The organism is Serratia plymuthica NBRC 102599 (assembly GCF_001590925.1).
Taxonomy (GTDB): domain Bacteria; phylum Pseudomonadota; class Gammaproteobacteria; order Enterobacterales; family Enterobacteriaceae; genus Serratia; species Serratia plymuthica.
This window is the reverse complement of sequence record NZ_BCTU01000015.1, coordinates 55686-113356: the sequence shown is the minus strand read 5'-3', so window position 1 is coordinate 113356 and position 57671 is coordinate 55686. Positions and strand designations below refer to the sequence as shown.

Genomic DNA, 57671 nt, shown 5'->3' with positions numbered 1-57671 from the left:
GTGGCGCCGGAAGCCAACACGCCCAAACCAATCCCCGGGAAGATATAGGAGTTGTTGCATTGGGCGATAGGGAACAGCTGGTCTTTATAGCTCACCGGCGCGAACGGGCTGCCGGTCGCGACCAGTGCGGCACCGTCGGTCCAGTTGATGATGTCTTCCGGGCGGGCTTCCACGCGTGAGGTCGGGTTGGACAGCGGCATGACGATCGGACGCGGACAATGCTTGTGCATTTCGCGGATCAGCTCTTCGGTAAACAGGCCCGGCTGGCCGGAAACGCCGATCAAAATGCTCGGTTTGGCGTTACGCACTACGTCCAGCAGCGAGATAGCGTCGCTGGAGGTCTGCCATGAAGCCAGGTTCTCGCTCTTTTGCACCAATTTGCTCTGGAAATCGAGCAGGTTGGGCAGTTTGTCGGTCAGCAGGCCGAAACGGTCCACCATGAAGACCCGGGCGCGCGCTTCGGCTTCGCTCAACCCTTCAGATTTCATCTGCGCGATAATCTGCTCGGCGATGCCGCAACCGGCTGAACCGGCGCCAAGGAAGGTCACGGTTTGGTCGCGTAACTGGCTGCCGGCGGCGCGGCTGGCGGCGATCAGGCTGCCAAGGGTGACCGCTGCGGTGCCCTGAATATCGTCGTTGAAGCAGCAAATCTCATCGCGATAGCGGTTCAGCAGCGGAGTGGCGTTGTTCTGCGCGAAGTCTTCGAACTGCAGCAGCACATTTGGCCAGCGGCGTTTTACGGCCTGAATGAACTCTTCGACAAAGGCGTGGTATTCATCGCCGGAGATGCGCGGGTGGCGCCAGCCCATGTACAGCGGATCGTTAAGGCGCTGCGGGTTGTTGGTGCCAACGTCCAGCACTACCGGCAGAGTATAGGCCGGGCTGATGCCGCCACAGGCGGTATACAGCGACAGCTTGCCGATAGGAATGCCCATGCCGCCGATGCCCTGATCGCCCAAGCCGAGAATACGCTCACCGTCGGTGACTACGATCACTTTGACGTTTTGCTTGGTGGCGTTTTGCAGCATATCGTCGATGCGATCGCGGTTTGGGTAGGAGATAAACAGCCCGCGCGCGCGGCGGTAGATGTCGGAGAAATGCTCACAGGCTTCACCGACCGTCGGGGTGTAGATGATGGGCATCATCTCGCTCAGATGCGCGTCCAGCAGGCGGTAAAACAGGGTTTCGTTGGTATCCTGGATGTTGCGCAGATAGATGTGTTTGTCGTTATCGTTCTTGAAATCCTGATACTGACGATAGGCGCGCTCAACCTGCTCTTCGATGGTTTCCACCGCTTCAGGCAGTAAACCATGCAGGTTGAAATGGCTGCGTTCATCTTCAGTGAAGGCGCTGCCTTTGTTCAGCAGCGGAAATTCCAGCAGAATCGGGCCGGCGTAAGGGATGTAGAGGGGGCGTTTGCTTTCGTATTCAAGTTCCATTGTTTTGCTCTTCAACGTATCGGATAGCTTTTATGATGCCGATCCTAAAAGATCGGGAAAATATGTACAGCAATTGTTATCGGATCATGAGGTAAATTGGCGTAATTATCGACGATCACGTCCTAATTTAACTAAAGAAAGTGTTTTAAGACGTGAATGCCATTGTAATCGGCTTACGGGGCTGTTAACAGCGGCGCCGGGCGGCACCGCCGTGATCGGGATTAGAAAGTGATGCGGCTGACGTCTTGGCAACCCAGCGCTTCCAGCGTGGCGCGGGTTGCATCCCACTGGGTGAGGATAGCGGTTTGCGGCTCGGCCAGTACCGCGCGGCGGATTTTCTGGCAGTCGCTTCCGGAGACGTTCAGCAGAATCAACGCGGCCTGCAGCGGCGGCAGGCTCGGGTTAAAGGCGGCGTTCTCCGCATAGCGCCCGGCATAAATCGTGCCGTCTTCGGCCTCCAGCGCGACACCGCTGTGGGCGTTGCTGTAGGGGGCATGGCTTTGGTTAGCGGCCGCCAGCGCGGCTTTCTCCAGTTCGTCAGACAGCGTCAACTGGTAGCCCTGATCGACCCGGTCCATCAGCAGCGTGGCGATATCCAGATCTTTCGGGCCGAACGAGTCCGGCAGATAGTCGCCAAGCGTGGCAGGCTCACGGCCGGGCAGGCGAATTTGCAGGCCGCTGCCGCTGTTCAGTTCGTTCATAAACTGGCGGCAGTGGCCGCAAGGCGTGTAGTTAACGGTGATGGAGACCAGGCCAGGTTCATCGCGCAGCCAGGCGTGGGTCACGGCACACTGTTCTGCATGAATGGTTTGTTGCATCGGCGCACCGCTGAATTCCATATTGGCGCCAAAATAGAGATTGCCGCTCTGGCCGCGGGCAATGGCACCGACGTGGAAATGGGAGATCGGCGTTAACGAGCAGGCCGCCGCCAAAGGCAGCAGGGCAAATGCCAGAGCATCATCATCCAGCCCGCAGCGCTGCTTGATCGCGTCTACCTGCTCCGCTCTGAACATGGCCGGGAAATCAGGCGCATCAAAATAAGGCAGCAGGACGGATTGCAATGTCGCGGACAGTTCGCCGAAAGCGGTGTGAAAACGCGGGTGCATAGAAAATCTCTCTACAGGTTAACGGGATAACATTTTAGGCAGCCTTGAAGCAATAAAGTGTGATTTATATCTCTTTATTGATGAAATCACTGCAATGAAAACGATAAATGCGAGATGTATCGCAAGTTTCCAACCCGTTAACCGAACAGATGCAGCAGCACCGGGAAGACAAAGGGCGCCAGCAGAGAAGTAATAATCCCGCAGATCACCAGCGCCAGCGAGCTGAAAGCGCCTTCCTGATAGTCCATTTCCGCACAACGTGCCGTGCCTATGGCATGCGAAGCGGTGCCCATCGCCAGGCCGCGTGCCGAACGGGTGGTGATTTTCAGCATTCTGAACAGCGAATGGCCAAATACCGAACCGAAGATGCCGACGAAAATAACGCAGACGGCGCTGATTGCGGGGATGCCGCCAAGGGATCCCGCTATCGCCATGGCGATCGGCGTAGTGACGGATTTCGGCATGATTGATGCGGCAATTTCCGGCGTTGCGCCCATCCACAACGCGATGGCGCCGCCGCTGATCATCGCCGTCATGCTGCCGATAAAGCACACTGCGATAATCGACTTCCAGCGAGCGCGGATCTGATGCAACTGCTCATACAGCGGGAAGGCCAGCGCCACCACCGCCGGTTGCAGCAAGTCGTTGAGAATTTTGCTGCCCTGAAAATAGCGTTCATAGGGAACGCCGGTCAGCAGTAGCAGGGGAATGATCATCGCCATGGAAACCAGCAGCGGGTTCAGCAGCGGCATCTTCAGCCGCTGAGCCAGCCAGCGAGCCGCGAAGTAGACCAACAGCGTCAACGGCAATGACCACCAGATTTCATGGATCATTTTTTACCCTCCGCAGGATCGTCACTGCCGATGATTTTACGTTCACGGTGAAAATAATGAGAGGTGCAGGCGACGACGATCAGCACCATCAGGGTGCTGATAACGCAGGAAACCACCAGCGGGCTGAGATGTTCGATGATTTGGTCGTAATAGTTCATCACGCCGACGCCAATCGGCACGAACAGCAGCACCATATAACGGATCAGCAGATGACAGCCGGGCTTGACCCACTTCGCCGGCAAAATTTGGCTGGAGAGCAGGGCAAACAGGATTAGCATGCCGATAATGCTACCGGGAATGGCGATCGGCAGTAGCGCCGCGATGGCATTGCCGGCAAACAAGCAGAGGTAGATAAGGACGATTGCCCTCAGGTATTTCCAGCACAGTGTAAGCACGTTGGCCATCACCTTTTCCCGTTTAACTGATGTATTCATCATACAATTAAACTGTGATCTGCGCCACAAATCACACCATGAATTCTCTCTATGACATTCATGCCCGTTGGGCAGGTTGGCAGCACCGGCGAAAGGTCGCGCGCAGTCTTATTCCACGTAGGTGGCAATAGAGTTCGGTTGCTGTTTCTGCGCCAGCCGGTGGCCGAGGAAAAAGAATAGCAGGCTCAATAACGCGGCGGCAATCAACATCAGGAACATCAATGGCGGTGCGGCGTAGCTGAGGATAAAACCGCAAAGCACCGGGTTGATGGCGCCCCCCAACGCACTGAGATTTTGCACGCCGTAGTAGCTGCCCTTCAGATGCGCAGGTGCGATAAAGTCGATAAACATATATTCCACCGGGATAACGATAATCTCCCCCAGCGTGAATATCGCCATGGCCACGGCCCACAACCAGACGGATTGCCCCGCCAGCATGAAACCGATCAGCCCGACAATGAAAAAGAGTGTGCCCAGCGCCAGCCAGCGCAGCATGTTTTCCTGACGCATGCCCCGGCTCAGCAAATACTGCAACGCGATGACGATACAGGCATTGACGATCATCACCATGCCAATGATTTTGTACGCGAATTCGGCGTTCGATACGATAATCAGGTATTGCGACAGATAGCCGGTGAACTGGCCGAAAACGACAGCCCCCAGCGTACTGCCGAGCGTAAAGTAAATCAGCCGGCGATCGCTGCGCAGGATGGCCAGCGTCTGACGAAAATCAGGTAATGTGGTCGGCGCGGATTCGGCGGCCGCAGGTTGCCTTGGGTGCAACTGCCCACGCAGACGAAAGCTCAGTGTCGCCACCGTCAATAAGGCCAGCCCACCGGAGAGGTAGAACGGCAGCAGCGGGTTCAGCCCGGCCACCATAACGCCCAGCGATGACCCCACCGCCCAGCCGACATTCACCAGCGTGTAGTTGAGCGAAAAGGCTTTTATACGCTGCGTGACCGGTAGCCAGTCGGCAAAGCACGCTTTAATGGTGATGCCCAGCACCGAATAGGCCGTATGCAGGATCGCCAGTACTACAACGATGCCTCCCGGGCGCGGGATCAACGGGATGGCGAAAAAGCTCAGGGCGAACAGTAAAATGGAAAGCAGGATCAATGTGTTTTTGTTGAACTTGTCCACCAGATAGCCGCCATACAGGCTGGCGAAAATGCCGATCGCCAGGCTGATGCCCAGAATAATGCCGACGCTTTTCGGCAACAGGTGGAAATGCCCGGTGAGGTAAATGGTAATGAACGGCAGCGTGACGCCGCGGCCAATGGTCAACACCAGCGAACTGGCCAGCAGTGCGATGATCAGCGGTGGGAATCCCTTCATGTCAGACCTGTTTATGCATACAGCTATTGAGCGATGTTGATAACATAGCTCATTTTGGCCGACTGGGAAGATGCTGTGTGAAAAAAAGAGGTTACGCCGACGCTTTTCACGCTGCTGTTGCCCCGAACAGTAGGGGCGCCGCATGCAGCGCCCCTACTTTGTCTGGGGATAAGCGGAAGAGATTATTTGCCCGATTTGGCCTGCAGCGTGGCGAACCAGGGTTGGATAAAATCGTTGCTGCTGCCCCAGCCCGGGATGATTTTTGCCAGCCCGGCCACGTTGACCGGCCCCGGCTGGCTGGCCAGCAACGCCTGCGGAATAGACGCAGCCTTGAACTCATAGGTTGCAGGCGTAGGTTCACCGGCAATTTTGTTCGCCACCAGACGCAGGTTTACCGCACCAATCAGCTTGGTATCCACCGCTACGCTGACTTTCCACGGGCTATTGGCTTCGCGCATCAGTTGCAGATCCTGATTGGAGATATCGATGCTGTACAGTTTGATTTCGGTACGGCCATTTTCTCTCAGTGCCTTGTAGGCACCCTGGCTAAAGGCGTCCCAGGTGCCCCAGATCGCGTCAATCTTGCCTTTCGGATATTTGGCCAGCACCGCGCCAACTTTGTTGGCGGTATCGCCCTGCACGTCCGATGACACTGCGCCGATCGATTCCAACTCATGAATGCCCGGATTTTGCTTCAGCAACTGCTGGTAGGCAGCCTGACGGCGCTCCATCGGCGGGAAACCGGCGACCCAAAGCTTGATGATATTGGCTTTCCCGTTAAAGTCTTTAATCAGTTGGCCGAACGACTCATTTGCCAGCGACGCGTCATCCTGTTGCGAAACCGTTACGCCGGGAATGCTGCCGCTGACGTCGGTATCAAATACGGAGACGGCAATGCCCGCCGCCACAATGCGTTTGACCAAATCGGTGGAATAGGGCGCACGGCCCTGCGAGAGAATAATGCCGTCATATTTTTGGCTGATAGCCTGGTTCACGAAATCTTGAAAACGGGCGTCGTCACCGTTGCTGAGGAAGGTATCCACTTTGAAACCCAGCTTACGCCCTTCCTGAATGGCGCCGGCCAGAAACTGAGTGGTGTTGTCGTCGGAACCCAGATTGCGGATCACTGCAATGCGGATCGGCCCCTGATGTTGGGCGATGGCGGTTGGCACCGGAGCCGGCGTGGACGATTCTGCGGCGAACAGTGGCAGGGCGACCAGCAGGCCAATGGCCAGTAGCGGTGTTTTTATCGTTTTCATTATTATTGGCTCCAAAAGCAGGTGATAGCTATCCCGGTAAGGGATTATTTATAGCAATCTTTACATCTGGACGTCTATATATAATGTTGAAATATATCGCTTGTGGGCGGCATATAAAATTTGCCTGCGATGGCGTCTTTTGAGCGGGGCACAAATAAAAAGGGCCGAGCGGCAGCTCGACCCTTAAGGCAACGGAAACGACGATTACTTCACCTGCATTCCTGGCTGAGCACCGCTGTCCGGGCTGAGCAGGAAGATCTCTTTGCCGCCTGGGCCGGCAGCCATCACCATGCCTTCAGAGATGCCGAAACGCATTTTGCGCGGCGCAAGGTTGGCGACCATGATGGTCAGACGGCCTTCGAGCGCTTTCGGATCCGGGTAGGCGGAACGGATGCCGGAGAAGATCTGACGAGACTCGCCGCCCAGATCCAACTGCAGTTTCAGCAGTTTGTCAGAGCCTTCGACAAAGTCGGCGCTCTTGATCAAGGCGATGCGCATATCAACTTTGGCGAAATCGTCAAAGGTGATGGTTTCCTGAATCGGATCTTCAGCCAGCGGGCCGCTGACCACTTTAGCCGCTGCCATGTCTTCTTTTGAAGCGCTGACCATTTCATTCACCTTGTCCAGGTCGATACGGTTGAACAGGGCTTTGAACGCATTGACCTGGTGGCCCAGCAGCGGCTGCTGGATCGCATCCCAGGTCAGTTCGCAGTTGAGGAAGGCTTCGGTACGTTCCGTCAGCGATGGCAGTACCGGCTTGAGGTAGGTCATCAGTACGCGGAACAGGTTGATGCCCATCGAGCAGATGGCTTGCAAATCGGCATCGCGGCCTTCTTGCTTCGCGACGACCCAAGGTGCCTGCTCATCCACATAGCGGTTGGCCAGATCGGCCAGCGCCATGATTTCGCGGATTGCGCGGCCGGATTCACGGCTGGCGTAGGCCTCGGCGATGCTTCCTGCCGCGTCAACGAAGGTTTGGTACAGCGCAGGATCGGCCAGGTTATCGGCCAGTTGGCCACCAAAACGCTTGCTGATAAAGCCGGCGTTGCGCGAAGCCAGGTTAACCACCTTGTTCACGATATCAGCGTTCACGCGTTGCACGAAATCTTCCAGATTCAGGTCGATGTCGTCGATACGCGAGGACAGCTTGGCGGCGTAGTAGTAACGCAGGCAGTCGGCATCCAGATGTTGCAGGTAGGTGCCGGCCTTGATAAAGGTGCCGCGGGACTTGGACATCTTGGCGCCGTTAACCGTCACATAGCCGTGTACGAACAGGTTGGTCGGTTTGCGGAAGTTACTGCCTTCCAGCATCGCCGGCCAGAACAGGCTGTGGAAATAAACGATGTCTTTGCCGATGAAGTGATACAGCTCGGTGCTGGAGTCTTTGCGCCAGAACTCGTCGAAGTCCAGATCGCCGCGTTTGTCGCACAGGTTCTTGAATGAGCCCATATAGCCGATTGGCGCATCCAGCCAGACGTAGAAGTATTTGCCTGGTGCGTCCGGGATCTCAAAGCCGAAATAGGGCGCGTCGCGGGAAATATCCCACTGTTGCAGACCCGACTCAAACCACTCTTGCATCTTGTTCGCTACCTGCTCTTGCAGCGCGCCGGAACGGGTCCAGGCCTGCAGCATTTCGCTGAACGAAGGCAGATCAAAGAAGAAGTGCTCCGAATCACGCAAGATCGGCGTGGCGCCGGAAACAACGGATTTCGGATCGATAAGCTCGGTTGGGCTGTAGGTCGCGCCGCACACTTCGCAGTTGTCGCCGTATTGGTCCGGCGATTTGCATTTCGGACAGGTGCCTTTCACGAATCGGTCAGGCAGGAACATGCCTTTTTCCGGATCGTACAGCTGGGAAATAGTCCGGTTCTTGATAAAACCGTTCTCTTTCAGACGGCCGTATATCAGGCTCGAGAGTTCACGGTTTTCATCGCTATGGGTGGAGTGATAGTTATCATAGCTGATGCCAAAACCGGCGAAATCCTGTTGGTGCTCCTGGCTCATTTCCGCAATCATTTCTTCCGGCTTGATGCCCAACTGCTGAGCTTTCAGCATGATCGGCGTGCCGTGCGCGTCGTCCGCACAGATGAAATGAACCTCGTGGCCGCGCATTCGTTGGTAACGAACCCAGATATCTGCCTGGATGTGCTCGAGCATGTGGCCGAGATGGATGGAACCATTTGCGTACGGTAGCGCGCACGTCACCAATAATTTTTTCGCGACTTGAGCCATAGTGAGAACTTGCTTTCTGTAATGAATAAAAAGGGTCTTCGATGTTACCCGATCGCGCCCTCTACGGCTAGGGCGGTTTCTTTCTACAGACACACGCCAGCGGACCTGCAGTTCTGATATGCTTAGCGGGAAGCTATCCATTCAAAATCAAGGAGCCGGGATGAGCGCAAAATCCCCCGAGCAGACCAACCCCGAAGTTCTGCGTGCCCTGGTGACCGGTGTACTGGCCGCCTTTGAACACCCGACGTTAAAAAACAACCTGACCGCGTTGAAGGCTATTCACCACTGCACGCTGTTGGATCACGTACTGCATATTGAATTGATCATGCCGTTCGCCTGGCAGAGTGCCTTTGAAACGCTGAAAGACCGCGTGAGTGCAGAACTGCTGCGCGTCACCGGCGCAGAGGCGATCGACTGGAAGTTGAAGCATGACATCGCCACGCTGAAACGCGCCAACGATCAGGCCGGCATCAAGGGCGTGCGCAATATCATCGCCATCAGTTCCGGCAAGGGCGGCGTGGGGAAATCCACTACCGCCGTCAACCTGGCACTGGCGCTGGCTGCCGAAGGCGCGAAGGTCGGCATTCTGGACGCCGACATCTACGGCCCGTCGATCCCCAATATGTTGGGCACCGAGCATGAACGGCCAACCTCGCCGGACGGCCAGCATATGGCGCCGATCCTGGCGCACGGTCTGGCGACCAATTCCATTGGTTACCTGGTGACCGACGACAACGCCATGGTGTGGCGCGGCCCGATGGCCAGTAAGGCGCTGATGCAACTGCTGCAGGACACGCTGTGGCCGGATCTGGATTATCTGGTGCTGGATATGCCGCCGGGCACCGGGGATATCCAACTGACGCTGTCGCAGAACATTCCGGTTACCGGCGCGCTGGTGGTGACCACACCGCAGGATATCGCCCTGCTGGACGCGGCCAAAGGCATTGTGATGTTCGAAAAAGTCCATGTGCCTGTGCTCGGTATTGTGGAAAACATGAGCGTGCATATTTGCAGCAACTGCGGTCATCATGAGCCGATTTTCGGCACTGGCGGGGCAGAAAAGTTGGTGAAAAAGTACAACAGCCGCTTGCTGGGGCAACTGCCGTTGCACATCTCGCTGCGCGAGGATTTGGATCGCGGCGCGCCGACGGTAATAAGCCGTCCGGACAGCGAATTTGCGGAACTGTATCGCCAGCTTGCCGGCCGTGTCGCGGCGCAGATGTATTGGCAGGGCGAGGCTATTCCGACGGAAATCTCTTTCCGCGCGTTGTAATCCTCGCAGATTAAAAAGCAAAACCCCGGCGCAGGTCCGGGGTTTTTGTTTATGGCGTGACTCGCAGCCGGTGTAAATCGGCGCGGGTATAAGGGTGATCGATATGCGCCAAGGCAGTGGCTATGTGTTCCAGCAGACCCTGGGTGGGCGCCGGTTGTCGATGTCCCATCAGAACGATCGGTAAAGCCAGCGCACCGGCGATTTGCCACCAGGAAAGCTGCGGGCGTGCCTTGCTGCTCTGTAACCACAGAAACAGGCTGCTGGCCAGATAGCCTAACGCCAGGCCGCTGATGACTTCCGAAGGCGAATGTACCTGAATGGCTAACCGCGACAAGCCAATCGTCAGGGGCAATACGTAGCCAACGACCAATGCCAGACTGCGCACCGCATGCGAGAAACGACCGCTCAGCGTCCAGAGAAATACCGGCCAGATACTGGCTGCCAGCGCCGAGTGGCCGCTAAACCCTGTAAAATCATAACGTTCTATACCGATACCCCAGCCCATAAAGGCCAGTTTGGATGCGCATACCAAGCCGCCAGCACAGCCGAAGATCAGTGCCCATTGCCAGCCTGCTGTTCGGGTGGATCGCGGCGTAATCAGAATGATAAAAAGAATCACCGAGCAGGGCAGCAGCAGCATGCTGTCGCCAAAAAAGGTCAGAAAATACCAGTCCAGCACGTCAGTCTCCGGTGAAATACATCATCCCATCAGCAGGATAATGAACAAGCTACGGAGTTTACCCTGCCACATCGGATTACCCTAGGCGCAATAATCTTAAAACCTTAAGGCCGATTTTGGCGAAATAACCCGAGATAGCGGCCCTGCCGCGACAATATAGGGTGGCGCAATGCCGGCTAACTCCCTATAATTGTCGCGTTTTAGTTCCCTCCCTCACACTTCGAAATCAGGTCTTTAAATTTTATGACTGACAAGCCGCATCAGTGCGTCATTATTGGTATAGCTGGCGCATCTGCCTCCGGAAAAAGCCTTATTGCCAGCACGTTATATCGTGAACTTCGCGATCAGGTTGGCGATGAACATATCGGCGTTATTCCTGAAGACAGTTACTACAAAGACCAGACGCACCTGACCATGGAAGAACGGGTCAAGACTAACTACGATCACCCGAGCGCCATGGATCACAACCTGCTGTTCCAGCATCTGCAAATGCTGAAATCAGGCAAGGCGATAGAGTTGCCGCTGTACAGTTACACCGAACATACGCGCAAGAAAGAGACTATCCACCTCGAGCCGAAAAAGGTGATTATTCTGGAGGGGATCCTGTTGCTGACGGATATCCGCCTGCGCCAGGAAATGAACTTTTCGATCTTTGTCGATACGCCGCTGGATATTTGCCTGATGCGCCGCATGAAGCGTGACGTCAATGAGCGTGGACGTTCTATGGATTCGGTCATGGCGCAATATCAGAAAACCGTTCGTCCGATGTTCCTGCAGTTTATTGAACCTTCCAAGCAATATGCCGACATTATCGTTCCGCGCGGCGGCAAAAACCGCATTGCGATCGACATTCTAAAAGCTAAAATCAGCCAATTCTTTGAATAATGCCGTTCAATGGCCGGGAAACCTGTGTTTCCGGCCGTCGGGCAAGTATTTACGCCGTGGCGTAGACCTTTTGTCCGTTGTGTGGCAATTTTTGTTTTAGTGACACGCCTTGATGGAGATAAAGAAATGAGACTGTGCGACCGTGATATAGAAGCCTGGCTGGATAGTGAAAAACTGGTGATTTCACCGCGTCCGCCGATTGAGCGTATTAACGGGGCTACAGTGGATGTCCGTTTAGGCAATCAGTTTCGCGTGTTTCGCGGCCATACTGCCGCGTTTATCGATCTCAGCGGACCAAAAGACGAAGTCAGCGCGGCGCTGGACCGCGTGATGAGTGACGAGATAGTACTGCCGGAAGGCGAAGCCTTCTTCCTGCACCCGGGCGAACTGGCGCTGGCGGTCACGCTTGAGTCGGTCACGTTGCCCAGCGATCTTGTGGGCTGGCTTGATGGCCGTTCCTCATTGGCGCGTCTGGGGCTGATGGTTCACGTGACCGCGCACCGTATCGATCCCGGCTGGCAGGGGCGGATTGTTCTGGAGTTCTATAATTCAGGTAAGTTGCCGCTGGCGTTGCGCCCGGGCATGTTGATTGGCGCTTTAAGCTTTGAACCGCTTTCCGGGCCGGCGGCGCGTCCTTACAACAGCCGGCAGGATGCAAAATACCGCGATCAGCAGGGTGCAGTGGCCAGTCGAATCGACAAGGACTAACAGCGCTTGAAGCACTGTCGGTGTGGCGTTGACAAGAGGATGGCATGAGAAGATTACTGACGACTTTGGTGATTTTACTGGTTGTGCTGGTGGCGGGAATGTCCGCGCTGGTGCTGTTGGTTAATCCGAATGATTTTCGCGCCTATATGGTCACGAAGGTCGAACAAAAGAGCGGTTATCATCTGACGCTGGAAGGCGAGTTGCGCTGGCATATCTGGCCGCAGCTCAGCATTCTGGCCGGGCGCATGACCTTGACTGCACCCGGAGCCAAAGCGCCGGTGGTGAGCGCGGATAACATGCGCCTTGATGTCAAACTCTTGCCGTTGTTGTCGCATCAGCTGTTTGTGAAACAGGTGATGCTGAAAAATGCCGTCATTCGCCTGACACCCGAGAGTGAAGAGCAAAATCAACCGAACGCACCTATCGCACCTGCGGGCGAGACCGAAGAGACCCTGGATACCCCGTGGAAATTTGATATCGATAATCTGCGGATTGTGGACAGCCTGCTGATTTGGCAGCGCGCCAATAACGAGCAGATTAACGTTCGCGATATTAACCTCGTCTTGCAGCAAAATGCCAATCGTCATGCGCAAATGGAGCTTTCCAGCCGGGTTAACCGCGACCAGCGCGATCTGACTTTCAGCATGGCGGCAGATGTCGATCTGCAGCAATACCCGCGGCGCATCGCGGCCACGGTCACTCAGTTCAATTATCAACTGGAAGGTGCTGACATTCTGGGGGGCGGCATTAAAGGTGATGGCAGCGCCCAGGTGGCGTATCAACAAACACCGCAGCAAATTGCCCTAAGCCAATTGATCCTGAGCGCCAATGACAGTCAGTTCTCTGGCAGTGGCAGCGTGAGATTCGGCGAGGTGCCGGTTTATGCAATGAATCTGACATCGACGGCACTGAATTTGGATGCACTTTCCGGCTGGCAATCCAGCTCGGGCACGCAACAAGCCGTGAGTGTGACTGCGGCGCCGGTGATAGCTAACCAAGCGGAAGATCCGCAACAAAATCTGGAAGTGTTGCGAGACTTTACTGCGCAGCTTAATTTGAACGTTGACCAACTGACCTATCGTGGCATGAACATTGCCCATTTGGCGCTGCAAGCGGATAACCAACGGGGCTTGCTGACGGTGCATACGCTCTCCGGCCAATTGGCTGGGGGGGACTTTGCGTTACCGGGTTCGCTGGATGCGCGTGGCGGCAGACCGGTGATCGCCGTGCAACCGGTGTTGAAGCAGGTTGAGCTGGGTGCCGTTCTTAAGGCGTTCGACATGCCGCAGGTGTTGACCGGCAAATTCAGCATGCAAGGGGATTTAACGGGTGATCGCCTGACTTCGCAGTCGTTTGAACACCGGTGGAAGGGAACCGCGCAGTTAGCGATGCAGGACGCGCAACTGCATGGACTGAATATTCAGCAGTTGATCCAGCAGGCGGTGGCGCGTAACGACAGCAGCGTGCGCGGGCAGGATAATTACCAGCGCTTTACCGAAGTGAAACAGCTTTCGGCGAAAGCCAACCTGAACAGCGGTACGGTAAACATCAGTGAACTGAGTGCGGACTCCCCGCTGTTGAATCTGAGTGGTGGCGGTACGGTGAATATGCCAGGTAAACAGTGCGATATGGTGCTTAACGTGCGGGTGACTGGCGGCTGGCAAGGGCGTGGCGAACTGATCGAGCAACTGCAGAAAACGCCAATTCCACTGCGGGTTTATGGCCCTTGGCAACAGCTTAACTACCAATTGCAGGTTGATCAGGTATTACGTAAAACGCTGCAAAACCGGGCCAAGGACGCGCTGAACAAATGGGCCGATAAAAACAAAGATTCGCGCGAAGGTCAGGATCTTAAAAAGCTGCTCGATAAGCTTTAGCCCCAGGTAAGAGGCGGGCCGGTCAGCGGCCCGCGCCTTCTTTGATCCCCGCAGAGCATTTGCCGTTCCCAATTATTTCCTCCCGTAACTTTGATAGAAATCATGACAATTTCTGCTGTGTTTGTGCAGAGTATTGGGCAGTTATGCGACTTCTGGGCTTCAGCACGGTTAAAAACAACAAGTTGAGGGAATATGATAGAACTTCTTATTGGTGCAGCCGTTGCGGCTGCCGTTGGTCGCTATATTATCAAGGGCTACTCCGCCACCGGGGTGTTGATGGTTGGTGGCCTGCTGTTGCTGGCTATAAGCGCCATAATGGGGAAAAACCTGCTGCCTGCCGGCGCTGCGTCTACGGGATGGCGCACCACCGACATCATCGAATACGTTAAAATTCTGCTGATGAGCCGCGGTGGCGATCTTGGCATGATGATCATGATGTTGTGCGGATTTGCGGCTTATATGACGCACATTGGCGCCAATGATGTGGTGGTAAAGCTGGCTTCCCGTCCGCTGCAGATGATCAATTCCCCGTATCTTTTGATGGTCGCGGCCTATTTTGTCGCCTGCCTGATGTCACTGGCGGTCTCTTCCGCAACCGGCCTGGGCGTATTGCTGATGGCTACGCTGTTCCCATTGATGGTTAACGTCGGCATTAGTCGTGGTGCTGCGGCAGCGATTTGCGCGTCGCCCGCGGCGATTATTCTGGCGCCGACGTCCGGTGACGTGGTGCTGGCCGCCAAGGCGGCGGAAATGCCCTTGGTGGACTTCGCTTTTAAAACCACCTTACCTATTTCGATTGCGGCAATTGTCTGTATGGCTATTGCGCATTTCTTTTGGCAACGCTATCTCGACAAGAAGAATAACGAGCAGCACCACATTATGGATGTGAGCGAAATTACCACGCATGCACCGGGTTTCTACGCGGTTTTGCCGTTCACGCCGATCCTGGGCGTGCTGGTTTTTGACGGCAAATGGGGGCCGGAGTTGCATATCATCACGGTGCTGGTTGGCTGCATGTTGCTGGCGGCGGTGATTGAATTCCTGCGTAGTTTCAGCGCCAAACAGGTGTTTACCGGCCTGGAAGTCGCGTATCGCGGTATGGCGGACGCTTTTGCCAGCGTGGTGATGCTGTTGGTGGCCGCCGGCGTATTCGCTCAGGGGTTGAGCACCCTCGGCTTTATCAGTGGGTTAATCAGTCTGGCGCAGTCTTTCGGTACCGGCGGCATTATCATGATGTTGGTACTGGTGGTGATTACCATGCTGGCGGCAATGACTACCGGCTCGGGGAATGCGCCGTTCTATGCTTTTGTGGAGCTGATCCCCAAATTGGCTGCGCAGATGGGCGTCAATCCGGCCTATCTGGTGATCCCGATGTTGCAGGCTTCAAACCTGGGGCGCACTTTGTCGCCGGTTTCCGGTGTGGTGGTGGCGGTATCAGGCATGGCGAAGATCTCGCCGTTCGACGTGGTGAAACGGACTTCGGTGCCGGTGATTGTCGGGTTGATCGTGGTGATTGTGGCAACCGAACTGCTGGTGCCTCAGCATCTATAAAGGTAGCCGGGCATCGCCCGGCACCGATTTATACCTCGTAGTCTGGCTCCGGTACCGACAGCGGGGTGATCCTCACTTTCAAAATACGGTGGCTACTGACTTCCAGCGGTTCAAACAGGTAGTCACCGATCTGCAATTGCTCACCTTCCTGGGGAATGCGCTGGCTGTGTTCCATCAGCAAGCCGGCTATCGTGTGGTATTCGCGCTTATCCTCCAGTTGCAGAGGCAGATAAAGCACCAGGTCTTCCAGCGGCATATGGCCGTTGGCAGTCCAACTGCCATCTTCGTTTTGCTGAATGTCGTGCCGCGTATCAACGTCCTCGCCAGCCTCCGGCAGGTTGCCGGCGATGGTTTCCATCACGTCTGTCAGGGTAACGACCCCCTCGACCGAACCGAATTCATCGACGACAAAAGCGAAATGCGTCTGCGCCTGTCGGAACTGTTCCAGTGCGCTTAGCAGCGTTAACTGCTCCGGGAAAATCAGCGGTTGACGCACCAGCGCGCGTAAATCGAGCGGCACCTGAGTCAACTGCTGTTTCAGGACATCAAGGGTATGGATGACGCCAAGCGGTTCATCGCTGGCGCTGTTTTCGACCACCACAATGCGCGTATGCTGATTTTTTTCCAGCAACTGGGTCAGCTTTTCCTGCGGATCATTGAGCTCGAGGTATTCCACGTCATGGCGAGAGGTCATGATGCTGCTTACGGTACGCTGCGCCATGCCCAGCACGCGTTCTATCATGTGCCGTTCCTGCTGGTTGAATATCTCTCCGCTTTCGCTCGCACTGTCGGCCAGCAGGTTGGCGGAGTGGCTGTCTACCTCTGCTTCTTCATGTTTGCCGTTCAGCATACGGAGCACCGCTTCTGCGGTGCGCTCGCGCAGTGGCCGTACCTTTGACAGAAAACGGCGACGGTTAAACTGAGACAGCTGGTTTAAGGCTTCAATCATCACGGAGAAGCCTATCGCTGCGTACAGGTAGCCCTTGGGAATATGGTAGCCGAACCCTTCCGCAACCAGGCTGAAACCGATCATCAGCAGGAAACTCAGACACAGAATGACGATAGTCGGATGGGCGTTGACGAATCGCGTCAGCGGCTTGCTGGCCAGCAGCATCAGCCCGATAGCGATACAGACCGCAATCATCATGACTGCCAGATGATCAACCATGCCGACGGCGGTGATCACCGAATCGAGAGAGAAGACGGCGTCCAATACCACGATTTGCGCCACCACGGGCCAGAAGCGGGCGCCTTTGCGCGGCCCTTGCTGCTCATCATCCTTGCCTTCCAGCCGCTCGTTCAGCTCCATGGTGGCTTTGAACAGCAAGAATATACCACCGACCAGCATAATGAGATCGCGGCCGCTGAAGGGGTGCTCCGCGACCACAAACAGCGGTTTGGTCAGCGTCGCCAGCCAGGAAATAGAGGCGAGCAGTGCCAGACGCATCAGCAAGGCCAGCAACAGACCCACGACGCGAGCTTTATCTCTTTGTTGTTTTGGTAGTTTTTCCGCCAGAATGGCGATAAAGATAAGGTTGTCTATACCCAGAACGATTTCCAGCACGACCAAAGTGGCCAGGCCGGCCCAAATTGTTGGATCTGCGATCCATTCCATACGCCCAATTTCACCTGTAAGTTCGACGGCTTATGCCGTAAGGGAATGATGGGTGTTGGGCGGGGAAAATTCAACTTTAAAACTGTGCTGGTTCTGCGATGGAATTGTTGCATGCCGAGTTTAAGCCGGAACAATGCATAAAAAATAATCGGTCGGATAGCCAGGGAGGAGGTGGATAGTGGTGATTAGGAAGAAGGGGGCCAAAACGTTGGAGAGATTCTTGTGACTAAGTTGTAGACATAAAAACATCATAATTATAATTTTTTTAAAATCAAATCGTTGCATTAGTTTTTGGCTGCTACACTCAGTTCAATTATGTGCCCTTAGTAGTCTTATTCTGAAAAGGATAGCCAACAGGCATCTTAGGCTTGTATCAACAAAGTAATAGTATAAGAATCTTAGGCGCATAAACGTTTACAAGTATCATTGTTTAGTTATAAGGGTGTAATTTTTTTGTTCTTATGTGACCTGATTATCACTTAATGATGGGTACAGATGTTGGTCTTGCTGCAAACAGTGACTGGCAGACAGGAAAATTAATAACAGTGTATTGGTAGCTGAAAGCCAAGGGCGGTAGCGTGTCTAAACCATCTCCGCTCCGTGCTTCGTAACTCTCTTAGGCAAGGTGGTTCGGCTACGTTTACGTTATAGTTATTTGATTGTGGATAAAAAACATGCAAAAGAGATTGAAGGCTGTGATTCCCGTGGCAGGCCTGGGAACCCGTATGTTGCCGGCAACAAAAGCAATTCCTAAAGAAATGCTGCCTGTGGTCGATAAACCACTGATTCAGTACATTGTGAATGAATGCGTAGCTGCCGGGATCAAAGATATCGTGCTGGTCACTCATTCGTCCAAAAATGCAATTGAAAACCACTTCGACACCTCTTTTGAACTTGAGGCTGTATTGGAATCGCGTGTCAAACGCCAACTGCTGGAAGAAATACAGACTATCTGCCCGGCAGATGTGACAGTAATGCAAGTCCGTCAGGGCCAGGCGAAAGGGCTGGGGCATGCGGTACTTTGCGCCAAGCCAATGGTTGGCGATGAGCCTTTTATCGTGTTATTGCCGGACGTATTGCTGGATGACTCTACCGCCGATCTGCGTAAAGAGAACCTGGCCAAAATGATTCAGCGTTTTGCTGATACCGGCTTCAGCCAGATCATGGTGGAACCGGTACCGGAACAAGACGTGTCGAAATACGGTGTTGTAGATTGCGGCGGTGCTGCGCTGGCTGCAGGTGAAAGTACACCAATGACTGCTGTGGTCGAAAAGCCGACAAGAGAGGAAGCCCCTTCCAATCTGGCGGTAGTGGGTCGTTATGTGTTGTCTGCGGATATCTGGCCTTTGCTGGAGAAAACCTTACCGGGTGCCGGTGATGAAATTCAGCTTACTGATGCGATTGCCGCCCTGATGGAGCAGGAAACCGTAGAAGCTTTCCATATGAGCGGCAAATCGCACGACTGCGGCGATAAGTTGGGCTATATGAAAGCGTTCGTACAATATGGCCTGCGTCATGCTTCGGAAGGTGAAGATTTTACCCAATGGCTGAAGCAGACATTGAACAGTAAATAAGTTTTGCGGCTTAAACGCGATCACAAGAAAGAGGATTACCATGACCAAGTTGAAAGCTGTCATTCCTGTTGCCGGCCTGGGTATGCGCATGTTGCCTGCAACCAAGGCTATTCCCAAAGAGATGTTGCCGATCGTTGATAAGCCGTTGATTCAATACATTGTCAATGAGTGCGTGGCTGCCGGGATTAAAGAAATCATTCTGGTGACTCATTCCTCCAAGAATGCGATCGAAAACCATTTTGATACCTCTTTTGAGTTGGAAGCGATGCTTGAGGCTCGTGTAAAACGCCAACTGCTGGATGAGGTACAGTCGATTACGCCTAAAGGCGTGACGTTGATGCACATCCGTCAGGGCCAACCTAAGGGCCTGGGCCATGCGGTGCTGTGCGCCAAACCTTTGGTTGGTGACTCACCGTTTGTCGTGCTGTTGCCGGATGTGCTGCTTGACGACGCAAAGGCCGATCTTAAGAAAGATAACCTGCCGCACATGATTGCTCGCTTCGAACAGTCTGGGCTGAGCCAGGTGTTGGTGCAGGCGGCTGATGAGCATGTGCTGCACGATTACTCGGTCGTTGAATGCGAGACCAACAGTTTGCAACCCGGTGAAAGTTCCCGCATGACCTCGATTATAGAAAAACCGGGTCGTGACGTTCAGTTTAAATCCAATTATTCGGCGGTAGGGCGCTATGTCTTGTCTGCCGATATCTGGCCGTTGTTGGAAAAGACCGAACCCGGTGCCTGGGGCCGCATTCAATTGACAGATGCCATTGCAGAGTTACTGAAAAGCAAACCTGTAGAAGCGATGGAACTGGTAGGCGAATCCTTCAACTGCGGAGAAAAAATGGGTTATCTGCGGGCATTTGTGACCTACGGCCTGCGTCACCCAACTCAAGGCAAGGCTTTCCGCGAATGGGCAGAAAAGCTGGCGTTTTGAACGATCTCAATTCTCTTGGGCTGCAGGCGTAAAAAGGCTATATTTCATTACGCTGGCAGCCTCCATTCTGGAAAAATGTTTTTATATTAGTATCGGGTGGCTTGTGGAATAATGCGGCAATCAGGTTACTGGTTGTAGTAACTGCACAAGAGGGCAACATTTCTGTGAACATCCACCACTGTGACTCAATTGATTATAATAGTCATTTATAATGTGGCTTTATCGACAACAGAGTCATACTTTTACAATAAGCCATACTAACTCTTTTAACTTCAACAGTGGCTTAACAGTTCGACATTTCAGCTATCTGTGAAGGGTGCCCGTCTTGGTGAAGATACCTAACTCCAGGTAAGTAACAATGCAGTTTGGTAAGGTTACAAATACGCAGCCAAGGTGGGCTGGCTTGGTAGCTTTGCGGATACATTTACTTTGAAAGTGATGATAACTCGATGGCAAAACGACAATTGAAAATGATATCGGTATTGGTATCAATCAGTATAATCAGTGGCTGTACGGTTCTCCCAGGTCAACATTTAAGTACCTCGGGAAAAAATACAGTAAAACAGGAAGATAGCAATTTCGACATTGACGATCTTGTTAACGTCTATCCTGTTACCCCAAAATTAATCCAAAAACTGCGCCCTGCCAAGGTAGTTGCACAGCCCAATACTCTGTTGGAAGCTTCTCTGCGTAGTTATGAGTATCGGATTGGCGTAGGTGATGTCTTAAACGTTACTGTCTGGGATCACCCTGAGTTGACCACACCTGCCGGGCAATACCGTAGCGCCAGCGACACGGGCAACTGGGTGCAATCGGATGGCACGATTTTCTATCCTTACATTGGCAAGGTAAAGGTTACCGGGAAGACGGCAAGTCAGGTTCGTACCGAAATATCGAATCGATTGGCACAGTATATTGAAAGCCCACAAGTTGACGTCAATATTGCCGCTTTCCGCTCTCAAAAAACCTACATTACCGGCGAAGTTAAAACGTCAGGTCAGCAAGCTATCACTAACGTTCCTCTCACAGTGCTTGACGCGATCAACGCAGCTGGTGGTCTGAGTGATAATGCAGACTGGCGAAATATCGTCTTAACGCATAATGGCAAAGAGCAGCGTTTATCGTTGCAAAAGCTGATGCAAAATGGCGATCTTACACAAAACCAGCTGTTATATCCTGGTGACATTCTTTATGTGCCGCGTAACGACGATCTGAAAGTTTTCGTTATGGGTGAAGTAAAAGCGCCGGCCACGCTGAAGATGGACAGAAGCGGCATGACGCTGACCGAAGCGCTGGGAAATACTGAAGGGATTAGCCAAACTGCGGCAGATGCTACAGGGGTGTTCGTTATTCGCCCTCTCCACGGCACGCAGGGGAATAAGTTAGCTGACATATACCAACTTAATATGGCAGATGCTACTGCGATGGTTATGGGAGCAGAATTCCAACTGCAACCCTATGACGTTGTTTACGTAACAGCGGCGCCTATCGTGCGTTGGAACCGTTTGATCAGCCAGTTGGCGCCGACAATTTCCAGCTTCAATGACCTTACCGAAGGCACACTGCGTATTCGTAACTGGCCATAGGAATGAACGATGTTTGATTCAATATTGGTTGTTTGCGTAGGGAATATTTGCCGCTCTCCTACAGGAGAGCGGCTATTACAGCGACTGGTTCCCGGAAAGAAAATAACTTCTGCAGGAGTTGGTGCAGTTGTGGGTAAGCCTGCGGATACAGCGGCATTAGAGGTAGCAAAGGAACATCAATTATCTCTTGATGGCCACATTGCGAAGCAATTGACCAGAGAGATGTGCAGAGAGTATTCGCTCATCTTGGTCATGGAAAAAAGTCATATCGATGCTGTATGCCGTCTAGCCCCTGAAGTCAGAGGTAAAACGATGCTTTTTGCCCATTGGCTTGGGCAGCGGGAAATTCCAGACCCCTATGGTAAAAGTCATGAGGCTTTTGAATTCGTATACCGCTTACTTGCTGATGGCGCCGAAAAGTGGGCGCAGGCGTTAAATCGTTAACCAGAGATTACAATGACTGAAACTACAAAGATGAATACTGCCTCAGGCAGTAGTAATGACGAGATCGATTTAGGGCGGTTGTTGGGAACGCTGCTTGACCATCGCTGGCTAATTATTGGCGTAACGGCACTGTTTGCCGTGGTGGGAATTGTATACTCTCTTTTTGCCACCCCGGTATACCAATCAGACGCATTGGTTCAGGTAGAGCAGAATGTTGGCAATTCTCTACTGAACAACCTGTCAGATATGATGCCTTCCAGTCAACCTGGTTCTTCGACAGAGATTGAGCTGATTCAGTCAAGAATGGTTACGGGTAAAACGATTGATGATCTAAATTTAGATGTGGTCGTTGAGCAAAAGTATTTTCCCGTATTCGGTCGCGGCTGGGCTCGCTTGAAGGGCGAGGTACCTGGTGAAATTGCTTTATCTCGCCTCAATATGCCAGAGTCATGGCAGAACATTCCCTTAGATCTTACCGTTATCGACGATAAGACTTATCGTTTGAGCAACGATGGCACCGACATTCTGAAAGGGAAAGTTGGGGAGTTGGCAAGTGGTAATGGGATTTCACTGTTGATAAGTGATCTTGTTGCCAAGCCTGGAACAGAATTTTTAATCGTAAAACAGCCAAAGTTAATAACAATTAATAATCTGTTAGAAGCTTTGTCGGTTCAAGACAAAGGTAAAGATACCGGTGTCTTGGCCTTGAGCCTTATTGGTGAAAACCCAACAATGGTGCGTAAGACGCTGGACAGCATCACTCGTAACTATTTGTTGCAAAACGTCGAGCGTAAATCTGAAGAAGCAGCCAAGAGCCTGAGTTTTTTAAAAGAACAACTCCCAGAGGTTCGAGGGGCACTTGACGTCGCTGAAGATAAGCTCAATCGTTTTAGGCAACAAAACGATTCAGTAGATTTATCGCTTGAAGCTAAATCTGTGCTGGATACTATCGTTTCCGTCGAATCGCAGTTGAACGAATTGACTTTCCGCGAAGCTGAAATTTCAAAACTCTATACTCGTGAACACCCGGCTTATCGTGCCTTAATGGAAAAACGGGCTACTCTTGAGCAAGAAAAAGGCAAGCTGAATAAACGCGTTAGTGGGATGCCAAAAACACAGCAAGAAATTATTCGTCTGACTCGTGATGTAGATGCTGGTAAAGAAATTTACATGCAACTGTTGAATAAACAACAGGAGTTGAGCATTACCAAGGCCAGTACCGTAGGTAATGTGCGAATTATTGATCCGGCAGTTACTCAGCCAAACCCGGTTAAGCCTAGAAAAACACTCATCGTTTTATTAGCAACCTTCTTGGGAGGAATGCTTTCGGTAGCAATCGTGTTACTGAAAACGATGTTGCATAAGGGAATTGAAACCCCTGAGCAGTTGGAACAGGATGGCATTAACGTATACGCCAGTATTCCGCTTTCCGAATGGCAGCAGAAAAAAGACAGAGAGACGCTCCTAACTACTAAACGTAAGTCAAATACTCGTTCCAATAGCCTTTTGGCCGTTGGTAACCCTGCTGACTTGGCAATCGAGGCCATTCGTAGCTTACGAACCAGTTTGCACTTTGCCATGCTTGAATCGAAAAACAACGTGCTGATGATTTCTGGGGCCAGCCCAAATATCGGTAAGACTTTTGTCAGTATAAACTTGGCAGCAGTGATAGCCCAGGCTGGCCAACGCGTCCTGGTGATTGATGCAGATATGCGTAAAGGCTATTCGCATACGTTGCTGGGTTTAGGGTGGCAAAATGGATTGTCCGATATTTTGTCGCAACAAACTACGTTTGAAGGCTCGATAAGAAAAACAGAAATTGAAGGTATGGATTTTATACCTCGTGGGCAGGTTCCACCTAATCCATCTGAATTATTGATGAGAACACGCCTTAAGGAATTGATTGATTGGGCAAGTAAAAACTACGATCTTGTATTGGTCGATACGCCGCCTATCCTTGCGGTAACTGATGCGGCAATTATTGGTCATCATGTTGGCACTGCACTTATGATTGCTCGTTTTAGTATGAATACTGTAAAAGAAATCGAAGTCAGCATACGTCGCTTTGAGCAGAATGGCGTCGATATCAAGGGTGTCATATTGAACGCCGTTGAGAAAAGGGCTAGCAGTTATTATGGTGGCTATGGCTACTATCAATATGAGTACCGCTCATCCGACAAAGCCTAATCAGATTACGATTCATATTTTCCAGTCAGCATTAATGTGTTGGCTGGAATTCTTTTTTAATTTCCTTTAAAGATTCTTAGTCAGGAACCACTCATGAAGCTACTTCTTGTGGGTAACCACACGTGCGGTAATCGCGGCGACGGCGCTATTTTAAGAGGCCTGGTTCAAGCTATTGAACATAATACGCCTGGGGCAAATATTGATATTATTAGCCGCTACCCGGTGAGTTCAAGCTATTTACTCGGTCGCGATGTCAAAGATGACGTTCTGTATCGTTATCACTTCAAGAGTAAGGGAGGATTGATTGGTAAGATTAGAAAAGCGTTAATTCATAGAACGCTGCCACGGGTTTTAGCAGCCAAAGTCAAAGGACAAGGAATACTGAAATATCTTCCAATTCCTGCAGAATTTCAAGAACATATCAGTAAAATTGCAGAGTACGACGCGATTATTCAGGTAGGGGGATCATTCTTTGTTGATTTGTATGGCATAAATCAATTTGAACATGCACTGTGCGCACTCTTGGCAAAAAAACCGATTTATATGATTGGTCACAGTGTGGGGCCCTTTGAACAAGAAGTATTTAACGATATAGCAAGAATGGTATTCTCGCAGGTGGAGATGTTGGTGCTCCGGGAAGCTATTAGCTACGATTTGATGAAAAAAGGCAATATCCCCGTTGAAAAAGTCATTGAGGGGGTTGATACGGCATGGTTGGTTGACAGTAATTCGCCGATCGACGAGAGCAATTATAGTATCAGGCATTGGCGAGAAACTATTTCGCAGCGTCCAACTGTGGCGATTACAATGCGTGAGCTGGCACCGTTTGATAAACGGCTAGGTGTAACTCAGGAACAGTATGAAGTTGCGTTTGCAGATTTGATAAATCAACTAATTTCAAATGGCTACCAGGTCTTGGGTTTATCTACATGTACAGGTATTGATAGCTATCACAAAGATGATCGTATGGTAGCCCAGCAAGTTGCCAATAAGGTTAACAATCCTGAATACTTTCATGTGGTTATGGATGAGTTTAATGATGTTGAATTGGGCCAGGTACTTTCATATTGCCAGTTGACTATAGGTACTCGTCTTCACTCTGCTATTATTTCGATGAACTTTGGCACACCTGCAGTTGCTATTAATTATGAACACAAATCTGCGGGTATTATGCAACAATTAAAGTTACCAGAGTTATCTGCAAATGTTGAGTCTTTGATCGATGGTAGTTTAGCCAAGAATGTCATTTCGATGCTGCAAAACATCGACGTTTTAAAAGGGAATGTATCAGCAGCGATTGAGAATGAACGAGAGAAAGGGATTGAAATCACGAAGGAATTGATAAAAAGAATAGGTGGGTAAAGTGACCGTAACATTTTTCTTGGACCGTTTTCCTAATTATTCAGAGACGTTTGTTATTCATCAAATTGTAGGCTTTATAGATAGAGGAATAGAGGTAAAAATAGTTTCAGTTTGGCCAGGTGATTTCAGTAAGAAACATGCTGTCGTTGAAGAGTATAATTTGCTTCAAAGGACTAGGTATTTATTGGAGCCTGAGGGTAATAGCGGTTCTAAAAAAATAAAAAATCGTTTCTTGAGTATTTTATCTGGCCCAAAGAGTATGTCGGTTATAAAAGGCTTGAATTATTTCAAATTTGGCCGTCATTCTTTAAATTTGATATTACCTTATATTCTCTCAAAAAATACCGATAAAATAGAATCCGACGTGTTTATTGCTCATTTCGGAACTGTTGGTGTGCTTGCAAGTAAATTGAGAGATCTTGGTTTGTTGAAAGGTAAACTGGCTACTATCTTTCATGGGTCAGACGTTTCTCATACTAAAACGATATCTGATTACAAAAACGACTATATAGAGCTGTTTGCAAAGGGCGATTTTATATTACCTATTAGTGATCTATGGGGTAAGAAATTAGCCGAGATGGGATGTGATAACAAAAAGATTCACGTCAGTCGCATGGGGATTAATGTTAGTCAATTTACCTTTAAGTTGCGAGATAAAGTTGGATCCCCTCTTAAAATAACTAGTGTATGCCGATTGATCGAGAAAAAAGGTTTGGAATATGCTTTACAGGCATGCGCTGAGCTTAAGTTGCGCGGTATTAATTACCATTATTCGATAGTTGGCACCGGGCCATTAGAGGATAAACTAACTTTACTGGTTGAGCAGTTAGAGTTGAATGATTATGTCACGTTGGAAGGATTTCAACCGCAAGAGAAAGTAAAGGAAATACTCGAGCGGTCAGATGTTTTTTTACTACCTTCAGTTACTGCTGCTAATGGAGATATGGAAGGTATCCCTGTGGCCTTGATGGAGGCAATGTCAAATGGATTGCCTGTTGTATCGACAAAGCATAGTGGGATTCCAGAGTTAATTGAAGACAAAATATCTGGGTGGTTAGCAGAAGAAAGGAATTACACTCAGTTAGCGGATATTTTGCAAGATATTTCACAAGAGAATTACTCAATTGAACAAGTAACGAGGCAGGCAAGAGAGGTAATTGAGGTTAAGTTTAATCAAGATGTGTTGAATGATAAATTAGTTGAGTTAATTAAGCATGGGTAACAGCAATGTAATTAAAAAACAGGCGGTTTGGCTGTTGGCTGGCACCGTATTGGCTGCTGTTTTACAACTGGCTCAATTGGGTATCGTAGCTCGTGCTTTTGACGCTAAACAACTTGGGGTATTGGCTATTGTCAATGCCGTACTGATGGTGGCAATGGTGCTGCAGGATATGGGAATGAGCAGCTACCTTATCCATCGACAAGTACTAGATAAAAGGGAACAAAGCACAATATTTTGGGTCAATGTATTTTTTGGCCTTGCTACGGGTGGGTTAATTATTATCCTGGCCTATCCATTATCATTGTTCTACAAGATTCATGAGTTAGGATACTTGCTGTGTCTGGTGAGTGTTAATTTTTTTATATTAGGAGCGATGTCGCAATATCAAGCACATTTTGTAAAAACTAAAAAATTAGTTTTATTAGCTCAAGTGGAAATGTTGGCTAAAGTCCTTTCATTCCTTGCTACGATTTTCCTTATAATAGTCATGCACTTCTCCATCGCAGCAGTAATTATTGGCCAGTTTCTGAACGCATCGTTCCGCTTGATTTTTATGTTGTTATTTAGTGAAAAGAGTTGGCATCCGACATTACAGTTCTGCAAGAAAACATTTAAGGCTGCTGTAGGTTATGGTAGTTACCAACTGGGTTCACAAACAATTAATCAATTACGAACTCAAGCTGATGCTTTTATCATCGGGAAATATTTAGGGCCAGAATTTTTAGGAATTTATTCTTTGGCAAAAGAGTTAATTCTACAACCTCTGAAGCTACTGACTCCGGTGATAAACCGATTAACGCTACCACGATTTGCTGAGAAACAACATTCTACCGGAGAGTTAAGAGCGCTGTTTCTTCGCTCTGTCTCTTTGATCGTAAATGTAAGTGCTGCTGTTTATTTATCTATAGGTTTAGGCGCTTACCTCGGTGTTCGACTACTGTATGGGCCGGGACATGAGGAAGTAGCAACCCTAATCCCCTATATGCTGCTTCTTGGTGTGTTGAGACCTATGGGCGGTCTCACTGGCGCGATATCTCAGGCGAATGGGAGTACGAAGAAAGAGTTCGTGTGGAATATTTGGGCAAGTATAATTGTAGTTATTGTTGTTACTCTCTTCCTTGTGGGGGGGAATATTGCACTTGTTGCGATGTCACTGTCTGTTGCTCAAGTTATCATGAGTATTGCTGTTTACCCGCTCTTTATAAAACCTGTGGTTGGTATTAGCTTCAAGGAGTATTTCTGTTCTTGGATATACACCGCTGTGTTTTGTTTGGTAGTTATTGTTGCAATAGATTATTTTGAGTTGGGACGGGTCATTTACAATGGCATGATTTCACTGCTTGGTTAAAGTAAAAAATATGAAAATATTGATAGTCAATACGATATACTCACCATTTAAAGTTGGCGGTGCAGAAGTTTCAGTTCAGCTTTTGGCGGAAGAGTTGGTAAAAATAGGTCATTCAGTTCGGGTGGTGACCCTGCATGATGAAAAAAACAGAAAAAGTGCAACTATCAATGGGGTGGATGTTTGCTATTTGCCACTAAAAAATCTGTATTGGCCTTTTGATTCTAATGCAAACAGACAAAGTTCGCTGAAAAAATTACTTTGGCATATAATTGATAACTATAACCCAGTGATGGCCAAATTATTTGCTAAAGAGCTCGATGATTTTAAGCCGGATGTGGTACACACTAATAATGTTTGTGGGTTTTCTGTCGCAATATGGAAGGAGGTAAGCAAAAGAAGTATTAAGCTTATTCACACTTCCCGAGATTATTATTTGCTGCATCCAAGTTCTACACTATATGCCAAAAATGAAAATATAAATACAAATGCGCTATCGGTTAGAATTTGGTCATTCCTGAAACGTCATGCAAGTAAACATGTTGATGTCTATGTTGGGATCAGTGATTTTATTAAAACGTTTCACGTTGACAATGCTTTCTTTTCAAAAAGTCAGTCGCGTTATATTTATAACGCTGTAAATAAACCTATATATGAAGCTAATAAATTCAATGCTACTCATTTTGGCTTTATTGGGCGATTAACAAAAGATAAAGGGTTTGATGACTATTGCGCTTTCGCGAGAAAAAATCCTGATGCGCTTTATTATGCGGCCGGACGCTTTGCAAATGACCATGAGGGTGTTGAGTTAAAAGAGTTAGCTGAAAAGAGTAGTGTAAAATTGTTAGGATTTGTGAGCGTCGAAAGTTTTCTTTCTCAGATTGATGTGGCATTTTTACCGGTGAAGTGGCGAGAACCGTTTGGACGGGTGATTGTGGAGTGTGTTCTCGCAAAGAAAATTGTCATGACCAATGCTGTTGGTGGGATTACTGAATTGGGAAAGCTTCTTCCTAATGTCTATTTTATAGAAGAAACAACGGAAGATGTGATGACTGATATTCCGAATGAAATTACCGATGAGCATATCGCTATGTTTAGTCAACGTAGAATAACAACGGAATATCTTTCCGCGTATCTCAGTTCTACTGTGACTGATAATTAATTTGTGAGTAATGGAAAACTCCCTATGAAATCTGTAACCAATCTTATCCATATGAGTTGGGGTATTAAATGGGTGTTCTAATATTAGAAGATTCAATAGTCTTCTTTGCTTTTTTAATTGCCGCTTTTATTTATATTTTGAGAGTGGCAAAGAAAAATAAATTCAATATATATACTATATTGATTTTTTCTATTTATATAATTTGCTCGTATTCATCTTATAATATCATGGTAAAACCAATCCATGATTTCAATATTGCCATTCCAAGAACCGCAATCTACCACTTTAAAGTGGCGGGGCCATTTGCTCCCATAGATGTCATTTTTATTTTTATTTTTGCTTTCGTCTGCCTTAAAAAAGTCATGACCAAAAGTTTGTTTAATTACCAAGTCATGAAGAGCACGTCGGTAATAACTAAATATATAACACTCCAAGGCGTGCTATTAGGTTTTATCTCTACAATGGGATTTATCTCCTATATTCAGAGTGGAGGGCAAGGAGAGGTAAACGATCAAGTTATTTATTGTCGAGGTGTTATTTATTTTTTTGTGTCGATGTTCCTTTTTCAGAAAGCATGTGAAAATCTAAAGGATTTCGATTTTTATAAGTTGTTTACGATATTTTGCGTAATCGACGTTCTTAATCTTTTCTCCGGATTTATATCCAGCCTTATCTTCCATGATTATGTATGGGAGCGATATGGCATGAAAATAACAATTATTGATCAAGATAAAGCAACAACCTATTTCATTATTTATACCTTGTTACTTACATCTTTATTGTTTACAAAGCCTTTAAAACATAAAATGATATATTTTTGCTCCGGCCTGATTGGGTTGGTCATGTTTTCAAATATGTATAAATTTATATTTTTGTTGGCTTTTATATATGTAATATATGAGTTTTTCATCAATGCGTTTCGCGGAAAAATTGCAGTGGTGAAAATGTCATTGCTAACGCTTGGTTTAGTGGCAGCAGTATCTGCAGTTATGATGCTCTCGAACAGCAAAGCTATGAACACCCGTTCAAGTCAGTTTGGTGATTACTGGGAATACACCGGCAGCAAATTCCCGGCAATAGTCTTGGGGATTGGTTATGGTGGGAAATATTACTCTCCTTCTGATACTGATGATCAAGGGGAAATAAAAGAAATTGATGTTGAAAATGGTACTGCAAATTATCGTAAAAGCGTGCAAACACCTTTCTTGACACAAATAAAAAACAGTGGGTTAGTTGGGTTTGGTATAACGTTGATATTCGCCGTTTTTGCAGGGTTGTATATGGCGCGGATTAATATCTCGTTACCCGTCAATATCCTCTATAATGCTATATGTTTTAATATTATGTGGATTATGAGCAGCACCAGTGTGGTTCTGCAACCAACACCAATGATAATAGTCACGTTTATTAAACTGCTGCTGCTTTTCTATTTAATGCGAGAGAAGCTTAAAAGGGATTCTTTAGCTAACGCTTAGTTTTTTGATTTTTGTTGACTTTATAAGTGGGGAACTATGCTGTACATAAATGGCCGATTTTTAACTCAGGAAATGACAGGTGTACAACGATTTGCTGAAGAAATATCACGGCAGTTAAATAAAATAAGAAATGATGTGGTTATCTTGGCTCCTGAAGGAATACTAAATAAGGCTATTTTAAAAGAGTTTAATGTTGAGGTTGTTGGCCGTAAAAGCGGACATTACTGGGAGCAGGTTGAATTACCGTACGCCTTAAAGAAAAAAGGCTCACCTTTATTATTAAATTTATGTAGTACGGCGCCTGCATTTTATCAAAATCAAATCGTTACTCACCATGATGTGACATACAAACGTTACCCTAGTAGTTTCTCCAGGAAGTTTAGGTTTGTTTACGGGATACTGATACCACGGATGCTAAAAAGTAGCCGGCATTTACTCACTGTAAGTGAATTTTCAAAAGAGGAGATCCATAATGTATTTGGGTACCCTAAGGAAAAGATATCTATTATATATAACGCTGTAAATGATGCTTTTGCTAAAGCAGAACACAAATCTACGGATCGCCAAAATGCTTACTTGCTAGCAGTTTCGTCACCGAATTATCATAAAAACTTCCATGGTATGTTATCTGCGTTCGAAACGGTCTCCAAAGAATTTGATGTTTCATTAAAAATCATTGGAAAGACTGCGGTCAGTTTTTCTCAACAAGATTTTTCAGCGCTGCTTTCGCACTCCGATAAAGTAGAGTTTATGGGGCGAGTTGATGATCAGGAACTTATAAACCTCTATCAAAATGCATTAGCATTCGTTTTCCCATCATTTTATGAAGGATTTGGTATCCCACCTCTTGAAGCGCAGTCGTGTGGTTGCCCTGTTATTTCATCGAATGCGGCTTCTATGCCTGAAGTGCTACAGGATAGTGTCATCTATTTTGATCCAAATAATATTGCTATGATTTCAGATGCGATGAAGGAAATTATTTCTGATTCAGAGTTAAGAAATGAATTGACCCGTAAGGGAAATTTAAACTTGAAGCGTTTTTCTTGGCATGCATCTGCTCAGAAAGTCAGTGATATAGTCGATTCATTTTCAAATGATCAGGTAGTAGATTAAATGAAAATTTTACATGCTGCAGAAACAATTAAAGGTGGCGTAGCAACAGTAATACGTCAGATTATAGAAGGGCAGATTGCTGAGGATGTGAACAAAGTTAAATGTATAATTCCCTCTGACCAATCAGCTGAGTTATCAACTGTCAATGATAAATGTATCGTTACGTTTTTGCGTTCTGGGCGAAATATTATTTCATTTTTTAATTTCTTTGTTACTTTTATAAAGACTGTTATTTTATTCAAGCCTGATCTTGTTCACCTTCATAGTACTTTTTCTGGTGTCTTGGGGCGATTGGCATTAGTCATTTTATGGCCATTCCATCGGCCTAAAGTTGTTTATTGTCCGCATGCATTTTCTTTTATGATGCAGGGGAGCAATAATAAAATTAGACTATACGCATTGTTAGAGCGACTATTTACCCCTATCACAGATGCAATCATCTGCGTTAGTCAACATGAGAAAGATAGCGCTGTATCGCATGGTTTGCCTGCAAAGAAACTTCAGGTGGTTCATAATGGCGTTCCTGACAGATCATTTTTACCTGGTTTGCCAAATCCATTTCAGACAAATGTAATAAACATACTTTTTGTTGGTCGATTTGACTATCAAAAAGGGTTCGATATTTTGCTGGATGCAATGACGAAGTTTGAAGGTAAGCCTATTGTTTTGACTGCAATTGGCGGCGCTGTTCATGGCGAATCTCCCCCGAAGGAAATTCCTCAAACAATTTATACCGGTTGGCTTCGTAGTGATGAATTGGCACCGTATTTTACTTATGCGGACGTGCTGGTAATGCCAAGTCGATGGGAGGGGTTTGCCATGGTAGCCTTAGAGGCTATGAGCTATGGCTTGCCTGTATTGGCGAGTAATTGCAGCTCGTTTCCAGAAATGATTGAGCACGGTTATACAGGATTACTCTTTGAACCTGAAAATTCAAAAGATTTGGCAAGTTACCTCGAGCATACTTCGAAAGAAAAGTGGCAAGAGTTGGGTAAAAATGCCAGAGAAGTTTTTTTGGAAAAGTATACAGCAAAGCAAATGATCGATAAGACGCAAAGAATATATACATCCTTGTTAAGCGGTAGTAATTAATGAGATGTAAAATAAAAATTCCGCCAAAATATAATTGTAAAAATGGGTGTTACGTACATTTTTTGTGCTTGTAATTTTTTAATAATGCACTGAAATGTAACTTGCTAATTAGTAGGTTGTTGCTATTAAGCTTGCATTTCAGTGATTTTAATCGCAATCGAAAAATAAATGTATATTACCGTATTTCATTTGTCACTGGTGTCTGACTTGGGCGAATATCATGAATAAAGTAAATGGGTTTATGGCAAATTATGTCACTAAATTCTCTCTGGCTCTTTCCGATGTTTTTTTCTTTAACATCTCTATCTATCTCTCTTACCTTATTATCTATAAAGTTTTTGGCGGGTTAGAAGATTTTGTGCCTAAAGATGAGTTTGCAGTAAGAGCATTAGCACAGTTTATTCTTTCTCTACTTTGTGTTTTCTGGTTTTGGACGAGATTACGTCACTATACATATAGAAAGCCATTTTGGTTCGAGTTGAAGGAGATTATCAGAACGCTTATTATTTTTGCCATTCTCGATTTGGCATTGGTCGCGTTCTCAAAATGGAATTTTTCGCGTTATGTCTGGATGTTCTCCTGGGTGCTAATTATCGCTTTGGTCCCTATTGGTCGAACATTAACTAAGAAATTACTTAATAAACTGAATCTTTGGAAAAAACATACAATAATTATTGGATCCGGAAAGAACGCTTTTGAGGCTTATGCCGCTCTTCAAAGTGAAGAAGTGCTCGGGTTCGAAGTTGCAGCATTTGTATGCACCGATGCTCCTTGTGATGAAAATAGTTTCAATATTCCTGTCATTAATAATGAAAAGGAATTATGGCAATGTGCTGATATTGAAAACACACAGTTCATTATTGCTCTTGAGTTTGAACAACACGCGTTGCGTGATTGGTGGCTAAAAAATCTGGCAAAACATAATTGCCGGTCTGTCTCTGTCATTCCAACACTGCGTGGGGTGCCGCTTTATGGCACAGATATGTCATTTATTTTTAGCCATGAAGTAATGATATTGCGTGTTAGCAATAATCTTGCTAAACGCTCATCTCGTATACTCAAGAGAGCGTTTGATATTGTCGGCTCATTCTTGATAATGCTTGCGTTAATGCCTGTTTTGTTGTTTCTCGCGTACAAAGTTTCAAGAGATGGTGGGAAGTCTATCTATGGTCATGAGCGAATTGGTCATAACGGGAAAAAATTCAAGTGTCTTAAGTTTCGTTCAATGGTGACGAACTCCCAGGAAGTTCTTAGAGAGCTACTTGAGCGAGATCCTGAAGCAAGAAAAGAGTGGGACAAAGACTTCAAGCTTAAAAATGATCCTCGTATTACTAAAATTGGCGCTTTCATCCGTAAAACCAGTCTCGACGAATTACCACAGCTATGGAACGTATTTATTGGTGAAATGAGTTTGGTTGGTCCCCGGCCGGTGGTTGAAGCTGAACTTGAACGTTATGCTGGAGATGTAGATTATTATCTGATGGCAAAACCTGGCATGACGGGTCTATGGCAAGTTAGTGGTCGTAATGATATTGATTATGACACACGTGTTTACTTTGATGCATGGTATGTAAAAAACTGGGCGCTCTGGAATGACATTGCCATTCTATTTAAAACTATCGCTGTTGTTCTAAAACGCGATGGCGCTTATTGATTTTTCGTTACTGAAATTATTCCTGATCGCTATACAATAGGTGGTAGAACGATGGAAAGAAGAAAACTTGTCAAAAGCATGTTGATTGCGGCAGCAGGTGCCGCTGCAGTCAGAACCTCTTCAGCTGCTGATGTAAGTGGCGCAATTGCTTCTAACCCTATTAGTTTCAATAAAAAAAGCCCAGGTATGCCCCAAAGGAACGGGGCTAAAACGGTAAAGTTAAATCCTGAAATGTTCGTTAATAAAGGTGAAAGTAGCAATGGGGGTCAGGCTAGAAGTGCTGCTAAAAACTTGGACCAAGAGGATAGCTATCCTGCTTTTAACCAGATGTTTCAGCAGGCCAAGTCACTTTCATCAAATAATATTATAGAAATTAATCTAGGTGGTTATTATAAAGTTAGTCAAGGGAATTTTGAGTTGCCTTCCAACTGTCACATAGTCGGTGGAGGCACAATTTTTCTTGATAATAACAATGATGAACAAGTTATTTTTAAAATTGAGAACCAGCAAGACTTTAGTCTCACAAATGTAACACTGACCTCATCTAAAACGACGGGGCTTTGGGGGAAGTCTTGCAGTGGTGTAGTGATTAAAGGTTGTTCTAACTTTGTGCTTTCAGATTTAAATATTAGTTATCGTACGGATGCAATATCAATATCAGACTCATCACATTTTAGGATAGAAAATTGCCTGGTACATAAACTTGGGGAAGAGGGCATTGCCGTCCGAGCCAGTTTTTCGTGGATTATCTTCAATAATGATATTTATGAACACAACGGCGATGGGATTTTATTGAAAACCAGCGGTTCTCCATCGTACGACGGGAAGATAATTTGCAACCGAATTTTTTCAGCAACCGACATTTTTGGTTTGAAAGGAACTTTAGGAGGAGGGATTACACTGAATGATGAGAAAACGGGTTCAAGTACAACCTTCAGCAATCTTTTAGTCAGTGGGAACTCTATCAGTGATACATCATATGGCATTGCCTTCACAAATATTCAAAACCTGAAGGTTTTCGCTAATGATGTTGATACAGTAAGGCGATTTGGCATTATTGTTGATAATGCGGTTTATAATAACCCTCAAAAATATCCGATAAAAAAAACCATCGTTTCTGGCAACACGGTAAAAAATACCGGGCAAGCCGGGATCGCTTTCTATAGTGCTAATGGTATAAGCGTAGAGAATACTATTATTACAGAAAACATTGTTGAAAAGTGCGGATTGCAAAAAAACGCAGATTACCCGGCTATTTCAGCTACTAATGCAACTATTTCATCTAATCGTATTAGTGATAGTAGTACTTTACTTAGTGCGACGGACAGCATTGTAAATGCTAACTATTTCGGAAGTAGTCTAAAGAAGTCGGCTGGTGAAGGTTCTGCTGATTTTAAGCTCAGTGGGGCCGTAAGTTTTGTTGGAAACATAATTGCCAATACGGGTATGGGGCATATCCGCCTTAATAATATATCCAATCTTATTTTTATTGGAAATCAAGTTAGCTTAGGTTCTACGTTTTCCGTTTTTCACTTGGGCTCTAATCCATCAGGTAACGTGCTCATTAAAGATAACCAAATTCAGTCTCCAGCAGCTAACGTTTTCACCGGTATGATGACTGCGAGCCATCTGATTGATACTGACTCTTCAACGTTTGGCAATAAAGTATGTTTCTTTGGCTTGCCAACTCAAGGCGAATTTAAGGCCGGAGACAGAGCTATAGAACGTAGTCCTGCTGCTGGCATGCCTTCTGAATGGGTATGTGTTGAAAGTGGTTCACCGGGTACCTGGAGTATTGAAAAATTTGCCAATATCAGCAAACGCAGTAATGCGCAAAAGATAAGCTTGGCTGCGGGAGCAAGCACTGATGTTAAATGTTCGGTTCCTGGCGTTAAAGCTGGATGGGTCGTAATCTCAACTGCATCTTCTCGCCCTCTTGGACAATCTGCTCTCAGCGCTTTTGCCTTGGAAGATGATGTTGTTAATATTACGATTAAGAATCAAGGAGATAAACCATTAGCTGCAGAGGGTGTCATCTTTTCAATTTTGGTTAATCGGGGATATTGAGCCTCACACAACAATATTCTATTGTGGAAAAAACAGATGTTATTGAATTAGCATCTGTTTTATTCTTTTTTTAAATGCTGAACTTCAATCTTGGCCTCTCCCTCCATTCTTATACCTCCCTCTGTTAATCATAAGCAATGAATGCTTTAGCCTCTTAATATTCCCCTCATGGATAATCACTACCACTGCAAATTTCAATATCCCTATACTTTGTGCTTAATCTTTGTTTCATCCCAGCCGAACAATAAACCACTTTTTTTATGTGGTTTATTGTTCCTAAGGAAGGCTGTTTTGGTTACATTCTTCATGTGATCTAGTGTGTTAACTGGCTATAAAAATATTCTCATATAAAGCAAAAATAAATTTTCAGTATAGGTATGCTATATAAATTCTATTAAGAAAATCCTCAGGTCAATCTGATTGAATTGTTTCATAACTATATGTTTTTTATGTATTTAAATTTTTAGAAAATTATAATTAAAAGAAGCCCACTCTTCGATAGCCTCCAACGGACTGTCGTTGATTTTTGAGATGTAAGTCACGAGTTGAAAATAAAATTACAGAAATCAATGCGATGTGTAATCTCATTTCTTGATCGAGCGTTGCTTACGATACCTTGACAATAATTCGTTTATAGCCTTTCTTTGATCTAAGAAAGTTATAAGTCGTTATAGTTAGGGGGTAGAGCGTTCATTAAATTTGTTTTCCTGTTATGTAAGATACAAGTTTTTTATAACTTCCTGATTCTCTTGCCTTGTTATTTTTTTTGCAAAGAGACAGGTTTTAGCTTAATCGGAAATCCACCTCGAAGGGGGTTGTTATGGCTTCTCTGGCGTTTCAAAAAGAAGCGGCTGCAATTTTGTATGCCGTTTTAGGTAAAAGCGCGTCAAGTACTGAGTATGACAGTGTTGGTGCACAGTTAGAAACAGGAGCTTTGTCGGATAGCAGTTATGTGACAAGCCTTCTTTCTTCGGCGGATGGCAGCACATTATACGCCGGCAAAAGTGATTTAGATATTCTCCAGGCTGTTTATACAAAGGCATATGGCAGCGCGGCGCTGAATACCACTCTTCAGGACCTGCTGGCATCCTCTTCGTTGGCGGCATCAATTTCTAAGGTGCTTTCAGATCTTATTAATTATCATGGATTTGATTCCGCAACCACGGCATCGCAAAGCAGTTTCGATACCCAGATTAATAAGGTGTTATTCCCTGCTACCAGCCCAGCTGCGGCTGGTCAAGGTGCGTCGGATGTTCAGGCTATATACCATGTCCTGGGATTAGTTTCTCAATCAACTAACGTAAATTTATTTGGTTCGATTCTAAATGCCGGCACTAAATCGGTTGCTCAGATTGCAGACAAGTTTGTTGCAGATCGCTCATATCTGAAGGCTTTGAGTAATAATGATTTCATTTCACGCGTTTTCACTGCCAGCTTCGAACGAGCCCCATCCTCCACTGAGCTTTCGCATTTCCTTAGCGAGCTGACAGGAGGAAGTACCCGTGGACAGATCGTTGCGGAAATCATTACTTCTCTGCGTGGGACAGTTGCTCCTACCGATACTGCAGCGCAGCAGCATTTTAACGATGCAACGGTGACTTACGCCCAAGGGCAAATTGCTGGCTTGGCTGCTCAAGAACAAGCTGCGGCCGTGTACCTGGCGGTTCCGGAACGTGGTATTGATGCTGGTGCACTAGATAACTGGAGCAAATACCTATCGTTAAGTACAACCACATATAAAAACTTTATCAGTTCTGTCCTGGGTTCTGCGGAATTCCAACGCAAAGGCGCGCAGCTGACAGGCGATGATTTTATTCAACATGTTTATACTGCGGTGCATGGCGTTGCTGCCAATGCAGGTCAATTAGCAGTCTACAGCGCGTTAGGTTCTGATAAATCGGCCATTACTCAGGCGATTATCAACGATTTGCGCACTTCGACGGCGACCGATGCGACTACGGTAACCCAGCAACACGGGTTTGAATTTGATATCGGCACCAGCTTGTTGTACAAAACTGCGGCTTCCCTGAGCGCAACGGCGGCTGGTGGCAACGCTACCGGGACGGTTAATACTGGGGCTTCACACCAGATCAGTAATGCAGAAACTGCGGTATTGACCGATGTCCTGCTTGCCGCCAATGCCGCCAGCGTCGTTAATCTGAAGTTCGCCGATCATCTGGCGAATCTCGCCATTAACGGCACCAGCGCAGCAACGGTTAACCTGTCAGACAACGGGGTTAACCCGGGTGTTGATATCACCGTGAATAACGGCAACGTAATCCTTAACGCCAGCTCCGGCGCGGATGATGTGCTGGTTACCGCTACGGCGGCTGTCGCTACCGCTACCGGTGATTTTAATCTGGGCGCAGGGAATGACTCGCTGAAATGGTTGGGCAATGCTGCTGTTGGCGGTGCTAATACCGTAGGTGCAGGCGTTTCCGGCAATGGCGGCGATGGCGTTGATACTATCTCTGCCAACTTTATTACCAAAAACGTCGTGATGTCAGGCAATGCTCTTGCTCGTACTGCGACTATTAGCAGTAACTCTGCGCAGTTCAGCAACTTTGAGAAGCTGGATCTGGCCGGTTATATCGGCAAGGCAACGGTAAGCAGCGGGTCCACTGCGGCCAACCATACCTTTGATTTTGGCGTATTAACCGGTAATGCCATCTCAGAATCAAGCCTGACAGGGACTCTTAGCACCACGGTCAATCAGGCTGCTACCTCTAATATCGGTTCGCAAGGCTTCGTACTCTCTGGCCTGGCTGAAGCGGTGAAAGTGATCAATGCAGCCGGCGGTAGCTCGGCGCAACTGGAAGTTACGGGTAATGCGACTGCGGCAAGCAGCGTGGAAATTACGTTCTTGCAGAACGCCACCGATCACTTTGATGTTAATTTTACCGCTACTAGTTCTTCAGATGTGAACGCAGGTTCTTTGGCATTGAACAGCAGCAGTAACCTGTTGTTCCCAACGGCATTGACCGACGTGAACATCGCTTCCGGTGGTACTGGTAACTTTGACAATATTTTGTCGCTGACCGGGACCAATGCTCAGGTACAAAACATCACCGTTACCGGTGATCACTTGCTTGACCTGACTCTGGGTAGCGGCTACAGCAACGTCCGTGATATTGATGCATCAGCCAACACAGGCGGCCTGAATCTTGATTCAAGCCACGGCGGTACCGGCGACGGTATCATCATTCAACTGCTGAACATTCTGCCGCTGAGTGGTGTCACTACCGCACTGCTGGCGCCGGTTCTGACGGCTCTGGGTCTGAATGGTTACCAACTGACAGTGGAAGGCTCTACAGCTGCCGATAACCTGGCGGCGATCGGCAATACTACATTGACCGGCGGGAGTGGTGTAAATACCTTCGAAGCTAAGGCCAGTAATACTCAGGCCGGTATCACCATCACCGACTTTGACAGCACCAAAGACAAGATTGTCGACGTTGCTTCTGCCTTGACCATTTCCGGCGATACCAGCGGCACTGCGGTGGCGGATTACGGCACTCGTGCTTCCGATACTCTGGATGCTCTGCTGGGTACACTGGTTGGCGGTCTGACCAACGGCGTTATTGGCCTGTTGGGCGGTATCCTTGGTCTGGACAGCAGTAACTCACTGACCGCTAAAGTCGGTGTGGCATCTGTGGTGTTCGGCGGTGCAGGCGACAATGCCAGCTCCTACGTGATTGTCGATAACAACGATGACCAAACTCTGGACCTCGGCGACAGCGTTGTTTACCTGACTGGTCAAAACCATCAGCAACTTATTGATACTCTGCATTACGCGTGAGTGTAAATTCCGCAGAGTAATAGTTTTCATTGAAACTGTTAGTTATTAAATAATACGGGGAGGTTAAATCTCCCCGTTTTTATTTGTGAGCAGTGTCATCATCTCTGACTTATCTCTCTACTGAACAATCCCCCTTTATTCATGTTGCCTTTCATCTTGTTGTTTTAACTGATTTTAGCTTGATTGATTACGAGCGGTTTTTTTCGTGTTCCACCTTGCCGATATCCACTTTCTCTACCTATAGTTAAAAAAAGTATCTGCAGTCTCGAGCATGTTTGGGGTGAGCCTTCTTTAGGACTTTTTCTATTTTTTCTTTTTTAGGAATTTCCTTAGAAGAAATCAATGCGGATTGGACTGACAGTGCACATGATGTAAGGGCAGAAAGTGAATCAATTTATACCGCGCAATGAAATTGCGGATGTTATACGGACACGCAGCAAAATTTTCTGGACCGTTGGCATATTTACCGCATTTATTAATTTGTTAATGCTCGTCCCCTCGATCTATATGCTCCAGGTTTATGACCGGGTGCTTCCGTCGCGTAATGAAATAACCTTGCTGATGCTAACGCTGATTATGCTGGGTATGTTCGGCATGATGGCGTTATTAGAGTATGTCCGCAGCATGGTGGTTATCCGTATCGGCAGCCAGTTGGATATGCGCTTGAATACCCGTATTTATACTGCGGCGTATGAGGCAAATCTTAAAAATGGCTCTTCCGATGCAGGACAGATGCTGGGCGATTTAACTACCGTTCGCCAATTCCTTACCGGCAGCGCTTTATTCGCTTTCTTCGATGCGCCCTGGTTCCCGATCTATCTGCTGGTGATTTTCCTGTTCAACCCTTGGCTTGGCTTGTTTGCGCTGGTGGGATCGCTGTTGTTGATCGCTCTGGCGGTTGTCAACGAAATGGTTTCCAAAAAACCTTTGGGCGAGGCGAGCAAGCTGTCAATCATGTCCAGCAGCCTGGCGAGCACCAACTTGCGTAATGCCGAGGTGATCGAGGCATTGGGCATGTTGCCTAATCTTAAACATCGTTGGTTTACATTGCACCAACGCTTCCTCAATAGCCAACGTGTGGCTAGCGAACGCGCTACCACCGTCACTTCAATCACCAAGTTTGTTCGTCTCTCGCTGCAATCATTGGTGCTGGGATTGGGCGGCTGGCTGGCGATTGACGGCCATATCACGCCTGGGATGATGATTGCCGGTTCGATTCTCATGGGACGCACGTTGGCACCTATCGAACAGGTGATCAACGTCTGGAAAAGCTGGAGTTCAGCCAAGCTCTCCTATCAACGCCTGGTAAAATTGCTTGATAAGCACCCGCCGCGCGGGTTGGGCATGTCGTTGCCTCGACCTGTAGGTGTCATCTCGGTAGAAGGCGTAACCGCCACGCCACCGGGTTCCAAAGCCGACGCGGTATTGCATAACGTCAGCTTTGCCATTCAACCGGGCGACGTGCTGGGGATTATTGGGCCAAGCGCTTCCGGTAAATCCACGTTGGCGCGCTTGCTGGTCGGTATTTGGCCGGTAAGCGAAGGCATTGTACGGCTTGATAACGCCGACATTTATCAATGGAACAAAGACGAGTTGGGGCCCTATATCGGTTACCTGCCGCAGGACATTGAATTGTTCGCCGGCACCATTGCCGAGAATATCGCGCGTTTTAACGCTATCGACTCAGAGAAAGTGATTGAGGCCGCCAAACTGGCTGGGGTGCATGAACTGATTCTGCGTTTCCCTAATGGTTATGATTCTGTCATAGGCAACGGTGGCGCAGGGCTCTCTGGTGGGCAGAAGCAGCGTATTGGGCTGGCGCGTGCGTTGTATGGCGATCCTTCCCTGATCGTGTTGGATGAACCTAACTCCAACCTGGATGATGCCGGTGAAAAGGCGCTGAATCAGGCGATTCTGTTCCTTAAGCAACGCAATAAAACGGTGATTCTGATTACCCATCGAACCAATCTGCTGTCGATGACCAGCAAATTGTTGTTGCTGGTGAACGGTACCGTCAATGCATTTGGCCCAACTCAGCAGGTGTTGCAGGCGCTGGCGAATGCTCAGAAAGCGCAGACTCCACAGCAGGCGGTTCGCGCAGTCAATTCTGAGCCGGACGAAGGCAATATCCCAAAAACTCAAATTAATTAAGCTGTGAACTTGCCGGGCGGCGCTGAAATGCGTCGTCTGCAGTCAAAGGAGTTGGTATGTCTACGCACATTGGCGAGCCGCAAGACTCGTATTCAGAGCAGATCCCCCAGGATGAGCGGCGTTTCACCCGCATGGGATGGTTAGTGGTTGGGTTTGGCCTGTTTGGCTTTTTTGCCTGGGCAGCATTTGCGCCTTTGGACAAAGGGGTTGCGACGCCGGGGTCCGTTACCGTCTCCGGCAACCGTAAAACGGTGCAGGCGCCAGCCAGTGGCATCATCACAAATATCGCCGTTAAAGAAGGTGACAAGGTGAAAGCCGGCGAGGTGCTGGTGCAATTGAGCCAGGTGCAGGCACTGGCTCAGGTCGCTTCGCTGCGGGACCAGTACTACACCACGCTGGCTTCGGAAGGGCGGTTGCTCGCCGAGCGAGATGGGTTAACCAAAGTCACTTTCTCCCCTGTTTTTGAGCAAATCAAAGATCAGCCACGTGTGGCCGAAATTATTGCATTGCAAACACAGTTGTTTTCTTCCCGGCGCCTGGGGCTGCAAAGCGAAATCGATGGCTATAAGCAGTCAATGGATGGCATGCGTTTCCAATTGAAAGGCCTGCAGGACTCACGGGTTAACAAACAGATTCAACTTTCGAGTCTGCGCGAGCAGATGAACAGCATGAAACAGCTGGCTGCGGACGGCTATTTGCCGCGTAACCGCTATCTGGAAGTTCAGCGCCAGTTTGCCGAGGTAAACAGCAGCATCGATGAAACCATCGGGCGAATTGGCCAACTGCAAAAGCAGTTGCAGGAGTCTCAGCAGCGGATCGACCAACGTTTTGCCGATTATCAGCGTGAGGTCCGAACCCAGTTGGCGCAGACCCAAATGGATGCCAGCGAATTCAGAAATAAACTTGAAATGGCGAATTTTGAGCTCGGCAACACGGCTATCACTTCGTCGGTGGATGGCACCGTGGTCGGATTAAGCATCTTTACTCAGGGGGGCGTCGTGGGAGCGGGTGACCACCTGATGGACGTTGTACCCAGCCAGGCTACGCTGGTGGTGGACTCTCGCCTCAAGGTAGAACTGGTCGATAAAGTTTACAACGGGTTGCCGGTGGATTTGATGTTTACCGCCTTCAACCAAAACAAGACCCCGAAAATTCCGGGTACGGTGACGTTGGTTTCCGCCGATCGGCTGGTGGACAAGGCCAACGGTGAACCCTACTACCAGATGCAGGTTACGGTAACGCCAGAAGGCATGAAGATGCTGAGTGGGGAAGATATCAAACCGGGTATGCCTGTTGAGGTGTTCGTGAAGACGGGGTCGCGTTCGCTGTTGAGTTATCTGTTTAAACCCATTTTGGATCGCGCTCATACTTCTTTAACCGAGGAATAATTTTGATTCAATTTAAACGACAGGTTGCTGGCCTTGCTATCAGTACCCTCTTGTTTGCGATATCTGCGCCGGTTCATTCGATAGGGATTATAGACGCATATTCGCTGGCACTTGAAAAAGATCCGACCTTCCGGGCGGCTATAAAAGAGAAAGAGGCGGGAGACGAAAACGAAAATATCGGCAGGGCGGGGCTGCTGCCGAAGGTATCGGGCAATTACCAGAACTCGCCGAGAAACTGGCAGACGCAAAAATATCCGTCGAGCGACATTTTTGGCAATGTCAGCGAAGTCACCCAGCGCAGGCAGTATCGCAGCTATTCCAGCTCGATTACGCTGACGCAGCCGTTGTTCGACTATGAGGCTTATGCGCGTTACAAGGCCGGTGTTGCTCAGACATTGATGTCCGACGAACGTTATCGCAGCAAGTTTCTGGATTTGGCGGTGCGGGTGATTTCCGCTTACGTGGAGGTGGCTTACTCGAAAGACCAGATCGCGTTGGCCTCTGCGCAAAAGGCGGCTTATAAAGAGCAGTTGGCGCTGAACGATCGTTTAATGGGGGCCGGCGAAGGCACCATTACCGACGTTTCGGAGACCCAGGCCCGTTACAGCCTGGCCGAGGCGCAGGAGATTGAAGCGCGTGATGCGTTGGACGCCGCTCAGCGCGAGCTGGAGGTGATTATTGGTGTCCCGCTCAACCAACTGGATGAGCTGCAAACGTTGCGCCCAGGGAAATTCCAGGTGGCACCGTTAATCCCTTCCCGGTTTGAAGAGTGGCAAAAAATTGCACTGGAGAATAACCCTATGCTGGCTGCGTCACGCCACGGTGTTGATGCTGCTAAATATGAAGTGGAGAGAAATCGCGCAGGTTTTATGCCTCAGGTACAGCTTTACGCCTCACATTCAGAAAATGACTCCAGCAGCGATAACACGGTTAATCAAAAGTATCGCACCGACAGCATCGGCGTACAGGTCAGCGTGCCGATCTACGCCGGTGGCGGCGTTTCGGCGTCGACCCGTCAGGCTGCCGCACGCTACGGACAGGCGATGTTTGAAATGGATGCCCAGACGGGCACCACGCTGAATGATTTACGCAAGCAGTTCAACCTGTGCATCAGCAGCCGTGCCAAGCTGGCTGCCTACGAGTTGGCGGTCAAGTCGGCGACCACTCAGGTCACGGCTACCCGGCAAAGCGTGCTGGCGGGGCAACGCGTCAACGTAGATGTGCTTAATGCGGAACAACAATTATACAGCGCGCAAAAGGACCTGGCGTCGGCGAAATATACCTATATCAAGGCTTGGATTACCCTGCTAAGTGATTCAGGTACCTTGGATGAGCATGATGTAAAGCGTGTGGCGCAGTACTTTGCTCTAAGCCGTTGAGATAGAGCTTAACTTTGGTTATGAGTATTAGTCTGAAAGAGCAGCTTTGAGCTGCTCTTTTTTGTCACAATACGTTATGTTAGCTGCAAGTGGTGCTCCTGCCCTTACCCAAAAGTAATTCATCTTTCCCGTATGTGATTTCATAGGCGGTGATTGGCTTTGGAGTGACTGTTCTTTAACATATATACAACTGTTTATGTGTAATTGTATGACTTTAGAATGGTGGGTAGGTTGGTTTTAAGCCGCATTCTCGTTTATAAGCCAGACGATTGAGTAAAGGATTAATAATGTCAAAAATAATTCCTGTGGTTATGGCTGGTGGTACTGGTAGCCGGCTGTGGCCGCTGTCGCGCGAATCGTTCCCCAAGCAATTTTTATCTATTGATGACAGTGGATTTAGCCTGTTGCAGCAGACTCTGCAACGTTTAGCCGGGCTCGATGGTGTGGAAGTCGCCGGCCCATTGGTTATTTGCAATGAAAGTCATCGGTTTTTGGTTGCAGAACAACTGCGTGAAATCGATCAACTTGCGACCAATATTATTCTAGAGCCTGTTGGGCGTAACACGGCACCGGCAGTGGCGTTGGCTGCGCACCTGGCCGCAGAAGAAGATGAAGACAGCATGCTCTTGGTGCTGGCTGCCGATCATTTGATTAAAAAGGTAGAAAATTTTCACTCGGCAATAAAAACGGCAGTTCAATATGCCGCCGAAGATAATTTAGTGACGTTCGGTATTATTCCTGGACATCCCGAAACCGGTTACGGCTATATCAAACGCGGTAAAGCACTTTCCAACAAATGCTTTAAAGTTGACTCTTTTGTCGAGAAGCCTTGTCTGGATAAAGCCGTAGAATACCTCGCCAGCGGTGAGTACAGCTGGAATAGTGGCATGTTTATGTTTAAAACAGCCAAGTTCTTGCAGGAGTTGCAGCAACATAGCCCGGAAATTTTCAACACAACCCGGCAGTCTGTGGCTGATAGCCAACGTGATATGAATTTTATCCGTGTTGATCAGGAAATATTCAAGCACTGCCCAAGTGACTCCATTGACTACGCAGTCATGGAGAAAACGCATGATGCGGTAGTCATTCCTATTGATGCCGGCTGGAGCGACGTGGGCTCTTGGTCGTCCTTATGGGAGGTTTCCGAAAAAGATGGCTTAGGAAATGTCAACGTTGGTGAGGTTATCTCTATCGACTCCAACAATAACTACATCTCTTCGGACTCTGCTCTGGTGGCGACCATCGGTTTGGATGATTTGATCGTAATCAATACCAATGATGCGTTGTTGATCTCGACTAAAGATCGCGTTCAGGATGTCAAAAAAGTGGTTGATGAACTGAAGAAACGCAATCTTCATCACTTCCGCCAACACTCCTCTTCTTATCGTCCATGGGGCAAGATCTGCGATATCGACAGCGGCGAACATTTCCAGGTCAAAAAAATCATTGTCCGTCCTGGCGAAGGGTTGTCAGTACAGCGTCATCTTCACCGTGCAGAACACTGGGTGGTCGTCAGTGGTACGGCCAAAGTGAATGTTGAAGACAAAGAATTCTTCTTATCGGAAAACCAATCCACATTCATACCTGCCGGCAGTGTTCACACGCTGGAGAATCCTGGGAAAATCGATCTTGAAATTATTGAGGTTCGATCAGGATTTTACCTTGAAGAAGATGATATTGAACGGTTACACGATCGGTATGGCAGAGTTTAATTAAAGGGTTTGGCGATGGAAAAGTTAACGTGTTTTAAAGCTTATGATGTGCGCGGTAAATTAGGTGAAGAACTGAATGATGATATTGCCTACCGCATAGGGCGCGCTTATGGCGAGTTTTTGAAGCCAAAGACCGTTGTTTTGGGCAGTGATGTGCGTTTGACCAGCGAAAGTTTGAAGCTGTCTCTGGCAAAAGGTTTACAGGATGCCGGTACTGACGTTATTGACATCGGCATGACCGGGACTGAAGAAGTTTATTTTGCCACCTCGTATCTGAAAGCTGACGGCGGCGTGGAAGTGACGGCCAGTCATAATCCGATCGACTATAACGGAATGAAGTTGGTTCGCGAAGGTTCACGTCCGATCAGCGGGGATACCGGATTACGGGCAATCCAGGAGCTGGCGGAAACCAATCAGTTCCCTGCTCCGGCCTCCACACGCGGCAGCTATGTTCGTCAGGATGTGCTGGCCGATTATGTTCAGCATGTGTTGTCTTATGTGAATACCGAAAACTTTAAACCCTTGAAGCTGGTTATCAACTCAGGCAACGGTGCGGCTGGGCATGCAATCGATGCGATTGAGGCATCTCTTAAGGCCCTGAACGTCCCATTGGAGTTTATTAAGGTCCATCATCAGCCCGACGGCACATTCCCAAATGGTATTCCTAACCCGTTATTGCCCGAGTGTCGTGCAGATACTGCTAATGCCGTGCGTGAACAGGGGGCAGATATGGGGATCGCGTTTGATGGCGACTTCGATCGTTGCTTCCTGTTTGATGAAAAAGGCGATTTCATCGAGGGTTACTATATAGTTGGCCTGCTGGCGGAAGCTTTCCTGCAAAAACAACCAGGGGCAAAAATCATTCATGATCCGCGCCTGAGCTGGAACACTATCGATGTTGTGAACAAAGCTGGCGGCGTGCCGGTGATGTCAAAAACGGGCCATGCTTTCATCAAAGAACGTATGCGTTCAGAAGATGCCATTTATGGTGGTGAAATGAGCGCTCACCACTATTTCCGCGATTTCGCCTATTGCGACAGCGGCATGATTCCGTGGTTGCTGGTAGCTGAACTGGTCTGCGTCAAGGGCCAGACTTTGGGGCAACTGGTGCAGGACCGAATCGCGGCTTACCCGTCCTCGGGAGAAATCAATATCAAACTGTCGCAACCGGCAGCTTCCATCGAAAGCGTGAAGCAACATTATCTGGCCCAGGCCGCTGAAGTAGATTACACCGATGGAATCAGCATGGAATTTGCTGATTGGCGCTTTAACTTACGCTCATCCAACACCGAGCCGGTAGTTCGTCTCAACGTTGAGTCACGTGCGGATGTGGCGCTGATGCAAGAAAAAACAAACGAAATTTTGGCGATGCTGTCTCGTTAATAGTTTTGCCATGATATTGCATCAGATTAGGGCTGTTTTTTTCAGCCCAAATCGCTTGAATGAACGTCATGGGCGGTAAAAATTTATATCTTTAGCGCCACGGGCGCGTATAAGGAGTTGTTATGGCGATTTTAGTCACTGGCGGTGCCGGTTATATTGGTTCTCATACCGTGCTGGCCTTGTTGGGGCGTGGCGAAGATGTTGTTGTGCTGGATAATCTGTCGAATTCATCAGAGGAGTCGTTGCACCGTGTCGAACAGTTGGCTGGTAAAGCGGCAACATTCTACCAAGGCGATATTCAGGATGGTGAATGTTTGCGCAACATCTTCGACGAGAATAAGATTTCAGCCGTGATCCACTTTGCCGGTCTGAAAGCAGTCGGTGAATCAACTCGCAAACCACTTGAATATTATCAAAATAATGTTTCTGGTACTCTGGTATTACTGGAAGAAATGCGTCGCGCAGGGGTGAGCAAGTTCATCTTCAGCTCTTCCGCAACGGTCTATGGTGCCAATTCCCCTGTTCCTTATGTTGAAACCACGCCGATCGGCGGTACCACCAGCCCTTACGGCACATCGAAACTGATGGTGGAGCAAATTCTACAGGACTTCGCCAAGGCCGAGCCTCAATTCTCCATTATTGCCCTGCGATACTTCAACCCAGTCGGGGCCCATGAGTCGGGGATGATTGGTGAAGATCCAAACGGTATCCCAAATAACCTGTTGCCTTACATTTCTCAAGTTGCCATTGGTAAACTTGAAAAACTAGGTGTATTCGGTGGCGATTATCCGACTGAAGATGGTACCGGTGTGCGCGATTATATTCATGTTATGGATTTGGCCGAGGGCCACCTGGTGGCGATGGACCACTTGGATAAGATCGATGGGTTCAAAGCATATAACTTGGGAGCTGGAGTTGGTTACTCTGTTTTAGCTATGATTCAGGCTTTTGAAAAGGCTTCAGGAGTGAACATCCCTTACCAGATTTTACCGCGTCGTGATGGCGATCTGCCAGCATTTTGGGCTGATGCCAACCTGGCGCGCCAGGAGTTGGGTTGGGAAGTACGCCGCGGGATTGATGATATGATGCGTGATACGTGGAATTGGCAAAAGAACAACCCGCAAGGGTACGGCAATAAACTCTAAGGCCGCTCTAACGTACAAAAAATCTTCAAAAGCCCCCTGTTTTGTGGGCTTTTTTGTTTATTAACAGCACGTTTATATTCATAGCCTATGGGTTTAACAGGTTGATCAATAATCATTCTCAATTAATGGGGTATTGGTAATGTGAGTTACTATATTTTTGCTATTTATTGTGATTGATATTTGTTCGAAAACCGATACTTTCTATATCTATATACTTGACTCAATGTTAGCGCCAAAATAGGCGCGTATTTATTTTTTTCATTTTTTTCATTATCTTACTTTGATTTTTTAGTTGTGTTCAGGCTAACTGATAGGCAAGTAGGTGGTCGCCTATGTGGTGTTAATGTATTAACCCTCAACATAGGTGTATACTCCAGCCCGAAGAAAATTGACATCATTTTGGCAATACACCCAAGATTGGCGAACGGAACGATGGGCCACAGCAGTAAACATTTGGTGTGTTGTGTTAATGAAACTAAAGTAGTTGGGAGTCTCCACAGAAATGCTTAAAGCTGTTATTCCAGTTGCAGGTCTTGGCACCCGCATGTTGCCGGCAACAAAGGCTATTCCTAAAGAAATGTTGCCAGTCGTTGACAAACCCCTCATCCAATACATCGTGAATGAATGTGTCGCTGCCGGTATCAAAGAAATTATTCTTGTAACTCATTCATCTAAAAATGCCATCGAGAATCATTTCGATACTTCCTTTGAACTGGAAAGCATGCTTGAGTCGCGTGTCAAGCGGCAACTGCTGGAGGAAGTTCAATCGATCTGCCCTAAAGGTGTCACGCTGATGCATGTCCGTCAGGGGCAATCCAAAGGTTTGGGTCATGCGATTCTGTGCGCTCGGCCTTTAATTGGCGATGAACCCTTTGCTGTGCTGCTGCCTGATGTTTTAATGGACGATGTTGCCAGCGACCTGAAAAGAGATAACCTGGCCAGTATGATAGCCCGTTTTGAACAGCAGGGTCGCAGTCAGGTGATGGTTGAGCCGGTGCCAGAAAAGGATGTTTCCAAGTACGGGGTGGTGGATTGCCGAGGTGCTGTGGTCGCGCCGGGTGAAAGTGTGCCAATGCACGCGATTGTAGAAAAACCAGCGCTTGATGAAGCACCGTCCAACCTGGCAGTGGTAGGCCGCTATGTTTTAGCTGCAGACATTTGGCCGTTACTTGAAAAAACGCCTTACGGGGCTGGCGGTGAGATTCAACTTACCGATGCCATCGCTATGCTGATGGAGCAAAAGCCGGTTGATGCTTTTGCTTTGGTGGGGCGTTCTCATGACTGTGGCGATAAATTGGGTTATATGAAAGCGTTCGTAGAGTATGGCGTTCGTCACCCTGTGCAGGGAACTGCATTCGCCGAGTGGCTGAAGGGGATGCTGCAGGACTAAGCCTTACAAGTGACTTGATGACGGTGAATCCAGCCTATTCCTAGAGCAATAGGCTGCGGTTGGATGTAACTTAGCGAGCACCCAGACCTGCAATAGAGAGGCTGTTGGGGCCACGATAGCGAAAGCGAGTAGGGGCGTGAGCAGTTTGCTGTTTTAATAAAAATCAGTGAGTTATCTCAAGTGTACTCTGGTTGCAGCAACGCCAGGGGCGGTAGCGTGGTTTAAAATATCGTTTAAAATTATGCAGTACTTGATTCCTTCGAGCCAGTCGTAGGTAAGTGTTTCTCATCAAGAACAGCACCGGTTGAAATGCTATTACGTTTCAGATGTTAGGGAATTTTAATCTTAAATCGAGTTTTTATATGAAGTATAGTCTAGGTTACCTCTGGGATTTGGCCACGGTCATTACAGAGAAAGAATTAAAAGTAAGATATAAAAGTAGTTTTTTTGGCTATTTATGGTCAATTGCTAACCCATTGTTGTTTGCCATGATCTACTATTTTATATTTAAGTTAGTCATGCGGGTTCAAATCCCTAACTATACTATTTTTATTATTACTGGTCTTTTTCCTTGGCAATGGTTTGCCAGTTCAACGACGAACTCGCTATACTCTTTTATAGCAAATGCTCAAATCATTAAAAAAACCGTGTTTCCTCGCTCGGTGATTCCGTTCAGTAATGTATTAATGGAGTGTTTGCATTTTTTATGTACGATTCCAGTTATTATCGTATTTCTTTATGTCTACGATATGCGGCCGTCCATTGATTGGCTTTGGGGTGTTCCCTTAATCGGCTTGGCACAAATGATGATGACTTTCGGTATTGCCATGATGTTATCAACATTGAATCTTTTTTTCCGCGATTTGGAGCGGTTTGTCACGTTGGGTATTATGCTGATGTTTTATTGCACCCCAATTCTCTATTCCGGAGATATGATCCCAAAAGAATATAGTTTCCTGATTGATTATAATCCATTGGCAAATATGATATTGAGCTGGCGTGATCTGTTCATGAATGGTGTTATCGATTATCATCAGGTTGGTATGCTATATGGGTATGCGTTGCTGTTTATTATCATTGGCGTAAGTATATTCAATAAGCTGAAGTACAGATTTGCAGAGATTCTATAATGAGCATAGCTATCGAATTTAAAAATGTTACTAAGCGCTATCCATTATATCATCATATTGGATCTGGCATTAAAGAGTTAATTTTTAATCCGCGCCGCGCGTTCAACCTGCTGCGGGGACGCAGTTATTTGGCTATTGGCGACATCAGTTTTCAGGTTCAAAAGGGCGAATCAGTTGCGCTGATAGGCCGAAACGGTGCCGGAAAAAGTACCTCTTTGGGGCTTGTAGCCGGTGTGATGCGGCCTACTTCAGGTACAGTTAGCGTACAGGGACGTGTGGCTTCCATGTTGGAGTTGGGTGGCGGTTTCCATCCTGAATTGACCGGCCGTGAAAATATCCGCCTCAATGCAACCTTATTAGGGCTACGCCGCAAGGAGTTGAAGGAAAGACTCGACAAGATTATTGAGTTTTCCGAGTTGGGGGATTTCATTGATGAGCCTATTCGTGTTTATTCCAGCGGTATGTTGGCAAAGTTAGGTTTTTCTGTGATCACCCAAGTTGATCCTGACATTCTCATTATCGATGAAGTTTTGGCTGTGGGGGATATTTCATTCCAACGAAAATGCTTAAATACCATCAGTGAGTTTAAGGCAAAAGGGGTCACTATTCTTTTTGTGAGTCACAATCTTGCCGACGTTGAGAAAATCTGTGACAAGGTCATTTGGATAGAAAACCATAAAATGAGAGAAATTGGAGATGCTAAAACGGTTATCTCTCATTACAAAGAGGCAATGGCTTGATGTTTATGAACAAGGGAACTTTTAGGTAATTCAAATGCGTAATATTAAAATTTACACTTGTCACCATAAGCCAAGTGCTTTTCTTGACTCTACGTTAATCCAACCGATTCATGTAGGAAAGGCAAATAGTTTAAATGAGATTGGTTGCCCAGGTGATGATACTGGCGATAATATTTCATTCAAAAACCCGATCTACTGTGAGCTAACGGCCCATTATTGGGTTTGGAAAAATACCGCTCCAGCTGATTATATCGGCTTTATGCATTATCGCCGTCATTTCAATTTTTCTGAAGATCAACATGCTCCGGAAGATAATTGGGGGGTGGTCAATTATGAGAAAATTGACGAGCAGTACCAACACCAATACGGATTAAACGACCCCGATATTATCAAATGTTTAGCAGATGTTGATGTTGTTTTGCCAAAAAAGTGGGATGTCAACGCTGCGGGTAGCAAAAATAACTACCAACACTATAAAGTATCCAACTATCTTCATATTGAAGACTATGATGCAGCATTGGAAGTTCTGGAGGAACTTTATCCAGAGTATAAGAGTGCGGCAGATAAATTTAATAACGCATCGGATGGTTATTACACAAATATGTTTGTTATGCGTAAGGACATATTTGAGGACTATTCGGAATGGTTGTTCGCCATTCTTGATAAGTTAGAAGGAAAAATCCGTTTTAAAAATTATAACAATCAAGAAAAACGGGTTGTTGGTCATATTGCAGAAAGATTGCTAAACATTTATATCAATTATCAAATTGATAAGCACAGCTTAAAAATAAAAGAGTTACAACGTACGTTTATTCAGCAGGAAACTTTTAATGCAAAGTTGAAACCTGCATTTCCAGTCAAAAATGTGCCGGTAGTAATCTGTTTTGATGATAACTATGCGATTAGCGGTGGGGCGTTGATTCACTCTATTATTGCCAATGCCAATCCGGAACTGAATTACGATCTGGTGGTGTTGGAAAATGGTGTTTCTTTTGCCAACAAAGAACGCTTTTTCTCATTAGTTTCCAAACATGAAAATATTAGCCTGCGTTTCTTTGACGTTAATGCTTTCAGTGAAATAAAAAGCGTGTTTACACGAGCGCACTTTAGTGCTGCAACCTATGCCCGTTTATTTATTCCGAAACTTTTTTCTGATTTTGAAAAAGTTATCTTTATCGATTCCGATACTGTCGTGGAAAGCGATCTGGCGGAATTGATGACGGTCCCGTTGGAAGATAATCTGGTTGCTGCAGTAAAAGATATTGTAATGGAAGGTTTCGTCATGTTTGGCGCCATGTCGCAATCCAGCGATGGTGTGATGCCTGCTGAACAATATTTATCAACCTCACTGGGTATGGCTAATCCGGATGGTTATTTCCAGGCCGGAATTTTAGTATTCAATATCGCTCAGATGAATAGAGAGAATACCTTTTCCAGTCTGATGGATGCCCTGAAAAGCAAAACTTATTGGTTCCTGGATCAGGATATTATGAATCAGGTATTCCATGGGCGTGTACATTATCTGCCATTAGAATGGAACGTATACCATGGCAACGGTAATACTGATGATTTCTTCCCGAACTTACGTTTTGCCACGTACATGAGTTTCCTCGAGGCACGTAAAAACCCTAAAATGATTCACTTTGCCGGGGAAAATAAACCCTGGAATAATCGACATGTCGATTTCTTTGATAATTACCACAAGAATGTCGTAAAAACACCTTGGGCATTTGAGAGCTATGAGCGACTAATTGCCTCTGTTACCTTCGCAAATGCCGTACAGCAAGTTCATCATGTGCCAGTACTGCTGCAGACGAAGGTGAAGAGATTATTGATGCCGATGCTGAACAAGGTTGCACCAAAAGGGTCGGCACGCCGTAACACATTGACGAAGTACTACTATAAAGTTAGACGCGTAATACTTGGGTAACATACTGATGAATAGTAAAAATGTTTTAATTGTTGGTGCTGGTTTTTCCGGTGCGGTTATTGGTCGTCAATTGGCTGAACAAGGTCATAAAGTTCAAATCATCGACAGCCGCGAGCATATTGCAGGTAATTGCTATGATGCCCGTGATGAAAAAACGGATGTAATGGTACATACTTATGGCCCGCATATTTTCCATACCGACAATGAGCGAGTGTGGGATTTTGTGAATCAATATGCCACCATGATGCCCTATGTGAACCGTGTAAAAGCTACGGTAAGCGGCCAGGTTTTCTCGTTGCCTATTAATTTGCATACCATTAACCAGTTCTTTAAAAAGACCTGTTCGCCTGCAGAAGCGAAAGCATTAATTGCTGAAAAAGGCGACAGCAGCATAACGGATCCTCAGTCCTTTGAAGAGCAAGCATTGCGTTTTGTCGGTAAAGAACTGTATGAGGCCTTTTTCAAAGGTTACACCATCAAGCAGTGGGGAATGTCGCCTGCCCAATTGCCGGCTTCAATCTTGAAACGCCTACCGATTCGATTTAATTATGATGATAATTACTTCAATCATAAATTCCAGGGTATGCCGAAAGACGGTTACACCAGCATGATTGCGGGTATTCTTGATCATCCTAATATTTCGGTGTCTCTGGGGACCGAATACCAGACGGAAACACGTGCGCAATATGATCACGTGTTCTACAGTGGGCCGTTGGATGCTTTCTACGGTTTCCAGTTCGGTCGTCTGGGCTATCGGACCCTCGATTTTGAGCGTTTTACCGTGGAAGGGGACTACCAGGGGTGCGCCGTAATGAACTATTGCGAGCAAGAAGTGCCTTATACTCGTATTACAGAGCATAAATACTTCTCACCATGGGAACAACATGACGGATCAGTATGCTACAAAGAGTTCAGCCGGGCCTGTGAGGCGGATGATATCCCTTATTATCCTATCCGTCAGGTCGGTGAGATGAGTTTGTTGGAGAAGTATGTTGATTTGGCTGAGCAAGAAAAAAACATCACCTTTATCGGTCGTCTGGGGACTTATCGTTACCTGGATATGGATGTGACGATTGCCGAGGCGTTGAAAACAGCTGAGACCTATCTGGAAAGTCTTGAAACAGCACACTCAATGCCAGTGTTTACGGTCAGCGTCAGATGAATGCAACGGCGTTAATTGTTACTTTCAACCGATTGGAAAAACTAAAACACTGCTGGGCAGCGACGGCAGCCTTACCCTTTCAGCATATTGTCATCGTTGATAACGCCTCTACCGACAATACTGTTGAATGGTTGAATGCAATTGATGATACGCGCCTTCATGTAATACGTGCCAAAAGCAACGGTGGGGGGGCTGGCGGCTTTAAACTGGGAAGCGAGTTTATTGCGGAGAACATAAACACCGACTGGGTGTTTATGTTTGATGATGATGCTTACCCAACGGCAGGGCTGATCGAGAAATTTTCTGCCGTGGTTCAGCCAGGCTACGATGCTTATTGTTGCCGCGTGGTAGATATGAAGGGGACGTTGTGTAAAATGAACGTGCCCTATAAAGCCATACCTACCTCGCTGGTGCAGACTATAGAGTATATTATCAGGCCAAAAAGTTACCTCCCCGATGAGCAACATGCGTCTGAGGTGGTGACACTTTCGTTTGTTGGCGCAATAATTCGCAAAGACGTTTTAAGCGCTAATCGTGAATCAATTTGGCCTGAGCTTTTTATTTATTATGATGATCTTTACTTCTCTTACAGGTTGAGTCAACGAGGGTATCGTATCCGATACTCACCCGAACTGACGTTCTTGCATGATGTGCCGACTGCGAGTGTGGGGGGCAACCCGCCCTGGAAGGTCTACTATCTGGTAAGAAATCTACTCCTTTCAAGGACATTGTTCACAAAAAATGAAAGACCATACTCGCTAGGTGCTATCGCGTTGCGTATTGCAAAATATTTACTTTCTTTTACATCTCAAGAGCGTAAAGGGGAATATATTAGATACGTAGTTCGCGGTATTGTTGACGGTATATCAGGTAAAAATGGTAAACAACATTAGCCGGTAAGAGTTAAATGAAAAAGATTTGTTATTTTATCAACTCAGACTGGTACTTTGACCTGCACTGGGTTGAACGCGCTTTTGCCGCTAAAGCGGCAGGCTACGAAATACATGTAGTCAGTCACTTTGTAGGTGATGATATCCTGCAAAAACTGACAGAGAAGGGCTTTGTTTGTCACAATTCTTCAGTTTCAGAGCAATCCATTAACCCGTTCCACTTTGTCGGTTCACTTTTTAAAGTGTGGCGATTGCTCAAGAAGATCAACCCTGATGTGCTTCATTGCATCACCATCAAACCTTGTCTGATGGGGGGGTTCTTTGCCCGCTTCTATAACAAACCTATTATCTTGGGCTTTGTCGGCCTGGGACGGGTGTTTATGGAAGATAAGTTATCTATGAACATCATTCGTTTGCTGACTCTGCGTTCCTACAAGCATATTTTTCAAAATAAAAAATCGTTGCTTGCCTTTGAACACGAGCACGATAGAGACCGTTTGATTGAGCTGACACAGGTCAATAAAAATCAGACGGTAGTGATTGACGGTGCTGGCATCAACCCGGAAATTTACAACTATTCATTGGAAATAAATCGCGAGAAGCCGATTGTTCTGTTCGCCAGCCGTTTGCTCTGGAGTAAAGGGCTGGGCGATCTGGTTGAGGTGAAAAAACGCTTGGCACTTAAAGGCGTTGATTTTGTGCTCAACGTGGCGGGTATCTCCATAGTCGACGATCAGGATGCGATTCCTTTGTCGCAGATCGAAGAATGGCATCAGCAGGGTTTGATTAACTGGCTTGGCCGTTGCAGCGATGTGTACAGCTTGATTAAAGCTTCTAATGTGGTTGCGCTTCCATCGACCTATTCCGAAGGTATCCCACGCATCCTGTTAGAGGCTTCGTCAGTGGGGCGTGCCTGCATCGCGTATGACGTTGGCGGTTGCCAAAGTTTGATTATCGATGAATACACCGGCAGCTTGGTTGAGAAACGCAATATCGCGCTGTTGGCGGAAAAACTGGAGCATTTGCTTA

42 protein-coding genes (2 of these 42 cut by a window edge) are annotated in these 57671 nt (G+C 47.4%); 33 read left to right on the top strand and 9 right to left on the bottom strand.

Annotation, left to right across the window (positions count from 1 at the left end; translation table 11 throughout):
- The 7 genes from SPL01S_RS11760 to metG form a co-directional block, all read right to left on the bottom strand.
- On the bottom strand, window positions 1-1439 hold the 5' portion of the coding sequence (locus SPL01S_RS11760; protein WP_004942358.1) for an NAD-dependent malic enzyme. Its footprint begins 259 nt before the window's first position; 1439 of the gene's 1698 nt are visible here — the first part of the coding sequence; the start codon lies at window positions 1437-1439; its stop codon lies off the left edge, out of view.
- A gap of 221 nt (window positions 1440-1660) precedes the next feature.
- Entirely contained in the window at window positions 1661-2545 is an 885-nt protein-coding gene (gene cdd / locus SPL01S_RS11755) for a cytidine deaminase (RefSeq protein ID WP_063199946.1), read from the bottom strand.
- A 137-nt stretch (window positions 2546-2682) separates the two neighbouring features.
- Entirely contained in the window at window positions 2683-3378 is a 696-nt protein-coding gene (locus SPL01S_RS11750; protein ID WP_063199943.1) for a CidB/LrgB family autolysis modulator, read from the bottom strand.
- Window positions 3375-3782, bottom strand: coding sequence for a CidA/LrgA family protein (locus SPL01S_RS11745; RefSeq protein ID WP_006324397.1), 408 nt, complete (start codon window positions 3780-3782; stop codon window positions 3375-3377). Before SPL01S_RS11745 ends, SPL01S_RS11750 begins: the two co-directional genes overlap by 4 nt.
- Before the next feature lie 138 nt (window positions 3783-3920).
- Entirely contained in the window at window positions 3921-5147 is a 1227-nt protein-coding gene (locus SPL01S_RS11740) for an MFS transporter (RefSeq protein ID WP_063199940.1), read from the bottom strand.
- Window positions 5148-5329: 182 nt separating this feature from the next.
- The gene (locus tag SPL01S_RS11735) at window positions 5330-6406 is read right to left on the bottom strand and encodes a sugar ABC transporter substrate-binding protein (protein ID WP_063199937.1); all 1077 of its coding nucleotides are present in this window, start codon (window positions 6404-6406) and stop codon (window positions 5330-5332) included.
- A 204-nt stretch (window positions 6407-6610) separates the two neighbouring features.
- On the bottom strand, window positions 6611-8638 hold the full coding sequence (gene metG / locus SPL01S_RS11730; protein ID WP_041416842.1) for a methionine--tRNA ligase: 2028 nt from the start codon (window positions 8636-8638) through the stop codon (window positions 6611-6613).
- A 160-nt stretch (window positions 8639-8798) separates the two neighbouring features.
- Here metG and apbC point away from each other — a divergent pair, with 160 nt between their 5' ends.
- On the top strand, window positions 8799-9911 hold the full coding sequence (apbC, locus tag SPL01S_RS11725) for an iron-sulfur cluster carrier protein ApbC (RefSeq protein WP_004942372.1): 1113 nt from the start codon (window positions 8799-8801) through the stop codon (window positions 9909-9911).
- Between the two features lie 49 nt (window positions 9912-9960).
- On the opposite strand, the gene SPL01S_RS11720 is transcribed toward apbC, so the two are convergent.
- Entirely contained in the window at window positions 9961-10590 is a 630-nt protein-coding gene (locus tag SPL01S_RS11720; protein WP_063199934.1) for a phosphatase PAP2 family protein, read from the bottom strand.
- A 243-nt stretch (window positions 10591-10833) separates the two neighbouring features.
- Between SPL01S_RS11720 and udk the strand changes: the two genes are divergently transcribed.
- The 4 genes from udk to dcuC all read left to right on the top strand — a co-directional run bounded on the left by udk (window position 10834) and on the right by dcuC (window position 15611).
- A complete protein-coding gene (udk, locus tag SPL01S_RS11715; RefSeq protein WP_004942376.1) occupies window positions 10834-11475 on the top strand; it encodes a uridine kinase in 642 nt (213 codons plus the stop codon).
- A 126-nt stretch (window positions 11476-11601) separates the two neighbouring features.
- Window positions 11602-12183, top strand: coding sequence for a dCTP deaminase (dcd, locus tag SPL01S_RS11710; RefSeq protein ID WP_004942378.1), 582 nt, complete (start codon window positions 11602-11604; stop codon window positions 12181-12183).
- Window positions 12184-12227: 44 nt separating this feature from the next.
- Entirely contained in the window at window positions 12228-14060 is a 1833-nt protein-coding gene (gene asmA, locus SPL01S_RS11705; protein WP_063199931.1) for an outer membrane assembly protein AsmA, read from the top strand.
- A gap of 192 nt (window positions 14061-14252) precedes the next feature.
- Window positions 14253-15611 carry an anaerobic C4-dicarboxylate transporter DcuC gene (dcuC, locus tag SPL01S_RS11700; protein WP_063199928.1) on the top strand — a complete coding sequence of 453 codons (1359 nt, stop codon included), beginning with the start codon at window positions 14253-14255 and terminating at the stop codon, window positions 15609-15611.
- 28 nt (window positions 15612-15639) lie between these two features.
- Here the strand turns inward: dcuC and SPL01S_RS11695 are convergent, their stop codons facing one another.
- Window positions 15640-17226 (bottom strand): TerC family protein, encoded by a 1587-nt coding sequence (locus SPL01S_RS11695; protein ID WP_063199925.1) that lies wholly within the window; start codon window positions 17224-17226, stop codon window positions 15640-15642.
- 674 nt (window positions 17227-17900) lie between these two features.
- Between SPL01S_RS11695 and galU (SPL01S_RS11690) the strand changes: the two genes are divergently transcribed.
- The 28 genes from galU (SPL01S_RS11690) to SPL01S_RS11555 all read left to right on the top strand — a co-directional run.
- Window positions 17901-18800: a UTP--glucose-1-phosphate uridylyltransferase GalU gene (gene galU / locus SPL01S_RS11690; RefSeq protein ID WP_062870272.1), complete on the top strand. Its 900-nt coding sequence runs from the start codon at window positions 17901-17903 to the stop codon at window positions 18798-18800.
- 40 nt (window positions 18801-18840) lie between these two features.
- Window positions 18841-19734, top strand: a complete 894-nt coding sequence (locus SPL01S_RS11685) for a UTP--glucose-1-phosphate uridylyltransferase (protein ID WP_006324405.1) — start codon at window positions 18841-18843, stop codon at window positions 19732-19734.
- 449 nt (window positions 19735-20183) lie between these two features.
- Window positions 20184-21320, top strand: a complete 1137-nt coding sequence (locus tag SPL01S_RS11680; protein ID WP_062870274.1) for a polysaccharide export protein — start codon at window positions 20184-20186, stop codon at window positions 21318-21320.
- A 9-nt stretch (window positions 21321-21329) separates the two neighbouring features.
- Window positions 21330-21764, top strand: a complete 435-nt coding sequence (locus SPL01S_RS11675; protein WP_062870276.1) for an arsenate reductase/protein-tyrosine-phosphatase family protein — start codon at window positions 21330-21332, stop codon at window positions 21762-21764.
- A gap of 12 nt (window positions 21765-21776) precedes the next feature.
- Entirely contained in the window at window positions 21777-23951 is a 2175-nt protein-coding gene (gene wzc / locus SPL01S_RS11670) for a tyrosine-protein kinase Wzc (protein ID WP_062870278.1), read from the top strand.
- A gap of 93 nt (window positions 23952-24044) precedes the next feature.
- Entirely contained in the window at window positions 24045-25313 is a 1269-nt protein-coding gene (gene wcaK / locus SPL01S_RS11665; protein ID WP_063199922.1) for a colanic acid biosynthesis pyruvyl transferase WcaK, read from the top strand.
- A gap of 1 nt (window position 25314) precedes the next feature.
- The gene (locus SPL01S_RS11660) at window positions 25315-26535 is read left to right on the top strand and encodes a glycosyltransferase (RefSeq protein WP_062870282.1); all 1221 of its coding nucleotides are present in this window, start codon (window positions 25315-25317) and stop codon (window positions 26533-26535) included.
- Window positions 26528-27883: an oligosaccharide flippase family protein gene (locus tag SPL01S_RS11655; protein WP_062870285.1), complete on the top strand. Its 1356-nt coding sequence runs from the start codon at window positions 26528-26530 to the stop codon at window positions 27881-27883. Before SPL01S_RS11660 ends, SPL01S_RS11655 begins: the two co-directional genes overlap by 8 nt.
- A 10-nt stretch (window positions 27884-27893) precedes the next feature.
- Window positions 27894-29042, top strand: coding sequence for a glycosyltransferase family 4 protein (locus tag SPL01S_RS11650; RefSeq protein ID WP_063199919.1), 1149 nt, complete (start codon window positions 27894-27896; stop codon window positions 29040-29042).
- A gap of 68 nt (window positions 29043-29110) precedes the next feature.
- Window positions 29111-30517, top strand: coding sequence for a hypothetical protein (locus SPL01S_RS11645; protein WP_063199915.1), 1407 nt, complete (start codon window positions 29111-29113; stop codon window positions 30515-30517).
- Window positions 30518-30553: 36 nt separating this feature from the next.
- Entirely contained in the window at window positions 30554-31630 is a 1077-nt protein-coding gene (locus SPL01S_RS11640) for a glycosyltransferase family 4 protein (protein ID WP_063199911.1), read from the top strand.
- Window positions 31631-32722: a glycosyltransferase gene (locus tag SPL01S_RS11635; RefSeq protein ID WP_063199907.1), complete on the top strand. Its 1092-nt coding sequence runs from the start codon at window positions 31631-31633 to the stop codon at window positions 32720-32722. It begins immediately after the preceding gene.
- Between the two features lie 220 nt (window positions 32723-32942).
- Complete coding sequence (gene wbaP, locus SPL01S_RS11630; protein WP_062870294.1) at window positions 32943-34376, top strand: undecaprenyl-phosphate galactose phosphotransferase WbaP; 1434 nt, start codon at window positions 32943-32945, stop codon at window positions 34374-34376.
- Between the two features lie 51 nt (window positions 34377-34427).
- Window positions 34428-36443, top strand: a complete 2016-nt coding sequence (locus SPL01S_RS11625) for a right-handed parallel beta-helix repeat-containing protein (protein WP_081113155.1) — start codon at window positions 34428-34430, stop codon at window positions 36441-36443.
- 820 nt (window positions 36444-37263) lie between these two features.
- On the top strand, window positions 37264-40242 hold the full coding sequence (locus tag SPL01S_RS11620; RefSeq protein ID WP_063199900.1) for a beta strand repeat-containing protein: 2979 nt from the start codon (window positions 37264-37266) through the stop codon (window positions 40240-40242).
- Between the two features lie 384 nt (window positions 40243-40626).
- Window positions 40627-42393 carry a type I secretion system permease/ATPase gene (locus SPL01S_RS11615; protein ID WP_004942413.1) on the top strand — a complete coding sequence of 589 codons (1767 nt, stop codon included), beginning with the start codon at window positions 40627-40629 and terminating at the stop codon, window positions 42391-42393.
- 56 nt (window positions 42394-42449) lie between these two features.
- Window positions 42450-43781 carry an HlyD family type I secretion periplasmic adaptor subunit gene (locus SPL01S_RS11610; protein ID WP_063199897.1) on the top strand — a complete coding sequence of 444 codons (1332 nt, stop codon included), beginning with the start codon at window positions 42450-42452 and terminating at the stop codon, window positions 43779-43781.
- A 2-nt stretch (window positions 43782-43783) separates the two neighbouring features.
- Window positions 43784-45160, top strand: a complete 1377-nt coding sequence (locus SPL01S_RS11605) for a TolC family outer membrane protein (protein ID WP_063199894.1) — start codon at window positions 43784-43786, stop codon at window positions 45158-45160.
- A gap of 287 nt (window positions 45161-45447) precedes the next feature.
- Window positions 45448-46872 (top strand): mannose-1-phosphate guanylyltransferase/mannose-6-phosphate isomerase, encoded by a 1425-nt coding sequence (locus SPL01S_RS11600; RefSeq protein WP_063199892.1) that lies wholly within the window; start codon window positions 45448-45450, stop codon window positions 46870-46872.
- A 15-nt stretch (window positions 46873-46887) separates the two neighbouring features.
- Window positions 46888-48255 carry a phosphomannomutase CpsG gene (cpsG, locus tag SPL01S_RS11595; RefSeq protein ID WP_063199889.1) on the top strand — a complete coding sequence of 456 codons (1368 nt, stop codon included), beginning with the start codon at window positions 46888-46890 and terminating at the stop codon, window positions 48253-48255.
- A 122-nt stretch (window positions 48256-48377) separates the two neighbouring features.
- Window positions 48378-49400 (top strand): UDP-glucose 4-epimerase GalE, encoded by a 1023-nt coding sequence (galE, locus tag SPL01S_RS11590; RefSeq protein WP_063199886.1) that lies wholly within the window; start codon window positions 48378-48380, stop codon window positions 49398-49400.
- A gap of 502 nt (window positions 49401-49902) precedes the next feature.
- A complete protein-coding gene (gene galU, locus SPL01S_RS11585; RefSeq protein ID WP_063199883.1) occupies window positions 49903-50790 on the top strand; it encodes a UTP--glucose-1-phosphate uridylyltransferase GalU in 888 nt (295 codons plus the stop codon).
- Between the two features lie 362 nt (window positions 50791-51152).
- Window positions 51153-51920, top strand: a complete 768-nt coding sequence (locus SPL01S_RS11580) for an ABC transporter permease (RefSeq protein ID WP_063199880.1) — start codon at window positions 51153-51155, stop codon at window positions 51918-51920.
- The gene (locus tag SPL01S_RS11575; RefSeq protein WP_020438762.1) at window positions 51920-52660 is read left to right on the top strand and encodes an ABC transporter ATP-binding protein; all 741 of its coding nucleotides are present in this window, start codon (window positions 51920-51922) and stop codon (window positions 52658-52660) included. The genes SPL01S_RS11580 and SPL01S_RS11575 overlap by 1 nt, the downstream gene beginning before the upstream one ends.
- 34 nt (window positions 52661-52694) lie before the next feature.
- Window positions 52695-54590, top strand: a complete 1896-nt coding sequence (locus SPL01S_RS11570) for a DUF4422 domain-containing protein (protein ID WP_063199877.1) — start codon at window positions 52695-52697, stop codon at window positions 54588-54590.
- Between the two features lie 7 nt (window positions 54591-54597).
- On the top strand, window positions 54598-55752 hold the full coding sequence (gene glf, locus SPL01S_RS11565; protein ID WP_063199874.1) for a UDP-galactopyranose mutase: 1155 nt from the start codon (window positions 54598-54600) through the stop codon (window positions 55750-55752).
- Window positions 55749-56645, top strand: coding sequence for a glycosyltransferase (locus SPL01S_RS11560; RefSeq protein ID WP_063199871.1), 897 nt, complete (start codon window positions 55749-55751; stop codon window positions 56643-56645). Before glf ends, SPL01S_RS11560 begins: the two co-directional genes overlap by 4 nt.
- A 14-nt stretch (window positions 56646-56659) precedes the next feature.
- Window positions 56660-57671, top strand: the 5' portion of a protein-coding gene (locus SPL01S_RS11555; RefSeq protein WP_063199868.1) for a glycosyltransferase family 4 protein. Its footprint extends 131 nt past the window's final position; only the first 1012 of its 1143 coding nucleotides appear in the window; its start codon is at window positions 56660-56662; its stop codon lies beyond the right edge, outside the window.

What these genes read in the sequence shown, in the direction of transcription:
- glf (WP_063199874.1), top strand. Translation starts at nt 54,598, where the DNA reads ATGAATAGTAAAAATGTTTTAATTGTTGGTGCTGGTTTTTCCGGTGCG.
- SPL01S_RS11600 (WP_063199892.1), top strand. Translation starts at nt 45,448, where the DNA reads ATGTCAAAAATAATTCCTGTGGTTATGGCTGGTGGTACTGGTAGCCGG.
- SPL01S_RS11610 (WP_063199897.1), top strand. Translation starts at nt 42,450, where the DNA reads ATGTCTACGCACATTGGCGAGCCGCAAGACTCGTATTCAGAGCAGATC.
- SPL01S_RS11580 (WP_063199880.1), top strand. Translation starts at nt 51,153, where the DNA reads ATGAAGTATAGTCTAGGTTACCTCTGGGATTTGGCCACGGTCATTACA.
- apbC (WP_004942372.1), top strand. Translation starts at nt 8,799, where the DNA reads ATGAGCGCAAAATCCCCCGAGCAGACCAACCCCGAAGTTCTGCGTGCC.
- SPL01S_RS11620 (WP_063199900.1), top strand. Translation starts at nt 37,264, where the DNA reads ATGGCTTCTCTGGCGTTTCAAAAAGAAGCGGCTGCAATTTTGTATGCC.
- asmA (WP_063199931.1), top strand. Translation starts at nt 12,228, where the DNA reads ATGAGAAGATTACTGACGACTTTGGTGATTTTACTGGTTGTGCTGGTG.
- SPL01S_RS11645 (WP_063199915.1), top strand. Translation starts at nt 29,111, where the DNA reads ATGGGTGTTCTAATATTAGAAGATTCAATAGTCTTCTTTGCTTTTTTA.
- SPL01S_RS11570 (WP_063199877.1), top strand. Translation starts at nt 52,695, where the DNA reads ATGCGTAATATTAAAATTTACACTTGTCACCATAAGCCAAGTGCTTTT.
- SPL01S_RS11740 (WP_063199940.1), bottom strand. Translation starts at nt 5,147, where the DNA reads ATGAAGGGATTCCCACCGCTGATCATCGCACTGCTGGCCAGTTCGCTG.
- SPL01S_RS11640 (WP_063199911.1), top strand. Translation starts at nt 30,554, where the DNA reads ATGCTGTACATAAATGGCCGATTTTTAACTCAGGAAATGACAGGTGTA.
- SPL01S_RS11750 (WP_063199943.1), bottom strand. Translation starts at nt 3,378, where the DNA reads ATGATCCATGAAATCTGGTGGTCATTGCCGTTGACGCTGTTGGTCTAC.
- udk (WP_004942376.1), top strand. Translation starts at nt 10,834, where the DNA reads ATGACTGACAAGCCGCATCAGTGCGTCATTATTGGTATAGCTGGCGCA.
- SPL01S_RS11735 (WP_063199937.1), bottom strand. Translation starts at nt 6,406, where the DNA reads ATGAAAACGATAAAAACACCGCTACTGGCCATTGGCCTGCTGGTCGCC.
- SPL01S_RS11650 (WP_063199919.1), top strand. Translation starts at nt 27,894, where the DNA reads ATGAAAATATTGATAGTCAATACGATATACTCACCATTTAAAGTTGGC.
- SPL01S_RS11575 (WP_020438762.1), top strand. Translation starts at nt 51,920, where the DNA reads ATGAGCATAGCTATCGAATTTAAAAATGTTACTAAGCGCTATCCATTA.
- SPL01S_RS11635 (WP_063199907.1), top strand. Translation starts at nt 31,631, where the DNA reads ATGAAAATTTTACATGCTGCAGAAACAATTAAAGGTGGCGTAGCAACA.
- galU (WP_063199883.1), top strand. Translation starts at nt 49,903, where the DNA reads ATGCTTAAAGCTGTTATTCCAGTTGCAGGTCTTGGCACCCGCATGTTG.
- SPL01S_RS11745 (WP_006324397.1), bottom strand. Translation starts at nt 3,782, where the DNA reads ATGGCCAACGTGCTTACACTGTGCTGGAAATACCTGAGGGCAATCGTC.
- wcaK (WP_063199922.1), top strand. Translation starts at nt 24,045, where the DNA reads ATGAAGCTACTTCTTGTGGGTAACCACACGTGCGGTAATCGCGGCGAC.
- dcd (WP_004942378.1), top strand. Translation starts at nt 11,602, where the DNA reads ATGAGACTGTGCGACCGTGATATAGAAGCCTGGCTGGATAGTGAAAAA.
- SPL01S_RS11655 (WP_062870285.1), top strand. Translation starts at nt 26,528, where the DNA reads ATGGGTAACAGCAATGTAATTAAAAAACAGGCGGTTTGGCTGTTGGCT.
- wzc (WP_062870278.1), top strand. Translation starts at nt 21,777, where the DNA reads ATGACTGAAACTACAAAGATGAATACTGCCTCAGGCAGTAGTAATGAC.
- SPL01S_RS11680 (WP_062870274.1), top strand. Translation starts at nt 20,184, where the DNA reads ATGGCAAAACGACAATTGAAAATGATATCGGTATTGGTATCAATCAGT.
- galE (WP_063199886.1), top strand. Translation starts at nt 48,378, where the DNA reads ATGGCGATTTTAGTCACTGGCGGTGCCGGTTATATTGGTTCTCATACC.
- metG (WP_041416842.1), bottom strand. Translation starts at nt 8,638, where the DNA reads ATGGCTCAAGTCGCGAAAAAATTATTGGTGACGTGCGCGCTACCGTAC.
- dcuC (WP_063199928.1), top strand. Translation starts at nt 14,253, where the DNA reads ATGATAGAACTTCTTATTGGTGCAGCCGTTGCGGCTGCCGTTGGTCGC.
- SPL01S_RS11675 (WP_062870276.1), top strand. Translation starts at nt 21,330, where the DNA reads ATGTTTGATTCAATATTGGTTGTTTGCGTAGGGAATATTTGCCGCTCT.
- SPL01S_RS11685 (WP_006324405.1), top strand. Translation starts at nt 18,841, where the DNA reads ATGACCAAGTTGAAAGCTGTCATTCCTGTTGCCGGCCTGGGTATGCGC.
- wbaP (WP_062870294.1), top strand. Translation starts at nt 32,943, where the DNA reads ATGAATAAAGTAAATGGGTTTATGGCAAATTATGTCACTAAATTCTCT.
- SPL01S_RS11695 (WP_063199925.1), bottom strand. Translation starts at nt 17,226, where the DNA reads ATGGAATGGATCGCAGATCCAACAATTTGGGCCGGCCTGGCCACTTTG.
- cpsG (WP_063199889.1), top strand. Translation starts at nt 46,888, where the DNA reads ATGGAAAAGTTAACGTGTTTTAAAGCTTATGATGTGCGCGGTAAATTA.
- SPL01S_RS11625 (WP_081113155.1), top strand. Translation starts at nt 34,428, where the DNA reads ATGGAAAGAAGAAAACTTGTCAAAAGCATGTTGATTGCGGCAGCAGGT.
- SPL01S_RS11560 (WP_063199871.1), top strand. Translation starts at nt 55,749, where the DNA reads ATGAATGCAACGGCGTTAATTGTTACTTTCAACCGATTGGAAAAACTA.
- galU (WP_062870272.1), top strand. Translation starts at nt 17,901, where the DNA reads ATGCAAAAGAGATTGAAGGCTGTGATTCCCGTGGCAGGCCTGGGAACC.
- cdd (WP_063199946.1), bottom strand. Translation starts at nt 2,545, where the DNA reads ATGCACCCGCGTTTTCACACCGCTTTCGGCGAACTGTCCGCGACATTG.